51 protein-coding genes (1 of these 51 only partly in view) are annotated in these 44,066 nt (G+C 66.1%); 24 read left to right on the top strand and 27 right to left on the bottom strand.

What is annotated here, in order from left to right; translation table 11 throughout:
• Nucleotides 1-721: 721 nt before the first annotated feature.
• On the bottom strand, nt 722-2,791 hold the full coding sequence (locus tag ACQR1L_RS29090) for a methyl-accepting chemotaxis protein (RefSeq protein WP_434861350.1): 2,070 nt from the start codon (nt 2,789-2,791) through the stop codon (nt 722-724).
• Nucleotides 2,792-3,001: 210 nt separating this feature from the next.
• On the opposite strand from ACQR1L_RS29090, the gene ACQR1L_RS29085 reads away from it, so the two are divergent.
• The 4 genes from ACQR1L_RS29085 (at nt 3,002) to ACQR1L_RS29070 (ending at nt 4,881) form a co-directional block, all read left to right on the top strand.
• Nucleotides 3,002-3,733: a transglycosylase SLT domain-containing protein gene (locus ACQR1L_RS29085; RefSeq protein ID WP_434861349.1), complete on the top strand. Its 732-nt coding sequence runs from the start codon at nt 3,002-3,004 to the stop codon at nt 3,731-3,733.
• A 140-nt stretch (nt 3,734-3,873) separates the two neighbouring features.
• Nucleotides 3,874-4,155, top strand: a complete 282-nt coding sequence (locus tag ACQR1L_RS29080; RefSeq protein ID WP_434861348.1) for a DUF2312 domain-containing protein — start codon at nt 3,874-3,876, stop codon at nt 4,153-4,155.
• Nucleotides 4,156-4,285: 130 nt separating this feature from the next.
• Nucleotides 4,286-4,630, top strand: coding sequence for a zinc ribbon domain-containing protein YjdM (locus tag ACQR1L_RS29075; protein WP_434861347.1), 345 nt, complete (start codon nt 4,286-4,288; stop codon nt 4,628-4,630).
• 59 nt (nt 4,631-4,689) lie between these two features.
• Nucleotides 4,690-4,881 carry a hypothetical protein gene (locus ACQR1L_RS29070; protein WP_434861346.1) on the top strand — a complete coding sequence of 64 codons (192 nt, stop codon included), beginning with the start codon at nt 4,690-4,692 and terminating at the stop codon, nt 4,879-4,881.
• 5 nt (nt 4,882-4,886) lie between these two features.
• Here ACQR1L_RS29070 and ACQR1L_RS29065 read toward each other — a convergent pair whose 3' ends face one another.
• Complete coding sequence (locus tag ACQR1L_RS29065) at nt 4,887-5,855, bottom strand: VOC family protein (protein ID WP_434861345.1); 969 nt, start codon at nt 5,853-5,855, stop codon at nt 4,887-4,889.
• A gap of 480 nt (nt 5,856-6,335) precedes the next feature.
• Here ACQR1L_RS29065 and ACQR1L_RS29060 point away from each other — a divergent pair, with 480 nt between their 5' ends.
• Together ACQR1L_RS29060 and ACQR1L_RS29055 are read left to right on the top strand one after the other, a co-directional pair.
• Nucleotides 6,336-6,551: a hypothetical protein gene (locus ACQR1L_RS29060; RefSeq protein ID WP_434861344.1), complete on the top strand. Its 216-nt coding sequence runs from the start codon at nt 6,336-6,338 to the stop codon at nt 6,549-6,551.
• Nucleotides 6,552-6,821: 270 nt separating this feature from the next.
• Nucleotides 6,822-7,052, top strand: coding sequence for an FmdB family zinc ribbon protein (locus ACQR1L_RS29055; protein ID WP_434861343.1), 231 nt, complete (start codon nt 6,822-6,824; stop codon nt 7,050-7,052).
• A gap of 24 nt (nt 7,053-7,076) precedes the next feature.
• Here ACQR1L_RS29055 and ACQR1L_RS29050 read toward each other — a convergent pair whose 3' ends face one another.
• From ACQR1L_RS29050 to ACQR1L_RS29025, 6 genes are all read right to left on the bottom strand, one after another.
• Complete coding sequence (locus tag ACQR1L_RS29050; protein ID WP_434861342.1) at nt 7,077-7,508, bottom strand: Rieske (2Fe-2S) protein; 432 nt, start codon at nt 7,506-7,508, stop codon at nt 7,077-7,079.
• A gap of 97 nt (nt 7,509-7,605) precedes the next feature.
• Nucleotides 7,606-8,328, bottom strand: a complete 723-nt coding sequence (locus ACQR1L_RS29045; protein ID WP_434861356.1) for a DUF3750 domain-containing protein — start codon at nt 8,326-8,328, stop codon at nt 7,606-7,608.
• A 142-nt stretch (nt 8,329-8,470) separates the two neighbouring features.
• The gene (locus ACQR1L_RS29040; RefSeq protein WP_434861341.1) at nt 8,471-9,352 is read right to left on the bottom strand and encodes an SH3 domain-containing protein; all 882 of its coding nucleotides are present in this window, start codon (nt 9,350-9,352) and stop codon (nt 8,471-8,473) included.
• A 60-nt stretch (nt 9,353-9,412) separates the two neighbouring features.
• Nucleotides 9,413-10,240, bottom strand: coding sequence for a DUF2066 domain-containing protein (locus ACQR1L_RS29035; RefSeq protein WP_434861355.1), 828 nt, complete (start codon nt 10,238-10,240; stop codon nt 9,413-9,415).
• Between the two features lie 16 nt (nt 10,241-10,256).
• On the bottom strand, nt 10,257-10,556 hold the full coding sequence (locus ACQR1L_RS29030) for a copper-binding protein (protein WP_434861340.1): 300 nt from the start codon (nt 10,554-10,556) through the stop codon (nt 10,257-10,259).
• 819 nt (nt 10,557-11,375) lie between these two features.
• The gene (locus ACQR1L_RS29025) at nt 11,376-12,227 is read right to left on the bottom strand and encodes a 3-hydroxybutyryl-CoA dehydrogenase (RefSeq protein ID WP_434861339.1); all 852 of its coding nucleotides are present in this window, start codon (nt 12,225-12,227) and stop codon (nt 11,376-11,378) included.
• A 181-nt stretch (nt 12,228-12,408) separates the two neighbouring features.
• On the opposite strand from ACQR1L_RS29025, the gene ACQR1L_RS29020 reads away from it, so the two are divergent.
• Nucleotides 12,409-12,867 (top strand): hypothetical protein, encoded by a 459-nt coding sequence (locus ACQR1L_RS29020; RefSeq protein WP_434861338.1) that lies wholly within the window; start codon nt 12,409-12,411, stop codon nt 12,865-12,867.
• A gap of 15 nt (nt 12,868-12,882) precedes the next feature.
• Here the strand turns inward: ACQR1L_RS29020 and ACQR1L_RS29015 are convergent, their stop codons facing one another.
• Nucleotides 12,883-13,479: a chlorite dismutase family protein gene (locus ACQR1L_RS29015; RefSeq protein ID WP_434861337.1), complete on the bottom strand. Its 597-nt coding sequence runs from the start codon at nt 13,477-13,479 to the stop codon at nt 12,883-12,885.
• A gap of 247 nt (nt 13,480-13,726) precedes the next feature.
• Here ACQR1L_RS29015 and ACQR1L_RS29010 point away from each other — a divergent pair, with 247 nt between their 5' ends.
• The 10 genes from ACQR1L_RS29010 (at nt 13,727) to ACQR1L_RS28965 (ending at nt 22,085) form a co-directional block, all read left to right on the top strand.
• Nucleotides 13,727-13,924: a hypothetical protein gene (locus ACQR1L_RS29010; RefSeq protein WP_434861336.1), complete on the top strand. Its 198-nt coding sequence runs from the start codon at nt 13,727-13,729 to the stop codon at nt 13,922-13,924.
• Between the two features lie 121 nt (nt 13,925-14,045).
• The gene (locus tag ACQR1L_RS29005) at nt 14,046-14,252 is read left to right on the top strand and encodes a hypothetical protein (protein ID WP_434861335.1); all 207 of its coding nucleotides are present in this window, start codon (nt 14,046-14,048) and stop codon (nt 14,250-14,252) included.
• Between the two features lie 117 nt (nt 14,253-14,369).
• The gene (locus tag ACQR1L_RS29000; RefSeq protein ID WP_434861334.1) at nt 14,370-15,155 is read left to right on the top strand and encodes a DUF72 domain-containing protein; all 786 of its coding nucleotides are present in this window, start codon (nt 14,370-14,372) and stop codon (nt 15,153-15,155) included.
• A 28-nt stretch (nt 15,156-15,183) separates the two neighbouring features.
• Entirely contained in the window at nt 15,184-15,717 is a 534-nt protein-coding gene (locus ACQR1L_RS28995) for a DUF4142 domain-containing protein (protein ID WP_434861333.1), read from the top strand.
• 469 nt (nt 15,718-16,186) lie between these two features.
• The gene (locus ACQR1L_RS28990) at nt 16,187-16,924 is read left to right on the top strand and encodes a Crp/Fnr family transcriptional regulator (RefSeq protein ID WP_434861332.1); all 738 of its coding nucleotides are present in this window, start codon (nt 16,187-16,189) and stop codon (nt 16,922-16,924) included.
• Between the two features lie 72 nt (nt 16,925-16,996).
• Nucleotides 16,997-19,069 carry a sensor histidine kinase gene (locus ACQR1L_RS28985; protein WP_434861331.1) on the top strand — a complete coding sequence of 691 codons (2,073 nt, stop codon included), beginning with the start codon at nt 16,997-16,999 and terminating at the stop codon, nt 19,067-19,069.
• A 521-nt stretch (nt 19,070-19,590) separates the two neighbouring features.
• Nucleotides 19,591-20,478 carry a hypothetical protein gene (locus ACQR1L_RS28980; RefSeq protein ID WP_434861330.1) on the top strand — a complete coding sequence of 296 codons (888 nt, stop codon included), beginning with the start codon at nt 19,591-19,593 and terminating at the stop codon, nt 20,476-20,478.
• 135 nt (nt 20,479-20,613) lie between these two features.
• The gene (locus ACQR1L_RS28975) at nt 20,614-20,820 is read left to right on the top strand and encodes a hypothetical protein (protein ID WP_434861354.1); all 207 of its coding nucleotides are present in this window, start codon (nt 20,614-20,616) and stop codon (nt 20,818-20,820) included.
• A gap of 117 nt (nt 20,821-20,937) precedes the next feature.
• Nucleotides 20,938-21,330 (top strand): hypothetical protein, encoded by a 393-nt coding sequence (locus tag ACQR1L_RS28970; protein ID WP_434861329.1) that lies wholly within the window; start codon nt 20,938-20,940, stop codon nt 21,328-21,330.
• 80 nt (nt 21,331-21,410) lie between these two features.
• On the top strand, nt 21,411-22,085 hold the full coding sequence (locus ACQR1L_RS28965; protein ID WP_434861328.1) for an HAD family hydrolase: 675 nt from the start codon (nt 21,411-21,413) through the stop codon (nt 22,083-22,085).
• Between the two features lie 14 nt (nt 22,086-22,099).
• Here the strand turns inward: ACQR1L_RS28965 and ACQR1L_RS28960 are convergent, their stop codons facing one another.
• From ACQR1L_RS28960 to ACQR1L_RS28950, 3 genes are all read right to left on the bottom strand, one after another.
• Nucleotides 22,100-22,936, bottom strand: coding sequence for an HD domain-containing protein (locus tag ACQR1L_RS28960; protein ID WP_434861327.1), 837 nt, complete (start codon nt 22,934-22,936; stop codon nt 22,100-22,102).
• Between the two features lie 374 nt (nt 22,937-23,310).
• On the bottom strand, nt 23,311-24,195 hold the full coding sequence (locus tag ACQR1L_RS28955) for a hypothetical protein (protein WP_434861326.1): 885 nt from the start codon (nt 24,193-24,195) through the stop codon (nt 23,311-23,313).
• Between the two features lie 214 nt (nt 24,196-24,409).
• A complete protein-coding gene (locus ACQR1L_RS28950; RefSeq protein WP_434861353.1) occupies nt 24,410-24,592 on the bottom strand; it encodes a hypothetical protein in 183 nt (60 codons plus the stop codon).
• A 209-nt stretch (nt 24,593-24,801) separates the two neighbouring features.
• On the opposite strand from ACQR1L_RS28950, the gene ACQR1L_RS28945 reads away from it, so the two are divergent.
• Nucleotides 24,802-25,035, top strand: a complete 234-nt coding sequence (locus ACQR1L_RS28945; RefSeq protein WP_434861325.1) for a DUF6894 family protein — start codon at nt 24,802-24,804, stop codon at nt 25,033-25,035.
• A gap of 131 nt (nt 25,036-25,166) precedes the next feature.
• Nucleotides 25,167-25,556 (top strand): hypothetical protein, encoded by a 390-nt coding sequence (locus ACQR1L_RS28940; protein ID WP_434861324.1) that lies wholly within the window; start codon nt 25,167-25,169, stop codon nt 25,554-25,556.
• Between the two features lie 15 nt (nt 25,557-25,571).
• On the opposite strand, the gene ACQR1L_RS28935 is transcribed toward ACQR1L_RS28940, so the two are convergent.
• The 4 genes from ACQR1L_RS28935 to ACQR1L_RS28920 form a co-directional block, all read right to left on the bottom strand.
• The gene (locus ACQR1L_RS28935; protein WP_434861323.1) at nt 25,572-26,498 is read right to left on the bottom strand and encodes a 2-hydroxyacid dehydrogenase; all 927 of its coding nucleotides are present in this window, start codon (nt 26,496-26,498) and stop codon (nt 25,572-25,574) included.
• Complete coding sequence (locus ACQR1L_RS28930; RefSeq protein ID WP_434861322.1) at nt 26,495-27,793, bottom strand: ArgE/DapE family deacylase; 1,299 nt, start codon at nt 27,791-27,793, stop codon at nt 26,495-26,497. Before ACQR1L_RS28930 ends, ACQR1L_RS28935 begins: the two co-directional genes overlap by 4 nt.
• A gap of 37 nt (nt 27,794-27,830) precedes the next feature.
• Nucleotides 27,831-29,117: a 4-aminobutyrate--2-oxoglutarate transaminase gene (gene gabT, locus ACQR1L_RS28925; protein WP_434861321.1), complete on the bottom strand. Its 1,287-nt coding sequence runs from the start codon at nt 29,115-29,117 to the stop codon at nt 27,831-27,833.
• 120 nt (nt 29,118-29,237) lie between these two features.
• Nucleotides 29,238-30,131, bottom strand: a complete 894-nt coding sequence (locus ACQR1L_RS28920; protein ID WP_434861320.1) for a LysR substrate-binding domain-containing protein — start codon at nt 30,129-30,131, stop codon at nt 29,238-29,240.
• A 382-nt stretch (nt 30,132-30,513) separates the two neighbouring features.
• Between ACQR1L_RS28920 and ACQR1L_RS28915 the strand changes: the two genes are divergently transcribed.
• A complete protein-coding gene (locus ACQR1L_RS28915) occupies nt 30,514-30,765 on the top strand; it encodes a hypothetical protein (RefSeq protein WP_434861319.1) in 252 nt (83 codons plus the stop codon).
• A 258-nt stretch (nt 30,766-31,023) separates the two neighbouring features.
• On the opposite strand, the gene ACQR1L_RS28910 is transcribed toward ACQR1L_RS28915, so the two are convergent.
• Together ACQR1L_RS28910 and ACQR1L_RS28905 are read right to left on the bottom strand one after the other, a co-directional pair.
• Nucleotides 31,024-31,614, bottom strand: a complete 591-nt coding sequence (locus ACQR1L_RS28910; RefSeq protein ID WP_434861318.1) for an NADPH-dependent FMN reductase — start codon at nt 31,612-31,614, stop codon at nt 31,024-31,026.
• Nucleotides 31,615-31,743: 129 nt separating this feature from the next.
• Nucleotides 31,744-31,980: a hypothetical protein gene (locus tag ACQR1L_RS28905; protein ID WP_434861317.1), complete on the bottom strand. Its 237-nt coding sequence runs from the start codon at nt 31,978-31,980 to the stop codon at nt 31,744-31,746.
• 360 nt (nt 31,981-32,340) lie between these two features.
• On the opposite strand from ACQR1L_RS28905, the gene ACQR1L_RS28900 reads away from it, so the two are divergent.
• A complete protein-coding gene (locus ACQR1L_RS28900; protein WP_434861316.1) occupies nt 32,341-32,793 on the top strand; it encodes a hypothetical protein in 453 nt (150 codons plus the stop codon).
• 31 nt (nt 32,794-32,824) lie between these two features.
• On the opposite strand, the gene ACQR1L_RS28895 is transcribed toward ACQR1L_RS28900, so the two are convergent.
• From ACQR1L_RS28895 to sfnG, 7 genes are read right to left on the bottom strand one after another with little or no spacing between them, the layout of a single operon-like run.
• Entirely contained in the window at nt 32,825-34,021 is a 1,197-nt protein-coding gene (locus tag ACQR1L_RS28895; RefSeq protein WP_434861315.1) for an acyl-CoA dehydrogenase family protein, read from the bottom strand.
• A 27-nt stretch (nt 34,022-34,048) separates the two neighbouring features.
• The gene (locus ACQR1L_RS28890; RefSeq protein ID WP_434861314.1) at nt 34,049-34,825 is read right to left on the bottom strand and encodes an ABC transporter ATP-binding protein; all 777 of its coding nucleotides are present in this window, start codon (nt 34,823-34,825) and stop codon (nt 34,049-34,051) included.
• Nucleotides 34,826-34,880: 55 nt separating this feature from the next.
• A complete protein-coding gene (locus ACQR1L_RS28885; RefSeq protein WP_434861313.1) occupies nt 34,881-36,224 on the bottom strand; it encodes an ABC transporter substrate-binding protein in 1,344 nt (447 codons plus the stop codon).
• Between the two features lie 26 nt (nt 36,225-36,250).
• Nucleotides 36,251-37,306 (bottom strand): branched-chain amino acid ABC transporter permease, encoded by a 1,056-nt coding sequence (locus tag ACQR1L_RS28880; RefSeq protein ID WP_434861312.1) that lies wholly within the window; start codon nt 37,304-37,306, stop codon nt 36,251-36,253.
• Entirely contained in the window at nt 37,306-38,196 is an 891-nt protein-coding gene (locus ACQR1L_RS28875; protein ID WP_434861311.1) for a branched-chain amino acid ABC transporter permease, read from the bottom strand. Before ACQR1L_RS28875 ends, ACQR1L_RS28880 begins: the two co-directional genes overlap by 1 nt.
• Nucleotides 38,196-39,110 (bottom strand): ABC transporter ATP-binding protein, encoded by a 915-nt coding sequence (locus ACQR1L_RS28870; RefSeq protein WP_434861310.1) that lies wholly within the window; start codon nt 39,108-39,110, stop codon nt 38,196-38,198. The genes ACQR1L_RS28875 and ACQR1L_RS28870 overlap by 1 nt, the downstream gene beginning before the upstream one ends.
• A gap of 10 nt (nt 39,111-39,120) precedes the next feature.
• On the bottom strand, nt 39,121-40,233 hold the full coding sequence (gene sfnG, locus ACQR1L_RS28865) for a dimethylsulfone monooxygenase SfnG (protein ID WP_434861309.1): 1,113 nt from the start codon (nt 40,231-40,233) through the stop codon (nt 39,121-39,123).
• 782 nt (nt 40,234-41,015) lie between these two features.
• On the opposite strand from sfnG, the gene ACQR1L_RS28860 reads away from it, so the two are divergent.
• A complete protein-coding gene (locus ACQR1L_RS28860) occupies nt 41,016-41,213 on the top strand; it encodes a hypothetical protein (RefSeq protein WP_434861308.1) in 198 nt (65 codons plus the stop codon).
• A gap of 576 nt (nt 41,214-41,789) precedes the next feature.
• Here the strand turns inward: ACQR1L_RS28860 and ACQR1L_RS28855 are convergent.
• Nucleotides 41,790-42,047, bottom strand: a complete 258-nt coding sequence (locus tag ACQR1L_RS28855) for a hypothetical protein (protein WP_434861307.1) — start codon at nt 42,045-42,047, stop codon at nt 41,790-41,792.
• 66 nt (nt 42,048-42,113) lie between these two features.
• Nucleotides 42,114-43,154, bottom strand: coding sequence for a DUF2778 domain-containing protein (locus ACQR1L_RS28850; RefSeq protein ID WP_434861306.1), 1,041 nt, complete (start codon nt 43,152-43,154; stop codon nt 42,114-42,116).
• 225 nt (nt 43,155-43,379) lie between these two features.
• Between ACQR1L_RS28850 and ACQR1L_RS28845 the strand changes: the two genes are divergently transcribed.
• Both ACQR1L_RS28845 and ACQR1L_RS28840 read left to right on the top strand, forming a co-directional pair.
• Nucleotides 43,380-43,814, top strand: a complete 435-nt coding sequence (locus tag ACQR1L_RS28845; protein WP_434861305.1) for a DUF1810 domain-containing protein — start codon at nt 43,380-43,382, stop codon at nt 43,812-43,814.
• 151 nt (nt 43,815-43,965) lie between these two features.
• Nucleotides 43,966-44,066: the beginning of a hypothetical protein gene (locus ACQR1L_RS28840; protein ID WP_434861304.1), read on the top strand. It continues 145 nt past the right edge of the window; only the first 101 of its 246 coding nucleotides appear in the window; it begins with the start codon at nt 43,966-43,968; its stop codon lies off the right edge, out of view.

The following is a 44,066-nucleotide window of genomic DNA, read 5'->3' as shown; positions in this document are numbered from 1 at the left end:
CATTGACCCTATGCCCAACACAGCTCATCCATACAATCCGCCTTGCTTGACAGAGCGGCGACCTGGGTAGTTACGCGCAGCGAAGCAATCCAGGATGGTGGGCGGGACCCTGGATTGCTTCGCTGCGCTCGCAATGACGCGGGGAAAGGCCGTGCCTCATTGGCCGGCCTGCCGGTCCGCTTCCGACAAAAATAATTTTCTTGCCATTTTTCGGAAGTCATGATTATCTCTCGCCATCCCGGTCCGCGAGAGGGGCGCTTCGCGATCGTCACGAGACGTGGGGCCGGTGATGCGGTGGCCGTAAGCGTGCTGCAGCGGGTGTGATGCCTGCCGACGAACAGCCGTTTGCGGACGTGAAGACGCGTGGTTCTGGCCTCCCGGTGCCGAGGCCAAGCCGGTGGTGATGATCCGCTGGCGACGGGGTCAACAAGCCGGTCCCCGGGGAGATCGCGCCATAAGCGTGAAAACCATCGCGCGGGGAATGCCGGGATGACTCGGCTGAACCTGTGGTGACTGCCGCCTGCTTTCCTTGTTGCAGGCGGGCCATGGGTGCGGCCAGCGCCCGGCATTCCCCGCGCCCTCTCAATTGATCGAGGGCCAACGACCGGCAGCACTCGGGCGCATCGCGCCGCGGGATCGCGCCCGCGCACCCCTTCCGCGCTCGGGCGACCACGTCGCTGTTTGACAACGTGATGCTGCGTCTGTTGCGCGGCGCTGCGGTTTACGCGCGGCGCACCGTGCCGAGGAAGCCTTCCACCGCGACACGGAAGCGATCGGCATCACCCGACATCTTGCGCACGGACTCGACCATCGCCGCGCCGGCATTGCCGGTCTGGCGGTTGAGGGCGGCGACCGCGCCGATCGTGTCGGTGACGGCGCGGGTGCCCTGGGCGGCCTGCTGGAAGTTGCGCGAGATCTCGGTGGTGGCGGCGCGCTGCTCCTCGACCGCGGCCGCGATCGCCGTCATCTTCTCGTCGATCCCCGAGATGTTGTGGCTGATGGCGCGGATCGCCTCGACCGATTCGCCGGTGGCGGCCTGGATCTCGGCGATCTGGCGGGTGATGTCGTCGGTCGCGCTCGCGGTCTGCGACGCGAGGTTCTTGACCTCGCCGGCGACCACCGCGAAGCCGCGGCCGGCCTCGCCGGCGCGCGCCGCCTCGATGGTGGCGTTGAGCGCCAGCAGGTTGGTCTGGCTGGCGATCGCGGTGATCATCTTGACCACCTCGCCGATGCGGTTGGCGGCGCGGTCGAGCATCTCGACGGTGGCGTTGGTCTGCGCCGCGCGCTCGACGGCCTGGCGCGCTTCCGCCGCGGAGGCCTGCACCTGGGCCGCGATCTCCGAGACGGAGGCGGTCAGCTCTTCGGTGGCGGCGGCGATGGTCTCGAGATTGGTGGTCGCGGTCTCCGCGGCGCTGGCCACCGCTGCGGTCTGCTCGGTGGAGTCGTCGACGAGCTTGCGCACGTCGGAGGCGCTGTGATCGAGCTGGCCGGTGGAGTTGCTCATGCTGACGATCACCGCCTGCACGGTGTCGTCGAAGCTGCGGCAGGCGCTGTCGATCGCCTGCGAGCGCTCCAGCCGCTTGCCCTGGTCGAGCTCGCGCTCGCGCGACAGCTGGTCGGCGGTGGCGGCGCTCTCGCGCAGGCCCTCGAGGGCTGCGGCCATGGCGCCGAACTCGTCGGCATGGGCGAATTGCGGCACTGGCGTCTGGTAGTCGCGCTGGCCGATGCGGTGGATGGCCTGCATCAGCGCCGCCACCGGGCGCACCAGGCGCACGCGGACGGCGCGCAGCGCGGCGCCCGCGACGAGGAGCGCGGTGACGAAGGCGATCGACTGCAGCATGAGGCTGGTCAGCGCCGCCGTCCTGATCGCCTCGGCGCGCGCGATCGAGGCGTCGAGCGCCTTGATGCCGACGGCGATGATGCCGGCGAACGGGCCCTGGCAGAATGCGTTCCACTCCGGCGCGGGCATTGCCGGCTTGCCGCTGCCGTCAAAGCCCTTGACGAGCTGGTCCATGCGCTGATGCGCCGCCTCGACCTCGCCGCGCGATGTTTTCACGACGGCGGCGAGCTCGGCGCTGCCGGCGCCGGCCAGGAGGTCGTCGAGCCCGGACCAGCCGGCGCCGATGGTGCCGCGCCACTGCGCGACCGAGGCCTTCTGCGCCTCCTCGAGCGGCTTGGAGGCGTTGATGTTGGGCCGCAAGGCCGAACATTGCAGGCCATAGCGGTCGCGCACCTGCCAGGCCAGCCGCCGCGCCTGCACCATCTTGGCGATCGCCGGATCGGTCATCCAGGCGCGGTTGGACACGGCAAGCGAGGCGGCGTTGGCGGCGTCGAGCGTCTTGGTCATCGCGTCGTACCAGGCTTGCGTGCGCGCCAGCACGCGCTCGGCCTTGGGCTTGGCCGCCTCGTCGAACAGCAGCTTGAACTGCGGCACGGTGGCCTCCCAGCTCGATTTCAGCCGGGCCGTGAGGTCGTCGCGCTCGGGCATGTCGACGCCGGCGAGCGCTGTGACGATGCCGTCATAGCCCTTGGCCTCGATGCCCTGGTATTCGGTCAGCTTGGCGCGGGGATCCTCCTCGCTCAGCAGGACGCTCTGGATGTCGCCGCGATGGGCGCGCATGACCAGGACGTTCTGGAAGATCGCCTTGTCGGCCGCGGTCAGCTGCTCCGTCGCGACACTCTCGCGATAGCGGCCGGCCGCGCCGCTCATCAGGATCGCCGTCGACACCAGGATGCCCGCCGCGAGCACCGACAACAGCACCATCAAAAGCGTACTGACCGACTTCTTCATCACGCAATTCCCCACACCACAAAGTGGCAGAATGGAGCAATTGCACAAATTCTTCCTTAACCATGACCCGCCACACGGGAGCCCCGAGGTAATCAGTTGCCGAACAGCCCTCCTCCACCGCAACAAAAAGTGCGTAAGCCGCGCCGTACGTCTCGCTGGCGCGCGTGGCGGCGCAATGCCAGACAAATCGCGCAGCGCGGCGGGCGGTGGATGCTGCGGCTGGCGGGCGCGACGCCGCGATGGCTGAAGGTCGCGGCCGGCGCGGTCGCGGCCCTCGGAGCCTTCGCACTCGTCAATCTGACCTATCACGTCGTGCGCAAGCCGACCGAGCTGTTCGCCGTGACCGGGCATTCGCTCGACAAGGCGCCGGACGAGACCTGGCGGCAATATGGCGCGCTGTTCCGCGACCACGCGACGCGCACGATCACGCCGGAGCTGCTCGCGGCGCTTGCGCAGACCGAGAGCTCGGGCAATCCGGTCGCGCGCACCTATTGGCGCTGGCGCTTCGCCTGGAATCCGTTCGCGCTGTACCAACCGGCTTCCAGCGCCGTGGGCCTGTTCCAGATGACCGACGGCACCTTCGCCGACGCGGCGCGGTTCTGCATCCGGGATCACGAGGTGGTCGGCGACGGCTGCGGCTCGCCGAGCCTCTATGTCCGCGCCTGGCCGGCGCATGCGGTGGCGCTGACCGTGATCTCGCTCGACCGCCAGGTCGCAGCCGTGCTGGCACGTCAGCCTGCCGCCAAGGCAAGCGCGCAGCAGAAGCAGGATCTCGCGGCCTTGATCCATCTCTGCGGCGCCGGGCCCGCGGCCGGCTTCGTGCGCCGCGGCTTCAAGCCGGAGGATGGCGAGCGCTGCGGCGATCATTCCGTTGCGCTCTATCTCAGCAAGGTCAATGCGATGAAGAAGCAGTTCCAGAAGCTCGCTGCGGAGCCAGGATGACACGCGCCCGGCAACATCGGCAGCCCGGTCGTATCGGCGTTAAGCACGTCGGCTGTGCAGGTGTGGGCAAAGCGCGCACGTTAACACATTGGCAACGAAGTGCCGCGCATTTTCAGGCTCCCATTAGTACAGGAGTCACCATGTCAGAGATCGGCGTTCCCGGCGCGCGGCTGCGGTCCTTCATCGAGCGGATCGAGCACCTCGATACCGAATTGGCGGAGCTGAACGAGCAGAAGAAGGAAGTGTTCGCCGAGGCCAAGGGTGAGGGCTTCGACGTCAAGATCCTGAAGGAGATCATCAAGCTCAGAAAGCAGGACCAGGACGAGCGCGACGAGCACGAGACGCTGCTCGACACCTATCTGCGCGCCATCGAGGCGGCCGAGACCGAGCAGACCAAGGTGCCCGAGAAGAAGGCGGCGTGAAGCCCGCCCTGATCGACAATGGTTGCGCGCGGCCTGCTTCGCTGCGCGCGCCCCGCCTCCCGGATTTCCCTTGCCGGGTTCCATCCGAGCCTCTAACGCTGCACCCAATTCCAGCAGTCCCGAGGACGAGATGACCGACGCGATGACCTGCCCGCAATGCCGTTCCGAGCACGCCTATCAGGACGGTGCGCTGTGGGTGTGTCCGGAGTGCGGTCACGAATGGAGCGGCGAAGCGGCCACTGCCGCGGCGGACGATACGAGCATCCGCGACGCCAATGGCAACGTTCTGGCCGACGGCGACAGCGTCATCGTCATCAAGGACCTCAAGGTCAAAGGCTCGTCCTCGGTCGTGAAAGGCGGCACCAAGGTGCGCAACATCCGCCTGCAGGACGCGACCGACGGCCACAACATCGCGTGCAAGATCGACGGCATCGGCCAGATGAATCTGAAGTCGGAGTTCGTCCGCAAGGCCTAGGCCAAGTCCCGGAACATTCGAACCGCCGCGGCGTTCGCATGGACAACGGGAGAATGGCCATGTTGACGGACGACCAGATCGCGACGCTCTCAGATATCGGCCAGGCGATCGCCTTCTCACCTGATCGACAGGACGAACTCGACGGCCTGATTCGCGAAGGATACGTCACCAAGGATGGTGACGTCTTCGAGCTGACGTCGAAAGGCCAGAAGGTCTTGACCGATCGCGGTGCCGGCCTCAACGAATCCTGAGCTGCCTAGATCCGAATCAGCTTGACCCTGGTGCCCCAGGGATCAGCCGTCTCGAGTCCATCGGATGACGTCGTGAGGGCAGCCCCCGCCTTGCGCAACCGTTCTTCCTGCGCCGCCAGCAACGCTTCGCCGCGCACCTCGAACGAGAACCACGACAAGCCCGTCGTCCGGTCGTCGCGACGGCCGGCACCCGCGCTGCGCCAGGTATTGGCGCCGATGTGGTGATGATAGCGCCCCGACGAGAGGAAGGCGGCGCGATCGATGCTGCGGGTGGGATTGAGGCCGATCAACCCGGTGTAGAACTCGCTCGCCTGACTGAGATCCCCGACTTTCAGATGCACATGACCGATGCGCAAGCCGTCCGGGGCCGCGGCGTAGTTGCTGGTGCGGGTATCGGTTAAACTGACGAGATCGTCGACGTCGAGCTGCTCGGTGCCCATTCGAACGGAGCCATCGCGCCATTGCCAGAGCTCCGGCGCACGGTCGGCATAGACCTCGACGCCGTTGCCCTCGGGATCGTCGAGATACACGGCCTCGCTGACATTGTGGTCGGCAAAGCCGGTCAACGGCGTGCGATTGCGCGCGACATGCACCAGCCACCGCGCGAGATCCTTGCGCGTCGGCATCAGGAAGGCGGTGTGAAACAGGCCGGCCGACCGCTGCGGCTCGCGCGCGGCCTCGGACTTTGGCTCGAGCTCGATCAGGGCCACTCCGCCAGCCCCGAGACGGACCGCAGCCTCGCTGCGTTGGAGGACGGTGAGACCGATCACGTCGCGGTAAAACGCCGCCACCTTGTCGGGATCGTTGACGCGAAGCGTGACCATGCCGATCCGGATCGGCGTTCGGCTCGCGAAGGTCGGGCCGGCCGCTGCTCCGTCGCCGCCTTCGGCGCGAGCGGCGCTGATAGCTGCCATCGTCAGCGATGAAGCGCCGGCGAGCTCGAGCAACATGCGGCGCGTGACGTCGATTGTCATCATATCCCCCAGAAATGCTCCGTCTTCCTACGGAACTGCCTGCCGCTCGCGCAAGACCGGCGCGGGCCTGCACCGTCACGAGCCCGTGACACTCGGTGGAGTTGACGTTCACGCCCAGCACATTCGGAGTTCACTCACGACGAAAGGTATTGGAGCATGGAACATCTCGTTCAGGCGCCGCGGGACTGCACAGAAGCTGCCTGTTGTTTTGCCTGTTGTTTGATGTCGTACGACGAGGCCTCGGCGGAGTGACATGACCGAACGCTGCAGCCACGATGATCCAACCTCTTCATCAGCAGCGCACGATCTGAAGATGCTGAATCTTGCGTGATCTCGGCAACCAACTCGTCACGCTTCTGTCGCTGCGAAGTAACACCCGTACCACTCCCTTCCGTAGCAGCACGGCCTGGATTCATAACTTGGCATGAACTCTGCTTTCCCGACCCTTACCGGGTCACACTCATCGGAGGCAGCTTCAACGTGCTCGTCACTCTCGTCGCACTACTTTGCAACGGCCAGCTCTGCATGGAGAAGGTCGTCACCAACAGCGAGATGTCCGGCATCACGATGGCGTCCTGTGCCGTCAATGCGCAGATCGGCATCGCCGACTGGATGTCCAAGGGTCCCTATCACGAGTGGCATCTGCAGAGTTACAAGTGCGTCGCCGGCAAGTACGTCCCCAAGACCAACGTGTGAGACCAACGTCTGAGACCAACGGCTGAACCAGCGTGTGACGGCCCGTCGCGGCGGGCCGGCTCCGGGTGTCCGGATCCGGCCCCCGCGCAAGGCGCCAGCGATGTCCCATGTTCGACGCGAGCCGCGTCGCGTTCAGAACACGGTTAGTCCTGCGGACAAGCCGTTCGCATGCAAACGAGCTGCATCCGACGCGGCTTTCTTGGCGACTCCGGCCCTCGCGGCGCTGGCCCGCTTCGTGCAATGCTCCCTCGGCCAAGGAGGGATTGCGCCATGCCGTTCTACAGTTTTCATTGCGCCACCTGTGCGGAAGACATCGAGCTGCTGATCGGAATGTCCGAGAAGCCGGTCTGTCCGAGTTGTGGCGGCCGCAAGCTCACGCGACTGCCCTCGCTCCCGGCGCCGCCGGCGCGCAGCCCCGGCCTGATCCGAGCAGCGCGCGCCCAGGCGGCCCGCGAGGGGCATCTCAGCAATTTCAGCCGAGCCGAACGGAAGAAACGCTGACCTCCGGACGGCGAGTCGCCGGTGCTAATCCGAGGTGATCTGCACCTCGGGCACGTTGTCCTCGGGATCGTCGATGTCCAGCCCGTCCTCCTCGTCGAGATCGATGCCTGACAGGCAGATGTCGCCGTCATCGATGATCAGCTCGATGGTGGTGAGGGCCTTGCCCTGGCATGGGCCGATGAAGCACTGGCCGGTATCCAGATCGAACTGAGCGCCATGCTGGCCGCAGACGAGGAAATTGCCCTCCTCGTCCATGAATTCACCCGGGCTCTTGTCGAGCCGGGCCCCCTGATGCGGACAGGCATTCTCGAAACCGTAGAAATTGTTGCCTTTGCGCGTGACCAGGATGGGCCAGGGCTTGGCGCTGCCGTCCGGCTCGCGGCGCTGAAGAATGAAGCCCCGCGCCGTGCCGTCGTCCACCTCGTAGGTCGCGCAGATCGCAAACAGCGTACTCATCACCTGCTCCTCCGGCGCTTCTGGCGCATTCGCGACAATGATCGCCTGAAGGTCGGGTGCAGCAAGCCGCATGCCAGCCTGGAGTCAAACACTCCGCTCAGACCAAGGACATCCCGACGCGGCCGATCCCCGGAAACTTCAGCGCCGGCCGCCTCATGTCGATCCCGAGCACCCCGCCGAAGAAGTTCAGCTCGACCCCTTCGATCCAGCCGATGGTGAGGCCGAGATAGCCGCCGAGCGACACGAACACGCCCGTTCGGGAGGCCGTCCGGCCCCACCAGCCATCGTAAGGAAAGTCCTTGCCGATCGCCGTCGGCGGCAGCACTGCGTTCAGCTCGGGGACCGCATTCAGCGCCGCCTGCACAAAGGTATTCGAGTTCGGTCCCGGCCAGGCATTGTAGTCGCCATAGGCCCGGAAACGATAGCTCTCGATCACGCCGCGGATCTTTGGAATGACGCGCTCGGCCGCTTCGCCATCGACGGCCAGCACGGTCTCGGGCAAGGCCCCGAACCAGCGGCCGTCGGGAGCAAAACCGTCCACGCGGATCGGCTCGCCCCAGGCCGTGTAGTCGTAGCGGGTGTAGCGCTGAGCACCCTTCTCCTTGACCACGATCCAGCTATGGACCGCGAAGATGCCGCGCCAGCGCACGGTGCGCGCAGCGAACACGCGGATGACCGCATCCGCATGCTGCGAAGGCGGCGGCAACAGCCCGGCGCTGGACCGGTCCGCGGTCTGCCAGCTGCCGCGGTGGTCGCCGCGCAGATACGCGGCGGCCGAGATCGAGATGGGGGCGATGATGAGCAGCAGGAAGACGAGCACGAGTTTCTTCACGGCGGGTGATGACAATGGATCGAACGGCAATACGACCCATGTAGTCATCACGGCCGCTGCCGCCAGCGCTAGCGTTCAACCCTACCGGTGCGCGACATTCACAATCCGGACACCGCGCGCGGCGCCGGCGTCAGTGCCGCCGGAAACCGCCGACGCGACCACCTCCGCCGCGCGGAGAGCCGACGGCCATGCGCGATCCCCCCATCGCGGGACCGCCGCCGAAATGGGCCATCCCGAGCGGCGCCGAGCTTCCGGCGGTCACCCGCATTCCGCCCATCTGGGCGCGAGCGCTCTGCGGCACCCCGACCAGCCCAACGGTCCGCGCCGGCATGACTTGCGCAGGAGCCCGGGCAGGAGCTGCGGCCATAGGGGCTGGTGTTGTCGGCATGCGAGGCCCGGCGGGCCCCGCCACCGGCGCCGGTGTTGCCCCAGTCGCCATGCGCGGGGGCATTGCCGGGCCACCTGCCATCCCGCCGCCGCCAACACCGTGAGCAACGCCGCCGGGCGCTCCGCCAATCATGCCGGGCCGCGGTGAATGATGCGCAACGACCGGCGGATGCCGCTGCCAGTAGCGGTGCCAGAACGCGTGCCGGTGGAACCAGGGACGTCCGATGTAGAAACTGCTCCAGTAGGTCGTCAGCGTGAACGGGACGACGGGCACCACCTCGACGTAGTCGGGCACATAGACGTAGCGTTCGCCATAGAGATAGGCCAGCGTCCGCGCCGCCACCCAGCCGCGCTCGCGGGCAGAGCTGACATCGCACCACGCGCCGCCGTCGATGCAGCCATGAACCGTGACGCGCGCGCCGGCCGGAATGCGTTCGACGGCCGGAAAGCCGGGGCCCGGACCGGCGCGCATCGTGGCGGCGGTGCGGAGCAGCCCTGGAGCGGCGGCCAGAGCGGTGGAGGCCGGCGCGGCGATCAGCAGCGCTGCAACGAGATATGTCCTGAGCTTCACCACGGCATCCTCCTGATGGTTGTCCGGAGCCACCACAGCCAAGATGGACGTCATCGTGGCTGTGCGAGCTCGAGCATGCGGCAGGAGGGATGGTTACAGCCTATCGCGGCAACCTCACGGCGATCCGTTGTCCGAGAGAATCTGCGCGGCGCCGCCGAGCGCGCGGCGGAACGCCTCGTCGAACGTTACGCCGCGAAATTGCCACCGGTGCGACTTGCCGGCGTAGTCGAGGCGCCATTGAGTGGACCAGGCCAGCTCGGCATCGTCCCACGTAAGATGGCCGAACAATTGAACGTCGGCCGCGGGCATGTGAGCCGTGAGGGCCGCCGGCGTGGCCTGAATGAGATCGATGCCGTCGAAGCCCACATTCGCCACCGCGCTAGAGTTCGGCAGAACGACGTCGAGACCACGCTTGCCGGCTGCGGCATAGAGCGCGTCGCGCTGCAGATCGGATTGGCGGCCATCCGAGACGACGGCATAGCTCCGACCGCCCGGCGTCATCACGATCATCGCCGCCGTCATCGGGCGCCGTGCCAGCCACGGCTTGACGTGGAGGCCAACTAGCAGATCGTCGATCTTCGGGCGGTCGAACATCACCGTGAGATCGTATGGCCGGTCGCGCGTGCCCTGCTCATCGCGCTTGGGCTTGCCCGACATCTGATCGTGATAGTTGAAGCGCGTCACGAACTCAGCCGCGCGCGCCTTCAGCGGAGCAAGCCGCGGATCGCCGCTCAGCTGAAAGGCGCCGGAGACCTTGATCAGCACGTCTTCCAGGCATGCTGCGAAACCGACCTGGCGATTGTCCGCGCCCTGCCCGGTCACGACGGTCTGCGCCTGATAGAGACTGTCGGTCTCCGCGCCCGCGATGCCGAAGGCTCCGACCGCAAGCCAGAGCCCGAGACACCACGACATCCACCAGCACGGAACGCCGAGCCGGGTCATCGCCGTCAATCGCGAACTACTTCTGCCGGTCGAGCTTGGTGATCGTCTTCGTCGCTCCGCTGTCGGAGGTCGTGAACGTCACGCGGTCGCCGGCATGGATGTTCTCAATCATCGCGCTCTCCTTGACCTTGAACTCTTCAGCCGCGCCAGCCGCATTCGCGCCGACGGTTCCATTCTGAACGCGTTTGATCGCAATGGTGCCGTTCAGACGATTGATGCTGGTCACCATCCCCGCCGTACCCTGCTCTGCGGCAAGCGCGGGCAGACCGGACGCGAGAATCGACATCGTCGCCAGAGTGATCCCAACTGCCTTCATCGCTGTTCTCCTGCTTCGCTTCGCGGCAAACAAAACACCACGAATTCTTTGGTTCCCGGAACCTGAACTTCACATGAAGCTCAACGCGGCCCTTTGCCGCGCCAGTGATCATCATCCGTTCGAGCGAAGACGCTCATCCTCGCCAGCAACGATCCACGCAGGCTCGCGGTCGACAGCATGTAATCGTCTCACGTAAAATGTCATCGGGTGAAATCCGGGATTCTCCGGAAGCGTTGCACGGCAGCAACGACGCGGATGTAACGCCGAATTCATCATCGTGTCACGATGCAGCTTGACATGCTCCGCCGGCAGGAGGACCGTGCTATGCGCGTCGGTTGGTTCGCTGCCGTCGATGATGGCGGGAGCGATGTCCGAAGTGCAACGGACGAACCGATGACAAAACGAACCGATGACAAGGAGGCTCGATGACTCCACCTCAGTACCAAGCGCGCTGATCGCGACGGTTATCGTTTCGGACCATCGCAGAGCGCCCATCGCGAACGGCACGCCGGGCCCGGCTTAGCGGGCTACATCAGCGAGGCATGGCCCCTTGCCCACCCGGCGCTGTGCCGTCCGTCCTTCGACGCGCGGCATCAACTCTCGGCAGTCACCTCTCGTCAATCACCCCTCGTCAGCCCGATCGCGTTAGCTGTCCATTATCCAGCTATCCAGCCCAGGCGATCGCTTCAACGATCGTCGCGAGCCGAAATCTGGCGCGCCGGATGTCCGGCCCCCTTCGTGTATCCGGGCGTCAACGCTCTTTGCCAGAACGGAGTGGCGCGATGGCCGCAGCCATCGCGCACGACCCATGCGTCATTGTTACTTGCTGTAGTCGTAGAAGCCCTTGCCCGTCTTCCGTCCAAGTTGGCCAGCGGCCACCATCTCCTTCAGCAGCGGCGCCGGACGATACTTCGGATCGTTGAAGCCGTTGTAGAACACCTCCATCACCGACAGCATCGTGTCGAGACCGATGAGATCGGCCAGCGCGAGCGGCCCGATCGGATGATTGCAGCCGAGCTTCATGCCTTCGTCGATATCGGCGGCCGTCGCGATGCCTTCCGAATACGCGAAGATTGCCTCGTTGATCATCGGGCACAGGATGCGGTTCACAGCAAAGCCCGGGCTGTTCTTGGCGGTGATCGCGACCTTGCCGATGCGCTTGGTGAAATCGGCGGCCGCCGCATGCGTGGCATCCGAAGTCTGCAGGCCGCGGATCAGTTCGAGCAGCGCCATCATCGGCACCGGATTGAAGAAGTGCATGCCGATGAAGCGGTCGGGCCGGTCGGTGGCCGTGGCGAGCTTGGTGATGGAGATCGACGAGGTGTTGGTCGCGATCAGCGCTTCGGGCTTCAGGGCCGCACAGAGATCCTTCAGGATCTTGAGCTTCAACTCCTCGTTCTCGGTCGCAGCTTCGATCACGAGATCGCAGCTCGACAGCTTGCCCTTGTCGGTCGTGCCCGTGATGAGCGCCAGCGCCTTGTCCTTGTCGGCGGCGGCCATCTTGTCCTTCTTGACCAGGCGATCGAGACTGGAGCCCACCGTCGCCAGCCCACGCGCCACCGCCTGCTCGGAGATGTCGACCATGACGACCGGTACGCCGGCTGCCGCGCAGACCTGCGCGATACCGTTGCCCATGGTGCCCGCCCCGATGATGCCGACCGTCTGAATCATTGCTGCTGCCTCTCCGTCGCTTGTCCGCGGGGACCCTGCCCCGTTCTGCGCCCGTGCTTAACAGGCTATCGCGCGGCCGGGTAGACCCCAGGCCGGCGGCACAGGAACGGATGCGAGCAGCTTCCGTTGGTCGTTGGCTCGGCCCAATGGACGCGCCGGGCGCAGCAGCGCGGAGGCGGACATGGACGGCGGAGCAGCGACATTCTGGGGCTGGGGAATCGGCATCGTCATCCTCGGCCTGATCCTCGCTTATGCGGCGACACGGTCGGGGCGCCTGCGGCCCGGCGAACGCGCCAGGCTCGATGAACGGACGCGGGACTCACTCGCCGCGCATGACCAGGCGGAGCGCGTCAGCGGCGCCGGCTCACATGTGCCGGGCATGCAGAGCAACACACCCTATGCGCTGCTTATTCCGATCGTCGTGGTCATCGGCGCCATTGCGCTGATGTTGTGGTCCTTCGCCGGCGACCGCGGCCCGCGCCAAGCTGCCGAGGGCAACGCCCCGCAGACAAGAAGCCAGCAGACCACGGGCGCCGCGCCGAACCAGAGCCAGCCAGCCGCTCCGGCCCCGGCAGCGCCGCGCAATGACACCGGCAGTGACAGCGCGCGCGGCGCGGCCCCGCTCACCAAGAGCCAATGACCGAGGCAGGCGGCGCTAGTCGCTCCCGGCCGGCTGCCGCCGCAGCCTGATCTCGACTTCCCGCTCGACGAAGTCCCATTCCCGGGTGGCGCGCAGTTCGGCGAGGAGATCGTCGAAGGCGCGCTCGTGCTCGGGCGCGAACTCGAACCAGGTCAGAAAGTCGAAGGGCTCCGGCGTTTCGAGATCGCGGCAATGATGCAGCCGCCGCGCGACCGGCGGCAGATATCGCAGCCCGATGCTAGTGTGACGTGACTGGTCCTCGAAGATCGCCCGCCGCTCGTCCTGCGGCAGATCCCACCAGGCGCCGGACTTGCGGATCGGGATCAGCGCCGCGCAGGTCGCCTCGGTCCGTCCGAGGCCGGCCTGCACAGAGCCGAGCGCGCCCTGCTCGGTCCGCGTCGTATATCGCATGTTGCTGGTCACGCCGCTCAGCGACCACACAGCATGCTCCGCCGCAACCCGGCCGGACCGCACCTGCAACCGGTCGACCGTGGCAAGCGGCGCGCCGCGAAAGGCGCGAATCTCCACCACCGACCAAGCTCCCTCGGCTCCGCCGATGAACGAGAACAGACGTTGATTGACCATCACGTTGCGCGAGAACCTCCGGCCCATCGTCGATCATCGTGCTGCGAGCGGACGCAGGCAATCGCAAAACGCAGGCGTCTCCTGCCCATCTGTTGGGCGCAGCATCACCGATTTGGGAAGCGCGATCGGAACGCACGCTGATGCCCGAAGTTCTCCGCGGGCAGGCAACGGGCGCTTGCGTCGGCGAGCATGATTGCCGACGGCGTCGAAAATGCGGTCTGGCGCGTCACAACGTCCGGAAGCTCAAGCATCTTTGTAAAAAATGGAGAACGGCATGGGACTGGCACAATACGCGATCGTCGCGGTCGGCGATCACTGGAGCGTGCTGCACGACGGCAACGCGCATGGCGACTACGCCACCAAGGAAGCGGCCTTCGAGTCCGCGGCAGCGGCAGCAACGCTGGCGATCAAGCAAGGCCATGAGGTCCATCTAAGCATTCCCGGGAACGATCCGGATCGTTCGAACAACTAATTTCGACTGCGTTGCGATCGATTATCGTTCCGCTGATCGTGATCTGCACACTAACGTGGGTTAGCGACAGCGACGCGCCAACGTCGGAAGCTTCTGTGGGGGTCGACACAGGAGATCCGCGATGGTGATGAAGAGAAACCGACAGAAGCATACGATCTCGTTCGGCGACAGACTTCAACGCGCGGCTGCCGCGGCGCGGCAGGCTGCGGCACGACTTCCCTCTGGTCCGGAACGCGATCTGATGTTGAAGAAGGCGATGCAGGCCGAGACGGCCGCGCACATCAACGAGCTGCTCAGCGCACCCGTCATGCATGCCGCACAGCGCTGACGAGCGGATATTCGCGTCGAACATGTCGCCCCCCGCCTGATATTCCCTGCCAATCATTGTTGGAACGAGCGGCATTCGAGTGCGTCTTTCCGAGATCGGACGCTCGGTGAGGCGTGAATGGCGCGTGTTCTGGTCGGCACATCGGGGTGGCACTACGGCTCCTGGCGCGGCGCCTTTTTTCCCCTGGGCTTGTTGATCCGACACCAGCTGTCCTACTACGCCAGTCAGTTCGACACGACGGAACTGAACGGCGTCTTCTACCGGACGCCGACGGACGCGGCGGTGCGGGGCTGGCACGACCAGACCGGACGGGACTTCGTCTTCGCCTGGAAAGCATCGAAGTTCATCACACGTTGGAAACGGCTGTCCGCCCGCTCGGCCAATAGTCTCGAACTGCTGGAGAGCAGGTTGTCCCTGCTGGGCGAAAAGGCCGGGCCGGTGCTGTTTCAACTGCCGCCGCAATTCGAAGCGGATACCGACCGTCTCGGCTCCTTTCTGAAACTGCTGCCGGCCCACCGACGCTACAGTTTCGAATTCCGTCACCCGAGCTGGTACACGCCGGCCGTCATGCGCCTGCTGCGGAATGCAAACATCTCGCTGTGCCTGTCGGACCATCACGATGCACCGGCGCCATGGCGGCGCACCGCCGATTTCGTCTATGTGCGTGGGCACGGGCCCGGCGGCCGCTACAAGGATAACTACCCGGACACAACGCTCGGGGCCTGGGCCAAGCGCATCCGTGCGTGGTCGGCCCACGGCATCGACGTCTACGTCTATTTCGACAACGACCAGAAGAGTGCGGCTCCCGCCGACGCTTTGCGGCTACGACGCCAATTAGATGCGTCCGGTCACGACGGCCGTCGCGGGTCTCGCAAGGAACATCGGCGTCAGCTCTCGGTTTAGGTCTGCAACCAAACGAGAGGAACGATTCATGAGACGCACGCTCATTGCGCTCGGCTGCCTGATGCTGGCGGGCCCTGCCCTTGCTCAATCCGTCGGAGAGAAGACCGGCGTCAATTCGGCGCTCGGCATCGCGCCGAGCACGGAGGACTTCGTCAAGCAGGTCGCCATCAGCGACATGTTCGAACTGCAATCGAATCAGCTCGGCGAGCAGAAAGGCAACGCGCAGGAAAAGACCTTCGCCGCGCAGATGGTCAAGGACCATACCAAGACCTCCAGCGAGCTGAAGAGCATGGTCGAAAGCGGCAAGGTCAAGGCGACATTGCCGACGGCGCTCGACAGCGCGCATCAGAGCAAGCTGGACAAGTTGAAGGCCGCCAACGGCAAGGAGTTCAGCGACGACTTCTCCGACATGCAGGTCAGCGCCCACAAGGACGCGGTGTCGCTGTTCGAGCGCTATGCCAAGGGCGGCGAAAATCCCGCCTTGAAGGACTGGGCTGGCAAGACTCTCCCGGCCCTGCAACACCATCTCGACATGGCGCAGAATCTCGACAAGGCCAAGTGAACGACGTCGCGCCGGTGTGAAACGGCGCGCCCTGCTCGGATCGTCCGGGCCGACCGAACGAGCGCTGGTCCCTCGCGGTCCAGCGCTCACCACCCGCGCTTCGCGCCGCGCGGCCGCCAGCGGGCACGGATCAGGCGATGCTTTGCCAGACGAGCGCGACCTGTTTCAGTGATTGTTTGTCAAACCCATTGCGGATTGCATGAGATCTTCGGGCCAGCGAGCCATTGTCGGAACATCGGCTCGCTGGTTGTACCCGGATTGATTGCCCTTCTCATTAGTGCGACGCCAGTTCACCTGCGGCCGATATCGTTGCCGTTCCGCTCCGCTGATGAGTTCGTTGTGCCGCTCCTTCTCAATGGTTCCATCGCTCATCGAGAAAGATGCAGCTTCAATGTGTCGCCGTGCTAACATAGGTTATTGAAGCAAGACGTCCTGGAACCCCTATAAGCCCAATTGGGGGAACCGCTCCTTGAGTCATCTCGTCCGTAAGCTCGAGAATTTCGTCCGCCTTTCGGCGGCCGACCGCCTGATGCTCAACCGCGCCGCGGCGCAGCGGGTGAGGACTTTCGCGCCGCGGACGGACATTGCCCGCGAGGGCGAGAAGCCCAAGGACGTCCATCTGATCCTCAACGGCTGGGCCTGCCGCTACAAGCAGCTCGAGGACGGCCGCCGCCAGATCGTGTCTTTCTTCCTTCCCGGCGACATCTGCGATCTCAACATCTTCATCCTGCGCGAGATGGATCACTCGATCGGCACGATCACCTCGGTCTCGATCGCCGATCTGCCGCGCGAATTCTTCGACGAGATCAGCGCCGGTTATCCGCGGATCGCCACGGCCTTCTGGTGGGAGACGCTGGTCAATGCCGCGATTCAGCGCGAATGGACCATGAATCTCGGGCAGCGTACGGCGTCCGAGCGGATGGCGCATCTGTTGTGCGAGCTGTACTTCCGGCTCCGTCTCGCCGGTCTCGCTGACGCCAACAGCTGCAGCTTCCCGCTCACCCAGGCCGATCTCGCCGAGGCGACCGGGCTTTCCAAGGTGCACGTCAACCGCACGCTCCAGGAGCTGCGGGCGAGCAACCTGATCGTGCTCAAGGGCAAGATGCTGGTACTCCCCGACCTCGAGCGCCTGATGAGCGCCGGCCTGTTCAACGCGAATTATTTGCATTTGGAGCGCGAAGGTCGTCAACTCGACGCGAATGAATGAGACGGTCGGCACGCTCGGCAAGACGGATTGCGCAGTGCTGACCGGCTCGGGCACTCTGCCGGGGAAACGGCGATGGTCGAACAGCGGATGGTTGACGGCAGCTTCGAGCAGGAGATCGTGCAGCGCCTCGGCCTGGTGCCCAACCTGTTCAGACCCGCCCCACCCGCACCGGACAGCACCCGGCAGCTATGGCAGTTCGCAAAATCGGCCTATCTCGATGCTCCCCTTCCGGACCTGTTCAAGGCGCGTCTGGCGGTCCACCTGTCCCGTCTTGGCCGCTCGCCCTATTGCCTGGCCAGGCATTTCGGTTTTTTGATCGGACAGGGACACCCTGAAGGCGCCCATGCGTACGATCCGGAGGCGATCGCGCGCGCCCGGCCGTTGCTGACGCGCCCCCTGGCCGACCCAGTGCGTATCGGGGCGTCGTTGGACCGGCTCGAAGCCAGCCCGGCACCGCTGGATATTCCCGCGCCCGACAGCAATGGAGAGGCCGACCTGTTCGACGCGGCAGCGGCGCTGTTCATGCAGGGGGACGCTGCGGACCGGGCGCGCTGCATCCTCCGCCGCGTCTTGGGCAGCGACCGTTTCGAGCTGCTCGCCGCCCTGCTCACCTATTTGCGGATGGCGCAGTTCTGGGCCGACATGCACCCAGACCTCAGGATCGACCCCGACATTCAGGCCCTGCTCCAGGCCGCACCCGAACTTGCCGAGAGCCTGCGCCTCGAAGAGCTTGCAGCGGCCGCGGACTCGCGTCCCGCCGCCTCCGGGCCGAACGGCAGCCACGCCAGCGATCACCGGCTGCAGCGCCTGCTGGAGATCGACTCGGTCGGCGTGCTGTTCTTCGATCATGCCGAGGGCACCCTGATCGATGCCAACGACGCGTTCCTGGACATGACCGGCTATTCCCGTCAGGACGTGGCGAGCCGCCAGCTGACATGGCAGGTCCTGACGCCGCCGGAATGGATCGAGCGGTCCGCCGCCCAGGTCGAGCTGTTGCGACAGACCGGCCGGATCGGTCCCTATGAGAAGGAATACTTCCGCAAGAATGGCGAGCGGTCCTGGATGATGTTTGCCGGCCGCGATCTCGGCGACGGCACGCTCGTCGAGCTCGCGATGAACATCGACGACCGCAAGCGCACCGAAGCCGCCCTGCGCGACAGCGAGGCGCGCTTTCGCCAGTTCGGCGAGGCGTCCTCGGACGTGGTGTGGATCCGAAACGCCGACAGCCTGCAATGGGAATATCTGAGCCCAGCCTTCGAGGCGATCTATGGCGTCCCTCGCGATGCCGTGCTGCAAGGCGACCACCTCACATCCTGGCTCGACCTGATGCAGCAGGACGACCGGCCGCGCGTCATGGAAGGCCTCGAGCGCGTTAGGCAAGGGGAGCGTGACAGCGTCGACTTCCGCGTCATCAGGCGGACGGATGGCGCCGCGCGTTGGCTGCGCATCCGGAGTTTTCCCATGGTCGATCACGCCGGCCGCGTGCAGCGAATCGGCGGCATCACCCAGGACATCACGGCGCTGGTCTCGGCGGCCGAGGACGAGAAATTGCTGCGCGCCGAGCTGCAGCACCGCGTCCGCAACCTGCTCGCCGTGATCCGCTCGATCATCCGGCGGACCGGAGATTCGAGTGACAATGTCGAGGATTTCGCCAGTCATCTCGAGGGGCGGATCGCGGCGCTGTCGCGCGTCCAGACCGTCGTCACCCGCGACCCGCTCGCCGGCTTCGATCTCGCTGAGCTGATCGCCGATGAGCTGCGTGCGGGCGCCGCGCGCGAGGACCGGCAGATTTCGCTGTCCGGCCCGCCGGTGCGGATCAACGCCAAGGCGGCCGAGAGCATCGGGCTCGCCATCCACGAGCTGGCGACCAACGCCTTGAAATACGGCGCGCTGACCGTGCCGCGCGGCTTCATCAGGATCGAATGGCGCCTCGACGAAAGCGATGCGGACCACTGGGTGGTGATCACGTGGAAGGAGACCGGCCTGTCGGGCCGCCCGCTCGACTCGTCACGGTCGGGCTTTGGGACGATATTGCTGGAGCAGATGCTTCCCTACGATCTTGGCGCGCATGTCGATCGACGCTTCGAACCGAACGGGCTGCGCTGCGAGATTCGGCTGCCGGCCGCCGACATCCTGAAGCGCTGAACGCGCCTCTTGCGAGCCCGTATGGCTCCGACAGTCGGCAGTAATGGCCGGTCAGGTTCCAGCAGCCCCGCGCCATCGGCATAGCCTTCGCCGTTCATTCGGGCTATGCTTCAAGCCTGCGGCCTGAGGTAGAGGCCGCTGGCATCGCGCAACCGCCTTGTCTTCGCCCAGGTTTGGGCTGATACGGCTGAGCGCGGCGCAAAACAGTGAATTCGCCGAGCCTCGAGGCCGCGGAATGATGATGGGACGTTCCGAGGCATCCGGCTTAGCCAGCAACTACGATCGCCGTGCTCACGCAAGAGTGTGAGCACGAGGGACAACCGGTATCCAGGTTCTGTGCGGATGCGGCCGATCGGCCGAGCGTCGCATGACGTCAGCGTCATGTGCCGCGTGGCCGTCGGGCGCAGGACGATGAAGCGTTGGTACGACAGCGTTAGTACGACGACGTGTTGGTACGACGACCATCGGGACAGAGCCGAGCGCCGCCGCCGAGGCGGACGACAACGGAGGACGGAGCGTCAATGCTTGCAACGACGACCACGAAAGACAGCGATCAGCAGCCTCACGCGATGATCGATCCCGATATCGTGCTGGCCGCGCGCGCGGATCGCGCAACCGTCGAAGGCGAGCGCCGCAGCGCGCAACGGCCGCCGGACGTTCCTCTTCCCAAGATCGATCCTGAATTCCGCGCGCAGGCCAGCAGCAATCCCGCCGCATCTCGAGAACGGAGCACGCTGGCAACGTGGGTCGTCCGCACCGTTCTCGCCGTGCTGTTCGCGGTCGGCAGCGCCGTCGCGGCCGCCGCCTGGCAGAGCTATGGAGATCAGGCCCAGGAGATGATCGCGCATTGGATGCCGCGGATCTCGCTGGTGTCGAATGCCGACAGGGATGGCTCCGCGACGCCGGCGGCAACGTCGCCGCAGGAGACCGTTGCCGCGGCACCGGCGCAGGACCATGCGACGACGGGCGCGATCGGCCCGACCGGCGGCCAGGACCAGGCGCAGCTGCTGCAGTCGATGGCCAACGACCTTGCCGCCCTGAACCAGCAGATCAGCGAGCTGAAATCGAGTCTGGCGCAGTTGAAGGCCGGCCAGGAGCAGATGGTCCGCGACATGGCCCGGGTCGCCGAGGCCAAGCCGGCCGACCGCCCGAGCGAACGGACGGCGGAAGCGAGGCCGTTCGACCAGCGCGTGATCGAGCAGGCCATCCGGCCGCGCCCTGCCCCGCGCCCGGCGACAGCGGCCGTGACGCCGGCCCAGCCAGCGGCCGCAGTGCCGCACCGGCCCCGTCCCGCGGCGCCGTCCACGGCCAGCATGGTTCCACCGCCGCCGGCTCCGATGGCGCTGCCGTCCGCTCCGGCACAGGACCCGGACCAGCCCGTGGTGCGTCCGCCGATGCCGGTGCGCTGACCCGGGCGGCCCTGGGTGAATTCTGGCCCGGAACATCGCTTGCCCGAGCCCACCTACGGAGATCAACGGAACTTGTGGCCACGAGGCTTTTGGAGCTAAGCCATTGCGCCTGACATGCGCATTGCCGAGGAACTCATGAGCCTGACCGATCCGACCAGCCTGTCCGCCTCCGACCTCGCAGACCGCATCGCGATCCTGCGGGACAACATCCGACAGATCACCGAGCAGGCCGCGTCGCAGTCGGGCGCCGCCGATGAGGAACGCAATGCCGACCGCCTCGCGCAACAGAGCGAGGAACTGGAGGTCCTGCTCAAGGAGCAGGAACGACGGCTGAACAAGTAACTGGTCGTTCGTCCGGTTCGCGGCCGATCAAATCGCGCCTGTTGCAGCGCGCTGAAACTTGCTCCTGGCAGACCCGCAGGCTAGCCTCCCTGAAAACAAATGGGAGGATGCCAGGGTATGCGAAATGGTGTGCGTTGCACTTTGATCATCGCGGCAATGCTGGCGGCGACGGCTTCAGCTCGCGCCGAGCCGCGCCATACCTACACGACCATGGTGCTGGAGGCGTTCGCCACCAAGGTCGAATGTCCCGGGATCGATGTCGTCTATCAGGACCTCGTGCAGAAGGCGCAGGACATGCACCTGCCCGACGGCACGACCGAAAAGGTCCGCAAGGCCATCGCCTACATGCACACCGGCGGCAAGATGGGCGAGAAGCAGGACGATGACCTGATGGCCGAGGTCGCCGTCGCCACGCAGGCCATCGACATGGATCAGCGCCGCCTCGGCATGACGAACTGGTGCGAGGAGCACAAGAAGACGCTGGCCGGTTTCATCCGACCCAAGGGCTGATGTGGGCTGACAGGAACCGATGACGGCCGCTGCCGCTTGGCTCGCAGCGGCCCTCCTCATGTCCGCCCGGAGAAAGACCCATGCGCCTCGAGACGGCCTTCCTGTTCGACCTCGATGGCACGCTGGTCGACAGCGTCTATCAGCACGTGCTCGCCTGGAAGACGGCGCTCGATGCAGAGAACATCGAGCTCTCGGTCTGGCGCATCCATCGCAAGATCGGCATGAGCGGCGGCCTGTTTACCAACCAGTTGCTGCGCGAAACCGGCTTCGCCATCGAACCCGATCGGATCGAGCGGCTGCGGCAGGCGCATGCGGACGCCTACCGGAAGCTCGGCGGTCAGGTGCGTCCGCTGCCCGGCGCCCGCGAGCTGCTCGCCTTCCTGACCGACGCCGGCATTCCCTGGGCGATCGCAACCAGCGGCCGGATGGAAACGGCGTCCGTCAATCTCGCCGCGCTCGGGGTCGATCCTGGGCAGAGCCCGGTCATCACGCGCGACGAGGTCCGCTACGCCAAGCCCGATCCCGACCTGTTTCTCGCCGCGGCCGCCCGCCTGAACGCGCCGATCGAGCGTGCCGTGGTGGTCGGCGACAGCATCTGGGACATGCTTGCCGCAACGCGCTGCCGCGCGCTCGGCGTCGGCCTGCTGAGCGGCGGGTATGGTTCGGAGGAGTTGCGCCAGTCCGGCGCCATCCGCGTCTACGAGGATCCCGCCGACCTGCTCGAGCATATCGACGAGGTCGGCGGCCGGCGCTAGATCGCGCCGCGCTGTCAGCTCTGCGGGCCTGAGAGTGAGATGTCGCGCTCGGCGCGGAACACGTTGGCGTAGAGGTTGGCGATCCACTGCCGTCCTGTCGAGGTCATGTTGAGATATCGGATCTCGGTCTGGATGTGCGGCGCGACGCTGTTCCAATAAAACTGCGGATAGCGGTTGACGATGTCGGCCGGCGACTCGTAGCCGAGCTGCCGGTTGATGCCGACCTCTTCGAACTCGTGGTACAGGGCGTTGGCCTTGCGGATGTAGTTGGGATCGCCGAGCTGTCCGATCAGGTCGGCGGCGCGTACGATCGACTGCTCCTCGTCGAACTGCTGGCCGGCGAGCGGCGGAAAGCGCGTGCCTTCGATCGCACGCGCGATGCGGTCCTTGTCGAGCGGCGCCATGCCCTCGATACGGTTGATCACATAGAGCTTGGAGCGATCGACGTGGTACGGCATCAGGCTGGCGTCGGACGACCCGCGCGGCAGGCAGATCTTGCGGCCGCCGCGATCGACGATGAACCCGTCTGAATCATCCTCCCTGAACAGGCCGCGGACATAGCCGATATCGTGCAGCAGGCAGGCCATGATGACATGCACATAGTCGTCGGCCGTCATGTGCGTGTGCAGCGCCCGTCCGCGCATGATCTCGTGACCGGCGAGCGTGACCAACAGCGTGTGCTCGACATTGTGGTAGAGCGCGTCGCTGTTGCCGATGCATTCCAGCGCGACGCGTGCGGCGCCCGGCAGGATCTCGGCCAGTTGCGTTTCCGAGGAGCCAAAACGACGGCGCATGTAGGAGCTGAGAAACCGCTCCAACGCCTCTGCCGCCAGCTCCGGTAAGGTGATCATCGTTGCTGCCCCCGCCTCAGACAGCCCAAACACAACTATGAAAGACGCAACGCCCGAAAACACAAATCACGAAAGCGCGGCTCAGCATGGCACTGCGGCCGCTACGGCACCGACGTCAGCTCACGACATCGCGGCGTCCCGTCCGCTGATGTCGGCGAGCATAGCCCAGGTCGCAGGGGTCGGCCACATCCGGATGACGAGGACCGGGAATTTGCGGGCAAGATTGCTTGTCCGCCACACCTGAGCAGCTCATGTTCGCGGCGCTGCGGTGCTGATCCGGATCACCCCGGGCCCCGCGCACCGACACGTTTCAGGCCTCGGGCCGGCGGCGACGGCACAAGCACCGATTGCAGTTGCATCGGGCGCGCCTCCACTCAGGCGACGTCCGCGCGGGGGCTTTCCTCGGCCGGCGCAGCCAGCACATCGAGGTCGACGAGCGCCGGATCGTCCGCCGCAGGCTCGCTCTGCTGTTGGCCGCCACCATGCACATGCATCAGCGTCTGCACCCGCCGCGCATTGAGATAGTCGACATGCTGATGCGCGAGCGCCAGCGGCAGGAGCGCCTTGGGCAGCGCCGTCATCGTGTAGGCCGCGACGCGCTTCACCTCCTCGCCCTCCTTCCAGGTCAGCGGGCTGAGCGTGTAGATCATCTGGCGGTCGGTCTCCGGCGCCGGCAGTTGCCTCGTCTCGGGCGGCGCCAGCAGGGCGACGTTGATGTTGCCGGCGCGTGTGCGCGTCGCCGCCGCGCGAAGCTCCCAGCAGATCAGTTCGGCCGCCGAGAGCACCTCGCGCCTGATGTCGTCGACATCGGAGGCGAAGCGGCTGGCCTCGCTCAACGCCGCGCGGCCGCGCGTGACCGCATCGACCAGCGCCGCCGCGCCGATCTCGAAACGCGGCACGGCCTGCTCGATCGCGGACACCACCGCCTCGATGTCGTTGGCCGCGCGGTCGCGATCGCGCTGCGCGATCGCCTCCGCAAGCGCGCGCTCCGCGAGAATGATCTGCTCGTCATATTCGGCCACGGACGCGCGCAGCGCCTTGGCCTTCTGCTCGACGGACTGCATCTTCGCTTCGGCGCGGTCGAGCTGGCCATTGCTGGCGCCGGCCTTCGCCAGCCGCTCCGCCTCGACGCGCTTTTCCTCCAGCGCCTGCTCGGCCACGCGCAGGCGTTCCGTCAGCCGCTGCCGCGCCGCCTGCTTGTCTTTCAGCGCGCGCTCGAAAATCTCGACCGGGCTCAGCTCACGCTTGAAGAAGACCATGGCAATCATCCCTGCACGGCGGGCGCGCCGGCAACGTTGGTCGGCAGCGAATCGACTGCCGAATCATGTTGCCCGATTCTTGCGTGGAAATTGGGTCGGAAACCAGGATGAGATACGGCGCACAAGCTCTTGACGGTCCGCAGCGCGCCCCGCCGTCGGCTCGGCAGAATCGACCGGGCAGCATCCTGCATCAGCTGATTTTCGGAAATCGCCGTCAGCTCTGATGCGGTCCGCGCATCATCTTCATCGCGTCCACGATATGGCGCCACTCGCGGGCTTCCTCGGTGTCACCGCTGCCCTCGCATTGCTGCGCCTTCTGGGCCGCCTGGGCCACTGCGCCCGCACCGTGCATCTCGAGCATCTGCCGGGCGATCGCATGGATCTGGATTTCAGACATCATGCCTGGCTCCTCTCGCGAATTGGAAATCTCGGCGACAACCCTCGCCGGCATGATGCGTTCCGTGAGCTGCGTCACTGCGCGACGGGTTCCAGCGGCACAAGCTACCTCCCGTAATTTACCTTACGTGCTCAATCCGATTTCGCGCGGATGCGTGCGCTGTTATGCCAGTGAGGCGATTCGCCTGATGGCGATTTGAGGAGACGGACATGACGCAGGTCTTCTTTCACTGCTCCAATCCCGATGAGTTCCTCATCGATCGCCGTGGAACCGCGGTGCTCGACCTCGCCGAAGCCTGCGATCATGCCGAGCGCGTGATGCATTCGCTCATCGCCTCGGAGAGCGATGAGGATTGGCGCGAATGGGTCGTGCACATTTCCGACGATCTCGGCGAGGAGATCATCGCCATGCCGTTCACGGACGTGCTCGGCGCGATGCATTGAGCGGCACTGCGCGCTTGTCGTGACAGCGGCGACAATACGGCCGCTTTGAGGTGAGTTGAGCGCCGCACATCGCATTGTTCTCGCCACATTTGTCCGCCATTTCGTCGCCGTTGCGACGGAGGGGACATTCAATGACCAGACTGTTGGCCACCTCGGCCCTGGCGCTCACCTTGATGGCATCGACGGCTGTTGCCGACGAGCACCGCGGCGGGGACGCCGCATTGGGTGCATTGTCGGGCGCGGTGGTGTTCGGACCCGTTGGCGCAGTTGCTGGCGCCGTTGTCGGCTACACCGCAGGTCCGTCGATCGCGCGCTCCTGGGGCTTCCGCCGCTCGCGCGCCGCGCGCTCGCAGCAGGTCCGGCGTCCGGTGCGGGATAGCCAGGCTGCAATGACCGAGCCGATGCAGCCGCAGCAGGCGGCGCCCCGGATGGCTGCTCCGCCGGCGCGCACCGCAGCCGCGGCTCCGCCTGCGCCAGAGCCGCGCGGTCCCGTCGCGCCGCCGGTGCAGACGCTCGAATAGGTCGACGCCGGCGGCTCAGTAGCCGCGGGCGCGATCGACAACGTTGAGCAGCGGCTCGCCGCGCAGCAGCCGCCGCGCATTCTCAGCCACCTGCAGCGCGATCGTCTCCCAGGAGGCGATCGCCGCCATGTGCGGTGTGACCAGCACGCCCGGCTCGCGCCACAGCGGATGATCCGCCGGCAGCGGCTCCTGCTCGAACACGTCGAGCACTGCGCCGCGCAGATGGCCGCTGCGCAACAGCGCCACCAGATCATCAGCCACGAGATGCTCGCCGCGGCTGCACAGGACGAGCGCGGCTCCCTTGGGCAGCCGGCTCAGACGTTCGGCATTGAGCAGGCCGATGGTGGAGGCTGTCAGCGGCAGCAGCGAGACCAGAATCTCCGTCTCGCTCAGGAACGCATCGAGCGCATCGGCGCCGTGATAGGCGCGCACGCCCGCGATCGTCTTAGGCGAGCGCGACCACGCACTCACGGTGAAGCCGAGCTCGACCAGACGCGACGCCGCCGCGGCGCCGAGTTCGCCGAGCCCGAGGATGCCGACCTTGCGGTCCCGTGCCGCGCGCTGCTCATAGCGCTGCCACACGCCGTCGCGCGAATTGCTCACCACGCGATCGAAATCGCGATGAAAGTACAGCGTGCTCCACAGCACGAACTCGGTCATGGCCGAGGTGATGTCGGGATCGACGATCCGGCACAGCGGCAGGTCCGGTACCGTCGGATCGGACAGGATGTTGTCGACGCCGGCCGCGATCGCGTGGATCAGTTTCAGCTTCGGCATCGACGCGAGCGCACCCGCTTCCGGCTTCCAGCACACCGCGATGTCAGCCTCGCGCGCGGCCGGCTCCGGCCACGACGCGACGGTCACGCCGGGCAGTTCGCGGGCGAGCACGGCCTTCATCGGATCCATCAGCCCGGGACGGCTCAACAAAGCGACGGTAATCATGCCTTGCGCAGCCCGCACCATTGCGCAACGAACATCGCGATCGAGAGCGTCGTCTTGCGCACGCTGTCGAGATCGACGCGCTCGTCGAACGCATGCGGCCCGATGCCGTAGGGCCCGTAGCACAGCGCGGGGATGCCGTAGTCGACGGAGTAGTAGCGGGTGTCGTTGACGGCGGTGGACAGCCGCACGTCGAGCGGCTGCTCGAACACGCGCGCATGCACTTCGGCGAGCGCGGCTTCCGCGGCGCTGCCGGGCTCGCACACCGCGGGATCGGCCTGGAAGCCGCTCCACACCAGCTCGACCGGATTCTCCGACAGGAAGCTGTCGGCCGCCTGCGCCTTGGCAAGGCACCGCTCGATGCCGGCCATTGCCTGCGCGGGCGTCTCGCCGGGCAACACGCCGAGGCGGCAATCGAGATCGCACCAGGCCGGCGTCGAGCTCGCCCAGTCGCCGCCCTTGATGATGCCGACGTTGAACTTGATCGGATTCTTCACGCCCGAGAACCACGCATTCGAGGTGGCGCGCGCGTTGATCTCGCTGGTGTGCTCCTGGAACGCGCGGATCAGATGCATCGCCGACAGGATCGCGTTGGTGCCGGTCTCGGCATAGGCAACGTGCACCGGCGTGCCGCGCACGCGCAGCCGGAACCAGATCGCGCCGACCTGGGCCCGCGTCAGCGTGTGGCCGGTCGGTTCGGGGATCAGGCACGCGTCAGCCCTGTAGCCGCGCATCAACGTCGAGAGCGCGCCGTTGCCGGTGCTCTCCTCCTCCGTGACCGTCTCCAGATGGATGCGCCCGTCCGGCACGAAGCCAGCCGTCTTGATCGCGTCGAGCGCGAAGATCATCGCGGAGACGCCGGACTTCATGTCCTGCGCGCCGCGGCCGATCATCCAGCCGTCGCGCACGATCGCCTCGTAAGGCGCATCGCTCCACAGATCGGTCGGCCCCTCCGGCACGACGTCGATGTGTCCCTGCAGGATCAGGCTGCGGCCCTTGCCCTCGCCGTCGAGCGTCGCCACCACCTGCTTCGATCCCTCGAGCGGGATCGTATCCATCGGCGCCGCCTTGGGATGTTTCATCAGGTCGACATCGGCCAGGCTGAAGCGGTCGACCTTGTAGCCGCGCGCTTCGAACTCCTTCGCGAGCCACTCCTGCACCGGCGCTTCCTCGCCGCGCAGGCTGCGGAACTGCACCAGTTGCTGCAGGAAGGCGACCTGCTGCTTGAAGTTGGCATCCACAGCGGCGGCGAGCCGCTCCATCACGTCGTTCGGCACAGCCGCCGCAGTTTCAGTCACGCAAAGCCTCCAGCCTTCCCATTCATCTCCGGCTGCCTCAGGCAGCCAGGCATTTCTCCAGGATCGCGAGCCCTTCATCCACGATCGCGTCCGACGCCGTCAACGGCACGAGGATGCGGATGGTGCTCGCCGTCACGCCGCAGGATAGCAGAATGAGTCCGTTCTCGTGCGCCACACGGGTCACGCGCCTGGTCATCTCGGCATCCGGCTCGTCGCTGCCGCGTTGCTTCAGGATATCGAATGCAACCATCGCGCCAGGACCGCGCGGCTCGGAAACCGGAACCAGGTTGTTGGCGCGCGAGAAGCGCGCGATCGCGGCGCGCAGCCGGTCGCCGATCGCGTTGGCGCGGTCGAGTAGCTTCTCCTGCTCGAACACGTCGAGCACGGCGAGCGCGGCCGCGCAGGCCAGCGGATTGCCGCCATAGGTGCCGCCGAGGCCGCCCGGCTCCGCCGCATCCATGATCGCGGCGCGGCCGATCACGCCCGACAGCGGCATGCCGCCGGCGAGGCTCTTGGCGACACAGATCAGGTCGGGCTGCACGTCGTAGTGCTCCATCGCGAACATCTTGCCGGTGCGGCCGAAGCCGGTCTGCACCTCGTCCGCGATCAGCACGATGCCGTTGGCATCGCAGATCCGGCGCAGGCCGCGCATCAGCTCCGGCGGCGCTTGGTGGAAACCGCCCTCGCCCTGCACCGGCTCGATGATGATGGCCGCGACCTGCGAGGCATCGATGTCGGCCTTGAAGATGAAGTTGATGTAGGACAGCGTGTCCTCGACCGAGACGTTGCTGCCCGCGATCGGGAACGGCGCGTGCCACACGCCCGGCAGCGGCGGGCCGAACGGCTTCTTGTAGGGCATCACCTTGCCGGTCATCGCATTGGCGAGCGCGGTGCGGCCATGGAAGGCGCCGGTGAAGGCGATGATGCCGCTGCGCCCGGTCGCGGCGCGCGCGATCTTGATGGCGTTCTCGGTCGCCTCGGCGCCGGTCGTGAGCAGGATCGACTTGGCGGGGCCTGCGATCGGCGCCAGCGCATTCAGCCGCTCGCTCAAGCGAACGTAAGGCTCGTATTGCAGCACCTGGAAGCAGGTGTGGGTGAAGCGGTCGAGCTGGGCGCGGATCGCCGCCACGACATGCGGATGGCAATGGCCGGTGTTGAGCACGGCGATGCCGCCGGCGAAGTCGACATAACGTTTGCCTTCGACATCCCAGACTTCGCTGTTGAGGGCGCGGTCGGCGAACAGCGGCGTCGCGTAGCTCACGCCTCTGACGACGGCCTCGTGCCGACGCGCCAGCAGGTCTTCGTTTGCAGCCTTCGCAGTCATGTGGGCTCGACTCCTCGCAGGAAAAAGGTCGAGACGCAGGCTAGGAGCGTGGCGGTCGCGATCAATCAGCTTGTTCCCGCCGACAGGTGACTCCAATGCACCAGACCCCGGGACTGCCGCTCACAGCTGAGGAGCGAGCACCTTCTTCAGCCACGCCCGCAGCGCGACGATCGCCGGCTCGTCCCAGCGCTCCCGCAGTGCGACCAGCTGGTAGGCTCCCATGTGGATCGTGGACGGGATCACCTCGATCAGCGCGCCGCTGCGCATGTCGTCCGCGACCAGCACCTCATTGGCGAGCGCGACACCCTGCCCGATTCTGGCGGCCTCGATCGCGAGATGCGCATGCCACAGCCGCTGGCCGCGCAGGGTGACGTGGTCCGGATGGCCGGCCAGTTCGAACCACTGCTCCCATTGCGCGGTCGACTCCTCGTGGATCAGCGACGCCTTGGCGAGACCGGGCAACGTCGCGATCGCCGGGAAGCGCGCGAGATAGGCCGGGCTCGCCACGGGGAAGACGCGCGGCCGCACCAGCGCCTCCGCCGTCAGCGGACTGCGCATCTCAGTCGCTTCGGCATAGACGATCTCGGCGTCGGCCTCGCCGCGCGCGAGGTCGGGATGCGCGAGCGTCGGCTGCAGGTTGATGTCCCAATTGCGCGGCGGCCCGGTCAGCTCCGGCAGCCGGGCCAGCAGACGCCGGTTGGCGAGGCCGGGAATGCACCAGATGTTCAGCGTCGGTCGGGCCGCGGGGCGCACCTGCGTGGTGGCGCGGGCGATGATGTCGAAGGCCTGGGTGACCTCGGCGTGGAACTGCCGGCCGGCATCGGTCAGCGCCAGACCGCGGCCCTCGGCGCGCACCAGCGCCACGCCCAGGCTGCGCTGCAGGTTCTGCAGATGACGCGACACGACGGTGTGGCTGACGGCGAGCTCGTCACCGGCGGCGCGCACGCTGCCCTTGCGGCCGACGGCCTCGAAGGCACGCAGCGCGATGAGAGAGGGCAATCGAGGTCGCGTCATGCTCGCACAGTCGTCCGCCTGCGCGAACCGCTCCCTCGCCGCCTGTTGGCGTGCGCCACCATCAATGGTCACGCGGCTGATGTCGGAACGCCGGCCACGTCGGCGACGTCCGTTGATCGAACGCGAGCGCTCCGATCGAAGCGCCGCTGAGGCATGAGGGCGCTTTCGCGCGTTGGTCGCTCTTAGCCTCACGGGCCGCGTCACGCCAGCCCAGATAAAGCCACAGTCGCCTTGCGATGGCGCGGCAAGGCCGGTCGGTTAACGCGCTGAGCGGCCGGGATACGGGTCCTTAAGCGTGACCGAACCCGTCGAGACACTTTGCCTCAAAGTTTCCATATTCCGGCTCTGAATCGAGCGTGCTTCGAGCAGGAGGACCCTTGAGATGCGGATCAATCGATTGATCTTCGTCGGTTCGCTGGCAGCCCTCGTCGCGACGGCCGCGCCCGCACTGGCGAAGAACTCCCAGACTCCCAAACCTGACGACCAGGCCACGTCATCGATGCCCTGCCGGGCCTACCAGCAGGAGCCCGACGGGACCTGGAAGGAGCTGCCTTGCCAGGGTCAGGGCCAGACCGCCGCGGCGCCACGCCGGCAGCAGTCGGTGACCACGACGCCGACCAACGCGACCCGGTAGCCGGCTCCGCCGGACCATCCAATCGGAGGGCAGCCCCGCTGTCACCCTCCCCTGGAGGGTCGGCTGACATGGAGCGCAGCGGAATGTGAGCCGGGGTGGGGTGATCTCTCCGCTTGCACCGGTGTCCGCGGCTCACCCCACCCCGCTCGCCCGCTTCGCGTGCGAGCGACCCTCCCCCTCCAGGGGAGGGTGAGACTGAGATCGCCGCGCTTGCCATCGTCATCTTAGGCAGTTGGCGACAGTCACCCAGAGCAGCATCTAATATGGCGGCGCCTTTCGCGCTCGCTGCTCCCTGCCCGCTTCGACCCACCACAGGAGATCATCGGCAAAGCGCGGAAACGCATGCGCCAGCGCCTTGCCGGCGTCGCCGACCGCCGTCCCATCCTCCGACAGCGCCTGCCCGATCGGACCGACCGCGAGCGTGCTCGACACCACGACCATGCCCATTTCCGACAGCGTCCCGTGCCACGCCGTCGCGGCGCGGGCGCCCGACAGCCGGCCGGCCGAATAGCTCGCGATCGCCGCCGGCCGCCAGAACCATTCTTCGAGAAAGTGGTCGGTGAGGTTCTTCAGCCCGGGCTGCATGCCCCAATTGTATTCGCCGGTGACGAACACGAAGCCATCGACCGCGCGGATCTTCGCCGCGAGCTCCGCCATGGCCGCAGGGGCTTCGCCCGGCTTGTATTCCTTGAACATGCGGTCGAGCATCGGCAGGCCAACCGCCTTGGCGTCGATCAGTTCGACGTCCTGGCCTTTGCCGCGCAACCCGTCGACGACGAACTGCGCGAGCCGGATACCCATCCGGTCCGAGCGATAGGAACCGTAGAAGACGAGGATGCGATTGCTCATGGCGGGTCAACTCCTGGCCGGTCGATCCGTGCCAGCCTATCACGCCGCATTGCAAACGATGAGATGGTGGGGAGCGCCGCGGATCGACCGATCGGCGGCGCGTCGTCGTTCAGATCGAGCGGCGTGAACTCAGCGCGTCACCGTCGCCGATGCCGAGCGCTCGCTCGGACGGCCGAACACGCTGCGGCAGCCGTCGCTCAGACTGGCGCGCTGCTTGACCATGCAGGCGATGATGCGCTCGCGATCGGGAATTTCCGACGAGCACAGCCGGAACACGTCGCCGGTGCACAGCCGCCGCTGGTCGTCTTCCGTGAAGGCATGGCCCGCGCGCGGGCTGGCGACCATCGCCAACGCAAGCCCCGCCATTGCCACATTCCAAGTCCGCATCCTGAACAGATGAGCTCGCATCGTTGTCCCCAATTCGCCCGCTGTTTGTCCTGATCACCCGCTGCCCGCGCTGCTGTCGCGAAGCAGTTGCCGCCGCAGAATCAAATGATGACACAGGGCCGCGCGCCTTCAACAAGCGCCCTCGGTCCTGCACCACTATTTTGCCGGCTGTTGCATCTTCGACTCCTTTTGCCGAACGGAACCTGTGCGACGCCGCCAAATTGTCATTAGGCGAACGCAATCCGGCCCAGCGACGCTCACAGTCTCGCGGCGTAGTGACGGCGTCCTGATGGTGCTTCGGGCCATCACGCCCTTCGTCAATGTGTGGGAGTTGTGGCCATGGCGTACACGATGATCGCCGAGCGAGAGCAGCAGAAGATCCGCAAGCAGCGCGAAAGCGCGCTGATCGTGATCGCCAACGCCCAGGTGATGGAGGCGGAAGGCTGGACCGTGGTCATTACGGACGAGGACGGCAACACCTTGCCGCTTGCCGAGTTCGAAGCCGGGCTCTCTCAGAAATTCGCGTCCTGGTACAAGCCGAAGTCGCGGCCGGTGGTACCGACGACCATTCCCGGACCGAACCTGTTCTCCGAGCCGGCCAATGATGACGCCACGCCGGAAGCCGTCGTCGCCGCCGAGCTCGAAGCCGAGGCGGTCGAGACGGAGGCTGTGGCCGAGGTGAAGGAGATCGCCGAGGACGATTTCGAAACGGCCGAGGCCGCCAACGCGGTGCCGGCCGAGAAGGCCGAGCGCGAGGAGATCGCGCTCGACGCCGCCGAGATGGCGGATTGATGCTGCGGCCGCGCCGCAGCATCGGCGAGACTTACTCCCCGCCTTCGTAGAACAGCTCGAGCGGCAGCCCGACCTGGGCCTTGCCGATCCACTCCCGCGCGATGATGTTGGACGGCCCCATCGCGATGGCCGCCCGGGCGTCGCGGAAGGCGCGCTCGATCGGGCCGCGGTGGTAGCCATAGCCGCCGGTCACGGTGAGCGCCGTCGAGGCCACCTTGTTGGCCACTTCAGCCGCATGCACCTTGAACTCGGTCAGCGGGATCAGGATCTCGCTCTGCGGCTTGCCGGCGCGCCAGAGCTCATCGAGCTTGTGCGCCAGCTCGATCCGCCACGGACGCAGGCTCTCGACCAGCACCTTGGCGGCGCCGAGCTCCTGCCGGATCGCCTGGTAGTCGGAGAGGCTCTTGTTGCGGTCCTTGTGGACGAAGCCAGTGGTGTGCGCGACCGCGGCATTGAGCACGCCGCGCGCCAGCCCTTCCCAGACGGCGCCGAGCCCGATCAGATAGACCGGCGAAACGCCGTCATAGATGATCTCCTTGCCCTGCCCCTCGGCGCCGAGCCGGTCGCGCTTGGGCACGTGCACGTTGTTGTAGCTGATGCCGCCGGAATGATTGGCGCGCACCCCGAGCGCCTCCCACGGCCTGGACTCAATGCCCTCGGCCTTGCCGTCGACGATGAAGAAGATGATGTCGGCCTGGTCCTTGGCGCCGGGGCTGCGGGTTTGGGCGACGTAGAAGTCGGCCTGGCCCGAGCTGGTCGTGAACGACTTGTCGGCGTTCAGGCGATAATCCTCGCCGTCGCGCGCGGCCTCCGACAGATTGTACCACCAGTGACCGCCGGTGGCGCGCTCGCTGGTCGAATAGGTCCCGAGCAGCCGGCCATTGTTCGCTTTCAGCCAGCGCTCCTTCTGGTCGTCATTGCCGAACAGATTGATGGTCTGCGCCGCGCCGACATGCATGACATAGACAAGCCCGGTCGAGGCATCGGCCTGACCGATGCGGTAGGCGGCCTCGGCGAAGTCGACATGGCCGAGCCCGAGCCCGCCGAACCTGATATCGTTAAGAACGCCGGTCCAGCCGGCCTCGGCCAGCGCCAGCAGGTTCTCGCGGGGAAAACGTCCCTCGCGGTCGTTGCGGTCGGCATGGGCCTTGATGACGTCAGCGACGACGGCGTCGAGCTGCGGATATGGACTGTCCTCGATCTTGCGTGCGGCAGTGCTGGTCACCATGAACGGTCTCCTCTTGCTGTGATGAAGTCAGGCCACGGCCTGGGTGGTCGCGGCCGGCGCGGTGGCGCCGCCGAGATAGAGATGCTTGATGTCCGGCCGCTGCCGGAGCTCGCGCGCGGGGCCCGCGAGCACGCTGCAGCCGCCTTCGAGCACGATGGCGTGGTCGGCGAAGCGCAGCGCCACGGTGGAGTTCTGCTCGGCCACCAGGATCGACAGCCCCTCCTCCGCATTGAGCGTCTTGAGAGCGCGGAAGATGCCTTCGACCACCAGCGGCGCGAGCCCCATCGACGGCTCGTCGAGCACCAGGAGCCGCGGCCGCGACATCAGCGCGCGGCCGATCGCCGTCATCTGCTGCTCGCCGCCGGAGGTGAGGCCGGCCACCGAGCGGCGGTGCCGCGTGAGCTGCGGAAACAATGCGTAGACACGTTCGAGGTCCGCGCTGATGTCACCACGCCTGGCATCACGGCCGATCGCGCCGGTGATCAGGTTTTCCTCGACGCTCAGCGAGGCGAAGCAGTGCCGGCCTTCGAGCACCGGCACGAGGCCAGCGCGCACCAGCTGCGCCGCCGAGGACGACGACACGTCGCGCCCGTCATAGATGATCCGTCCACCCGTGATCTGGCCGCGCCGCGCCGGCAACAGCGCCGAGACCGCCTGCAGGGTCGTCGACTTGCCCGCGCCATTGGCGCCGAGCACTGCGACGATCTCGCCGGCGTGGACCGCGAACGACACGTCGCTGACCGCGCGGATCGCCTGGTCATAGGTCGCCGCGAGATGCTCGACCGACAGCAGCACGTCACTCATGATGAGAGTCCTCGAAAAGGCATGCGCGGGAGCACCGCCCCCGCGCACGCTGGCCTTACTGCCCGACCGGTTCGTCACCCGAGGTGCGGATCTTGATGCCGCGCTCCTGCGCATAGGCGGTCGAGGACTTCTCGATGATCGGCCGCAGCGCGGCCCAGTCCGGCGAGATCCAGTCGGACACGACCTTCCACTTGGCGCCGTCCCATTGCTGGAAGGTGACGCGGCCATTGCCCTCGTGATTGTCCCAGGTGACGTTGATCGAGTGGAACAGGCCCTTGGCGCCGAGCGCCTCGACCCGTGCCGGATCGAGCTGGAGATGCTCGAAGCCCCAGCGCACCTCGTCGCCGGTCAGGGTCCGCTTGCCGAACTTCTCCTGCGCGATCCTGACCGCCTCGACGTTGAGGATGCCGTTCACGATGCCGAGATTGTGGTAGACGCTGCCGATGCGCTTCTTGTCGTCGAGATTGCCCTTGCCGGCGCCGTAGACGGTCTTGATCACCTCCTGCAGCACCGCATATTCGGCGCCGGAGGCCTGCGTGGTGATCGCCACATAGCCCTTGGCGGCGTCGCCCGCCGGGATCACATCCTCCTCGGAGTTGGACCAGACGTTGCCGATGATGTGGTCGACCGGGAAGCCGGTCTTCTGCGCCGTCTTCAGCGCCACCGGGTTCATCACGCCCCAGCCGCGCAGCACGACGTAGTCGGCCTTGGCGCGGCGGATCGACAGCCATTGCGACTGCTGCTCATTGCCGGGATGCGGCACCTCGATCTGCTCGAGCTCGAAGCCGTATTTGTCGGACAACAGCTTGTAGATCGGGATCGTCTCCTTGCCGTAGGGCGAGCCGTGATACAGCACCACGATCTTCTTGCCCTTGAGCTTCTCAGGCCCGCCCTCGCGGGTGGCAATGTAGTTCACGATGCCCGAGGTCTCGCTGTAGGGATTGAGCAGCAGCGGGAACACGTAAGGGAAGACGCGGCCGTCGGAGGAGTCGGTGCGGCCGTGATTGATCGTGATCAGCGGCACCTTGTCCTTGCCGATGCGGTCGATCATCGCATAGGCGATGCCGACGGAGAGCGGGTTCCAGGCGGCGACACCCGGCCGGCTCTTCAGCCGCTCATAGACCTCGACGCCGCGCTCGACCTCGTATTGCGTCTCGCCCTCGTCCCAGGTCAGCTTGACGCCATTGACGCCGCCGTCGCGGATGTTGATCAGGTTGAGATAGTCGATGAAGCCGCCGAAGAAGCCGGTGCCGCCCGCCGCATACGGTCCGACCCGATAGCTCTGCAGCGGAAAGAACTGCTCGTCGGCCTGCGCCGGCAGGCTCGTGACGAGCCCGAGGGCGAGCGCCGCCCCCAAGGTCAGTCTCCTGGCCAGCTTTGCGTGTCTGAATGTCGTCATCGTGTCTCTCCTTGTGTATGACTGTTTCAGGACTGGGATGAACGGAGGCGACGCACTGCCGCGACGGCACGGTCGATCAGCGCGACCAGGCCGCGCGGCTCGGCGATCAGGAAGGCGATGATCAGCGCGCCGATCACGATGCGCTGGCTCATCTCGAGCACGCCGGAGTCGAACACGCTGCCGAGCACGGCGGCCCCGAGCCGCGACAGCAGCAGCGGGAACACGACGATGAAGGCCGCGCCGATGAAGGCACCGCGCAGCGAGGCCAGCCCGCCGATGATGATGATGAACAGGATCTGGAACGAGCGATCGAGGTTGAAGCCGGCCGGCTCGACCGTGCGGAGGTAGGCGAACGCCCAGAGCACGCCGGCGACGCCGATCAGGAACGACGAGAAACCGAAGGCGAGCAGCTTCGTCCGCAACAGCGGCACGCCGATCACCTTGGCCGCGACCTCGTGGTCGCGCACCGCGATGAAGTTGCGCCCGGTCTGCGAGGCCAGCAGGCGTGCCGTCAGCGCGGTCGCGATCGTCACGATCGTCAGCGAGAACACGTAGCGGCCGGTGGCCGAGGAGAACGTCAGGCTGCCGATGCGGAGCACCGGCGCGTCGATGACGCCGGAGGCATTGTCATTGGAGAACCAACCGAACTTGGTCAGCGCCCACTGCACGAAGAACTGCGCCGCCAGCGTCGAGACCGCGAGATAGAAGCCGCGCAGCCGCAAGCTCGGCAGGCCGAACACGATGCCGACGGCAGCGGCGATGCCGCCGGCCAGCACGATATCGGCGAGCAGCGGCAGGCCCGGCAATCTCAGATTGAGATTGTAGGCCGCATAAGCCCCGACCGCGAGGAACGCAGCCGAGCCCAGCGACACCTGGCCGGCATAGCCGGTCAGCACGTTGAGCCCGACCGCAGCCAATGCCAGCGCCAGGAACGGCGTCAGCACTGCGTCCATCAGGTAGTCCGAGCCGATCCACGGCACGACGCCGTAGCCGAGCAGGAGCAGCAGCACGACGCTGAGCAGGTTCGGAGTGAGCCAAGCGAGCCGCGAAGGCGTCAGAGCGGTTTCGGTGATCGTGCTCATCACACCCGCTCCACCAGCTTCTGGCCGAACAGGCCGGAGGGGCGCACCAGCAGCAGCGCCAGCGCGACCACATAGGCCGCCCACGCCTCGATGCCGCCGCCGAAGAACGGCCCGACATAGACTTCGGCGAGCTTTTCGATCGCGCCGATCAGGAGGCCGCCGACGATCGCGCCGGTGATGGAATCGAAGCCGCCGAGCACCAGCACCGGCAGCGCCTTGAGCACCACCAGCGACAGCGAGAACTGCACGCCGAGCCGCGCGCCCCACAGCAGCCCCGCGACCAGCGCGACGATGCCTGCGGCCGTCCACACCGCGGCCCAGACGCGCGGCAATCTCAGTCCGACCGCGAGCGCGGCGAACTGATCATCGGCGACCGCGCGAAACGCGAGGCCGGTCCGGGTGTAGCGGAAGAACAGCGTGAACAGCGCAACCAGGCTGCCGGCCACGGCGGCGGCGAACAGGTCGAAGCGGCTGATGAACACGCCAGCGATGTCGAAGGGAATGTCGCTGACGCCAATCTCGAGCCCATGGACCTGCGTACCCCAAAGCAATTGCGCGGCGCCCTCGATGACGTAGGACAGGCCGAGCGTCGCCATGAACAGCGTGATCGGCGGCTGGTTGATCAGCGGCCGCAGCACGGCGCGCTCGATGGTGATGCCGAGCGCCACCATGATGGCGAGCGTCGCCAGCAGCGCCAGCGCGAACGGCGTGCCGCGCTCGACCAGGCTGACGAAGGTCAGCGCCGCGAACAGCAGCATCGCCCCTTGCGCGAAATTGAGCACGCCCGAAGTCTTGTAGATCAGCACGAAGCCGATCGCGACCAGCGAATACATCACCCCGGAGAGTAGGCCGCCGACCAGCACCTCGATCAGGAATTGATAGTCGAACATCAGATCGCAAGCTCCGTCTCGTCCTCGTGGGCGACGCCGAGATAGGCATCGATCACCGCCTGGTTGGTCTTGATCTCGGCCGGCGGCCCGTCGGCGATCTTGCGGCCGTAATCGAGCACGGCGATATGGTCCGAGAGATCCATCACGATGCCGATGTCGTGCTCGATCAGCACGATGGTGGTGCCGTAGCGGTCGCGCGCGCCGCGCACGTGCTGCGCCAGCTCCTGCTTCTCGCTCAAGGTGACGCCGGCGAAGGGCTCGTCGAGCAGCAGGAGCCTCGGACGCGCGACCAGCGCGCGCGCCAGTTCGACCCGCTTCTGCAGGCCATAAGGCAAGGTGCCGGCGATGCGGTCGCGGACCTCCTGGAGATGCAGGAAGCCGATCACCTCCTCTGCCGCCGCGCGATTGTCGGCTTCGATCCGCCGCGCCGCGGGCGTGCCGACGAGCTGTCGAAGGAAGCCGGCGCGGACCCGATGCGCCAGCCCCATCAGCACGTTGTCGAAGACCGAAAGTCCCTTGAACAATGCGAGGTTCTGGAAGGTGCGGGCGACGCCGTGACGCGCGAGCTGCGCCGTCGGCACCTGCCGGAACGCATGCCCGCCGAACCAGACTTCGCCCTGGTCCGGCCGGTACAGCCCGCTGACGACGTTGAGCAGCGAACTCTTGCCGGCGCCATTCGGGCCGATGACCGCGCGGATCTCGCCCTCCGCGACGTCGAGATCGACATCGCGGAGCGCCGTGAGTCCGCCGAACGACAGCGAGATGTTGGCGAGCCGCAGTACCGCGCGCGACTCGCCTGCAGTCTGCGCCGACGCGTCGGCCTGCTCCATCGCGAGCACTTGACGCGCTGTTCCTGGAGCCCAGGTCTCCAGAGCCAGCACGTCCAGCGGAGTGGTAAGCCCGCTCAACAGCATCGCGCTCGCCCTACTCCGCCGCCTGGACTTGCACGCCAGCCTTGGCCGCGGCTTTGGCTTCGAGCTCGCGCACCAGCGGGATCACGTGCTTGCCGAAATAGGCCACCTCCTCCTGGAAATGCAGGAAGCCGAGCAGAATGAGGTCGACGCCGACGTCCTTGAGCGCGACGATGCGCTCGGCGATCTGCTGCGGCGTTCCGATCAGGTTGGTCTTGAAGCCGTCATTGTACTGGACGAGATCCTCGAAGGTCGATTTCGCCCAATTGCCCTCGCGCTCCGGCGAGGCCTTGCCGGCATTGGCCACCTCATGCGCGAAGGCGTGCACGGCCTCGGGATTGGCGTGGTCGATGATGTCCTTGAGCACGGCCTGCGCCTCGGCCTCGGTGTCGCGCGCGATGGCGAAGGCGTTGACGCCGATCTTGACCTGATGGTTGTTGGCCTTCGCCTTGGCCCTGATGTCGTCGACCTGCGCCTTGATGCCCTCGACCGAATTGCCGTTGGTGAAGTACCAGTCGGAGACGCGCGAGGCCATGTCGCGCGCCGCGCGCGAGCTGCCGCCCTGGAAGATCTCCGGCTGCGGATCGATCGGCTTCGGCTTCAGCGAGTAGTTCGTGAAGCGATAGAAGTCGCCGCGCAGATTGAAATTGTCCTCGGTCCAGATGCCGCGTAAGGCGCGGATGAACTCCTCCGAGCGGCGGTAGCGCTCGTCATGATCGAGCCAGGGCTCGCCGATCGCGGCGAACTCGCCGCGGAACCAGCCGCTGACGATGTTGACGGCGACGCGCCCCTCGGTGAGATGATTGATGGTGGCGATCTGCTTGGCGACGACGGCCGGATGCCAGGGGCCGGGCAGGATCGCCGCGATCACCTTGAGCTTCGTCGTCGCCTCCAGCAGCGCGTGGCTGAACGAGACGGACTCGTGCTGATACTCGGCGCCATAGCCGGCGGTGAAGCGGATCTGGCTCAGCGCGTAGTCGAACCCGCTCGCCTCGGCAATCTGCGCCAGCTTCTTGTTGTAGCCGATGTCCCAGCTCGTGCGCTGCTCGATGTTGGAGATCACGAGGCCGCCCGAAACGTTGGGCACCCAATAGGCGAATTTGATCGACGAATCCTTGGTCGTCATAGGCTTCCCTCACTTGTCCTGATCGTCATGAATGCCGTTCCGCCTCGATGAGGACGGCCGCCGGCCTCTGCGCTGCCGGCTCGGCAGCACATTTCGGTTGACTTGATGATGTGGCGTGATGAGCAGGACATGCCTGCCAGGTGCCGAGGCGTCGTGCGCCTCGGCCGTCATGTCAGTGCATCAACAGAACCAGGCGCAGACCGTGCGCAACAGGCTTCCATTCATGCGCGAAAACGCATCGCTGGAGTCATGGCCGTTGTTGCCGATCATGCAAATCCCCTCTGTCAATCACTGTTCGACCGACGCACGAAGTGTCGCAGAGAAGTGCTGGTGCAGCGAGTCCAAGACCGTCTCTTTTTGAATGAGGAGGTAAAAACGTCTTCCGTAGTTTGGCGCGACGTGGATCAATTTTGCTTCCGCCCCTGTTTCAGTTCCGTCGCACGAAACCTCGCCGCCGGAGGCGAACTAATAAGTGCGAATTTCGGCTGTCCACCACTCGGAACAATCTCGAAATAAGAACAATGATACTGCCCGTCGGGCAAATCAGTACGAATTCTTTCAGGACATCTGAACATCCGGAGGTTGATTGGAGCGATCCAGCACTGCGCGCAGAAACGATTTTCTCTTGACGCATCAAGCTGATTTGGCCTGTCCAGTCCCGCTGTCACAAATATTCCGCTTTTCCTAATCCGGATTCGGTGGTCTTCTAGTCCCATCTCCCGCTCGCAGGAGGGGCGGTTCGCGGTCGTCACGGACGTTGAGCGGGAGGAGCGGTGAACGCGATGGCAGCGCAGCGCTTGTTGCGCCGACGAACGCCGTCGTCGCGTACGGTCAAGTCGCGTGGTCCTGGCATCCCGACGCTGATGCCGCGCTGGTGCGAAAGCATCATGCGCAACGGTGACCAGAACGCCCGGCGCACCGGGGAGAACGCGAAGCAGCCGTTAAGATCGCCGCGCGGGGAATGCCGGTTGTTCGGCTGAACCTGTGGTGACTGCCGCCTGCTTTTCTTGTTGCAGGCGGGCCATGGGTTGCGGCCAGCAGCCCGGCATTCCCCGCACCCTCCGTTTATGAGGAGGGCAAGACGGACGGATCACTCGGACGCCGCGCGTCGCGAGAATGCGAGATCATGTGCGAATGATAGAAAGCCCGAGTTTTGCGAGATGCCTCGGCACCCCCCGCTGTCATTCCGGGGCGCGCGCAGCGCGAACCCGGAATCCATACTCGCGAACGGGGTCGTTGAGCGAGCTGGAGCCACCAGCACGCCTCACACGACCGCTCGTGGTTATAGAGTCCGGGTTCGCGCTGCGCGCGCCCCGGAATGACGATGTGGAAAGACCGCGGCCCCACCGACTGCCGTCATGCCCGCGAAGGCGGGCATCCAGTACGCCGCGGCTTCTCGGTCGATCCCGATGGGCTTCGACGCGGCTACCACTGCAAGGGCGCGCCGCAGTTTCAGCGAACGCGGCAAGCCGGACGATGACGGTGAGTTTGGAGTGGGAGCAGACGGCCAACCCAGGCAGGAGCAAGCCACGCACAGTCCCCGGCACAATTCCCCGTCACAACAGTTTCGCACTTACGAACAGCGTCCGCACCGCGTTGGTCGCCTGCACGGTCATGATGGCGTTGTCGGCCGCCGCCTGCAGCGCCGACATCGCGGCGTCGTGCAGCGACTTGAACTCCATCCATTCGACGGCGTTGAGACTGGTGAGGAACTGATGCGCCTGCCCGACCGTCGAAATCACGACCGGCTTGCCGTTCACCTTGATGTTGAACGTTGTACGCAGACGCGTTTCCGACTTTGCGGGATCAATCATGAAGACCTTCCGGAAGATGCGACCGGCGTTGCCGCCGAGGTCGCGCCGGGGCCAAGCAACAAGCCGTCACTCGGTCTTCTGCGCGGTCCGCGTCGGGGTACCAGCCTCGAGCCCGACGACGACGACGAGTCGGTTGAACTCGCCGTCATCATACGCCTTCAGGAAGCGATCGTAATTCTTGATCGAGACGCAGCCGTTCGAATCGCCCTCCGGACCGAGCATATAGGGGTGGGTCAGAAGGCCGCTGCGGCCGAGGGTCGTGCCCTCGACGACGTTCATGCGCAGGGCGCGCACGCCGTGGAACGGCTTTTCGCGCGGCTTCAGGTCGTAGGTCGCGGGCGGCGTCGCGCCGACCATGCGCTGGTTCACGTGCTCCGGATCGTCGCGCAGGCTGCCCATTCCGGAATGCGCCTCGAGCCCGATGCCCGAGGGCAGATAGACCATCTTGGCCTTGATGTCGTAGACGGCGGTCCTCTCGTAGCCGAGCGCCGCGAGATCGACGCCGGAGCGGACGATACCGGCGTCCGGGCCGAGCGAGGCGAACTTGGTCGGGCTCGGGAGCAGATCCGTCAGCTTCTGCAGGATCGACCGGTCATCGGCGCGCCCCACCGCTTCGGCCGCGCTCGCCGAAACCAGGCTGGTCGGCATGTTCGCAAGCGACGGGCGCGGACGCGGCAGCGGAACGCCGGGGGCAGGCATCGCAACCGTATTGCCTTCCGTCAGCATCGGCCGCCAGTCGGCATTGTTGGGATCGCGCGCATTCGGATCACGCGACTCCATGCCCTTCACCAGCGCGGCACGGGCATCCAGCAACTGACGATCGGTGCCGCGCAGCGCAAAGCGGTCGAGCGCGCGCACCGCGTCCTTTTCGGAATAGGCAGTCGCCGAAGCGGACGCCGGCGCAAACCGGGTTTCGAAGCTGATCGCCGGCGGCGGTGCGGCGGGCGCCGTGGCGGTGGCGACAGACGCCTGCTCGCTGCTCGCACCCACCCATGCGGCTGCGCCCGCGGCGATGGCCAGGGCGGCGAGCACGAGCGCGATCGCTTCGGAGCGCCCGAAGCGGCCACGCGTCAACAGCACCTCTACGCTTGCTTCACTGGAAGCCATCACGTCCCCGATATACCCCCCTTTCGGACCACCCGCGGAGGATGTCCGACCCCAAGGGGTACGATTCGACCCGTCATGACATAGGATGGCAAGAGTGCGGCATAATCTAGACAAAGGCCAGCCCCGATTGATCCCGGACAGCGGCCGGATGGCGCCCGGCAAAACCCGGGGGATGCCGGGGCGCCTCAGCGATTATTTCGATATCTCAACAGGTTGGAGATGCCGATGACCGAAGATGCCGCCGACCTTGGCCGATTTGCCGAGGCACAGAGTTCGATTTATTCCCGCGTGACCGCCGAACTTGCGGCCGGACGGAAGCAAAGCCACTGGATGTGGTTCATCTTTCCGCAGGTTGCAGGATTGGGCAGCTCCGCAATGGCGCAGCGCTATGCGATTCAGTCGCGGGCGGAGGCGGAGGCCTATCTGGCCGATGCCGTGCTCGGCAGCCGGCTGGTCGAATGCACCCGTCTCGTCCTCGCCGTGGAAGGCAGATCGCTGCGCGAGATCATGGGCTCGCCCGACGATGTGAAATTCCGTTCCTGCATGACGCTGTTCGACTCGGTGCGTCCAAACGCGGAATTCGCAACCGCGCTCGATCGCTACTGCGATGGCGAGCGCGATCCGCAGACCCTGGCCTTTCTGCAACGCGGCAGCCCCTAGCGCCGCGCGTCACAGCGGCGTCATCGGTAGCATGCTGATGAGCGACAGCCGCATCCGCCGGATTTCAGGTGATAGCCGGAATGCGAAACTTGATCGCGCCAAGATTTGCGGCTCCCATCCGCCGCATTGATTGTCCCAAGGAGACACGCTCATGAAGAAGTTTTTCCTGATTGCCGCGCTCGCGACCTTCGCCGCCGGTTCCGCCTTCGCCGAGGACAGCTGCGAGACCAAGGCCGTCGGCAAGGACGGCAA

The organism is Bradyrhizobium sp. HKCCYLR20261 (assembly GCF_051168435.1).
In the GTDB taxonomy this organism is placed as follows: domain Bacteria; phylum Pseudomonadota; class Alphaproteobacteria; order Rhizobiales; family Xanthobacteraceae; genus Bradyrhizobium.
The sequence above is the reverse complement of the archived record's forward strand: the minus strand, read 5'-3'. Positions and strand labels throughout refer to the sequence as shown.

What these genes read in the sequence shown, in the direction of transcription:
- ACQR1L_RS29090 (WP_434861350.1), bottom strand. Translation starts at nt 2,791, where the DNA reads ATGAAGAAGTCGGTCAGTACGCTTTTGATGGTGCTGTTGTCGGTGCTC.
- ACQR1L_RS29085 (WP_434861349.1), top strand. Translation starts at nt 3,002, where the DNA reads ATGCTGCGGCTGGCGGGCGCGACGCCGCGATGGCTGAAGGTCGCGGCC.
- ACQR1L_RS29080 (WP_434861348.1), top strand. Translation starts at nt 3,874, where the DNA reads ATGTCAGAGATCGGCGTTCCCGGCGCGCGGCTGCGGTCCTTCATCGAG.
- ACQR1L_RS29075 (WP_434861347.1), top strand. Translation starts at nt 4,286, where the DNA reads ATGACCGACGCGATGACCTGCCCGCAATGCCGTTCCGAGCACGCCTAT.
- ACQR1L_RS29070 (WP_434861346.1), top strand. Translation starts at nt 4,690, where the DNA reads ATGTTGACGGACGACCAGATCGCGACGCTCTCAGATATCGGCCAGGCG.
- ACQR1L_RS29065 (WP_434861345.1), bottom strand. Translation starts at nt 5,855, where the DNA reads ATGACAATCGACGTCACGCGCCGCATGTTGCTCGAGCTCGCCGGCGCT.
- ACQR1L_RS29055 (WP_434861343.1), top strand. Translation starts at nt 6,822, where the DNA reads ATGCCGTTCTACAGTTTTCATTGCGCCACCTGTGCGGAAGACATCGAG.
- ACQR1L_RS29050 (WP_434861342.1), bottom strand. Translation starts at nt 7,508, where the DNA reads ATGAGTACGCTGTTTGCGATCTGCGCGACCTACGAGGTGGACGACGGC.
- ACQR1L_RS29040 (WP_434861341.1), bottom strand. Translation starts at nt 9,352, where the DNA reads ATGACGTCCATCTTGGCTGTGGTGGCTCCGGACAACCATCAGGAGGAT.
- ACQR1L_RS29035 (WP_434861355.1), bottom strand. Translation starts at nt 10,240, where the DNA reads ATGACCCGGCTCGGCGTTCCGTGCTGGTGGATGTCGTGGTGTCTCGGG.
- ACQR1L_RS29030 (WP_434861340.1), bottom strand. Translation starts at nt 10,556, where the DNA reads ATGAAGGCAGTTGGGATCACTCTGGCGACGATGTCGATTCTCGCGTCC.
- ACQR1L_RS29025 (WP_434861339.1), bottom strand. Translation starts at nt 12,227, where the DNA reads ATGATTCAGACGGTCGGCATCATCGGGGCGGGCACCATGGGCAACGGT.
- ACQR1L_RS29020 (WP_434861338.1), top strand. Translation starts at nt 12,409, where the DNA reads ATGGACGGCGGAGCAGCGACATTCTGGGGCTGGGGAATCGGCATCGTC.
- ACQR1L_RS29015 (WP_434861337.1), bottom strand. Translation starts at nt 13,479, where the DNA reads ATGGGCCGGAGGTTCTCGCGCAACGTGATGGTCAATCAACGTCTGTTC.
- ACQR1L_RS29010 (WP_434861336.1), top strand. Translation starts at nt 13,727, where the DNA reads ATGGGACTGGCACAATACGCGATCGTCGCGGTCGGCGATCACTGGAGC.
- ACQR1L_RS29005 (WP_434861335.1), top strand. Translation starts at nt 14,046, where the DNA reads ATGGTGATGAAGAGAAACCGACAGAAGCATACGATCTCGTTCGGCGAC.
- ACQR1L_RS29000 (WP_434861334.1), top strand. Translation starts at nt 14,370, where the DNA reads ATGGCGCGTGTTCTGGTCGGCACATCGGGGTGGCACTACGGCTCCTGG.
- ACQR1L_RS28995 (WP_434861333.1), top strand. Translation starts at nt 15,184, where the DNA reads ATGAGACGCACGCTCATTGCGCTCGGCTGCCTGATGCTGGCGGGCCCT.
- ACQR1L_RS28985 (WP_434861331.1), top strand. Translation starts at nt 16,997, where the DNA reads ATGGTCGAACAGCGGATGGTTGACGGCAGCTTCGAGCAGGAGATCGTG.
- ACQR1L_RS28980 (WP_434861330.1), top strand. Translation starts at nt 19,591, where the DNA reads ATGCTTGCAACGACGACCACGAAAGACAGCGATCAGCAGCCTCACGCG.
- ACQR1L_RS28975 (WP_434861354.1), top strand. Translation starts at nt 20,614, where the DNA reads ATGAGCCTGACCGATCCGACCAGCCTGTCCGCCTCCGACCTCGCAGAC.
- ACQR1L_RS28970 (WP_434861329.1), top strand. Translation starts at nt 20,938, where the DNA reads ATGCGAAATGGTGTGCGTTGCACTTTGATCATCGCGGCAATGCTGGCG.
- ACQR1L_RS28965 (WP_434861328.1), top strand. Translation starts at nt 21,411, where the DNA reads ATGCGCCTCGAGACGGCCTTCCTGTTCGACCTCGATGGCACGCTGGTC.
- ACQR1L_RS28960 (WP_434861327.1), bottom strand. Translation starts at nt 22,936, where the DNA reads ATGATCACCTTACCGGAGCTGGCGGCAGAGGCGTTGGAGCGGTTTCTC.
- ACQR1L_RS28955 (WP_434861326.1), bottom strand. Translation starts at nt 24,195, where the DNA reads ATGGTCTTCTTCAAGCGTGAGCTGAGCCCGGTCGAGATTTTCGAGCGC.
- ACQR1L_RS28950 (WP_434861353.1), bottom strand. Translation starts at nt 24,592, where the DNA reads ATGTCTGAAATCCAGATCCATGCGATCGCCCGGCAGATGCTCGAGATG.
- ACQR1L_RS28945 (WP_434861325.1), top strand. Translation starts at nt 24,802, where the DNA reads ATGACGCAGGTCTTCTTTCACTGCTCCAATCCCGATGAGTTCCTCATC.
- ACQR1L_RS28940 (WP_434861324.1), top strand. Translation starts at nt 25,167, where the DNA reads ATGACCAGACTGTTGGCCACCTCGGCCCTGGCGCTCACCTTGATGGCA.
- ACQR1L_RS28935 (WP_434861323.1), bottom strand. Translation starts at nt 26,498, where the DNA reads ATGATTACCGTCGCTTTGTTGAGCCGTCCCGGGCTGATGGATCCGATG.
- gabT (WP_434861321.1), bottom strand. Translation starts at nt 29,117, where the DNA reads ATGACTGCGAAGGCTGCAAACGAAGACCTGCTGGCGCGTCGGCACGAG.
- ACQR1L_RS28920 (WP_434861320.1), bottom strand. Translation starts at nt 30,131, where the DNA reads ATGACGCGACCTCGATTGCCCTCTCTCATCGCGCTGCGTGCCTTCGAG.
- ACQR1L_RS28915 (WP_434861319.1), top strand. Translation starts at nt 30,514, where the DNA reads ATGCGGATCAATCGATTGATCTTCGTCGGTTCGCTGGCAGCCCTCGTC.
- ACQR1L_RS28910 (WP_434861318.1), bottom strand. Translation starts at nt 31,614, where the DNA reads ATGAGCAATCGCATCCTCGTCTTCTACGGTTCCTATCGCTCGGACCGG.
- ACQR1L_RS28905 (WP_434861317.1), bottom strand. Translation starts at nt 31,980, where the DNA reads ATGGCGGGGCTTGCGTTGGCGATGGTCGCCAGCCCGCGCGCGGGCCAT.
- ACQR1L_RS28900 (WP_434861316.1), top strand. Translation starts at nt 32,341, where the DNA reads ATGGCGTACACGATGATCGCCGAGCGAGAGCAGCAGAAGATCCGCAAG.
- ACQR1L_RS28895 (WP_434861315.1), bottom strand. Translation starts at nt 34,021, where the DNA reads ATGGTGACCAGCACTGCCGCACGCAAGATCGAGGACAGTCCATATCCG.
- ACQR1L_RS28890 (WP_434861314.1), bottom strand. Translation starts at nt 34,825, where the DNA reads ATGAGTGACGTGCTGCTGTCGGTCGAGCATCTCGCGGCGACCTATGAC.
- ACQR1L_RS28885 (WP_434861313.1), bottom strand. Translation starts at nt 36,224, where the DNA reads ATGACGACATTCAGACACGCAAAGCTGGCCAGGAGACTGACCTTGGGG.
- ACQR1L_RS28880 (WP_434861312.1), bottom strand. Translation starts at nt 37,306, where the DNA reads ATGAGCACGATCACCGAAACCGCTCTGACGCCTTCGCGGCTCGCTTGG.
- ACQR1L_RS28875 (WP_434861311.1), bottom strand. Translation starts at nt 38,196, where the DNA reads ATGTTCGACTATCAATTCCTGATCGAGGTGCTGGTCGGCGGCCTACTC.
- ACQR1L_RS28870 (WP_434861310.1), bottom strand. Translation starts at nt 39,110, where the DNA reads ATGCTGTTGAGCGGGCTTACCACTCCGCTGGACGTGCTGGCTCTGGAG.
- sfnG (WP_434861309.1), bottom strand. Translation starts at nt 40,233, where the DNA reads ATGACGACCAAGGATTCGTCGATCAAATTCGCCTATTGGGTGCCCAAC.
- ACQR1L_RS28860 (WP_434861308.1), top strand. Translation starts at nt 41,016, where the DNA reads ATGGCAGCGCAGCGCTTGTTGCGCCGACGAACGCCGTCGTCGCGTACG.
- ACQR1L_RS28855 (WP_434861307.1), bottom strand. Translation starts at nt 42,047, where the DNA reads ATGATTGATCCCGCAAAGTCGGAAACGCGTCTGCGTACAACGTTCAAC.
- ACQR1L_RS28850 (WP_434861306.1), bottom strand. Translation starts at nt 43,154, where the DNA reads ATGGCTTCCAGTGAAGCAAGCGTAGAGGTGCTGTTGACGCGTGGCCGC.
- ACQR1L_RS28845 (WP_434861305.1), top strand. Translation starts at nt 43,380, where the DNA reads ATGACCGAAGATGCCGCCGACCTTGGCCGATTTGCCGAGGCACAGAGT.